This is a genomic window from Xenorhabdus hominickii (assembly GCF_002632725.1).
GTDB classification, from domain to species: domain Bacteria; phylum Pseudomonadota; class Gammaproteobacteria; order Enterobacterales; family Enterobacteriaceae; genus Xenorhabdus; species Xenorhabdus hominickii.
In genome coordinates, this window is record NZ_NJAI01000006.1 from 355,581 (window position 1) to 413,251 (window position 57,671).

A 57,671-nucleotide genomic window follows, 5' to 3' on the forward strand; every position below is an offset into this window, starting at 1 on the left:
AAATCCCGGTGAAGTGGTGGTGTATAACCAGTGGGGACTGCATATCCTGCTGACCGAATCGGGGATCACCGTCGAGGCACAGGGGCAACCGGTCACGGTCAATAACGCATCTGAAGCGACCGTTAATGCATCAACAAAGGTGTTGCTGAATACGCCGGTATTAGAGGTCAAGGGCGATGTTATTGATAACTGTAACAGCAACAAAACTACCATGAAACAGCTCCGTGATACCTATAACGAACATACTCATCCGGTGCCGGGCGTGAGGTCAGGGGATTCGACCGTGACCAGCCAAACGACAGGAGCGACGGTACCTCAGCGTGGGATGTCAAAAATATCCATGCCGATTGGCTGGTTGGCCACGGTGATTTAGTCACCGGTAACGACCTGCAAACCGCGATTATTATCAGTTTGTTTACTGACCGGCAGGCGCGGGCGGATGATGACATTGACGGCACTGATCGCCGGGGATGGTGGGGCGATAACGGCGCTGATTATCCGATAGGTTCCCGTTTATGGTTGCTGCATCGACAGAAGCTCACCACTGCCGTCGCACTGGCGGCGGAGGATTACGCGCGTGAGGCGCTGCAATAGATGTTGGATGATGGTGTTGCGGAGTCCATCGATATTCGGACTCAGATTGTCTGGCCAAATCGTCTGAATATGATAATTCGTTACCAGCGTCCCGGCCGTGATGATGAGGGCGTTCGGTTTTTCTGGGTATGGGAGAGGGACAATGCCGTTTAAACGAAAAACGCTGACGGAACTCCGGGAGCAAAACCGCAGTTATTTGCAGTCAGAATTACAGGAAACAGGTCCATTATTACGGTTTTCCAATATGGGGGTATTGGCCGATATGGATGCGGGGATGGCACATCTGCATTATGGCTATTTGAATTATATCGCGAAACAAACCACGCCATTCACTGCAACCGATGAATGGTTGTCAGGTTGGGCCGCATTGAAAAAGATATTCCAAAAACCGGCGACGGCAGCACGTTGTGAGGACTATCAATTTACCGGGGCGGACGGGCTGATTATTCCTGCCGGTACGATACTCAACCGGGGCGATGGTTACCAGTATAAAACGGTCAATGAAACCCGGATTCATCATGGGCAGGGACAGGCTGTTCTCATCGCGCTATTGCCCGATGTTACCGACGATAATTCAGGCGGGGGTGCGGCGGGTAATGCGCCTGCCGGTACGGTCTTAATGCTGGACCAGAGTAGGGCCGGGGTGGATGTTGAGGGCACGGCAATTTCACCGATAGCGGGCGGCGCAAATATCGAGAGTGAGGCCGATTTTCGTTCCAGAATGCTGTTGGCCTATCAGGGATCACCTCAAGGGGGGTCGGATGATGACTATAAACAGTGGGCACTCGCCGTCCCCGGGGTTACCCGTGTCTGGGTCAAACCCCGAGCAGCAGGGGCGGGCACGGTGGGCGTGTATATTATGTGTGACAATAATGGGCGTGACGGTTTCCCCATGGGTACCGACGGTGTCTCATCACATGAACCCTATGCTGTTCATGCCTCCGGGGATCAGTTGCGTGTTGCTGATTATATTTACCCGTTACGGCCGGTGACAGCACTAATCTGGGTATTGTCGCCGATAAAACGACCCGTTGATTTCACGATTAACGGCCTCGCTCAGGTGGGCACTGACATCACCAACCGCATCGCCACCGCGATTGATACGGTGTTGTTTGAGAGCGGAAACCCGGACGGAACGGGGAAAATATTGATATCCGATCTGCAGTATGCGATTGCGGATGTGCCGGGCACGGCCGGTTTTGTTATCACGTCACCGACAAAAAATATGGAGTTGTCTGTCGGGCATTTGCCTGTGCGGGGTGAGGTCAAATACACATGAAACAATACAGCGTCAGTGAATACACCTCAGCACTCAACGGATTACTGCCAACGGGTATGGCCTGGACGCGAAATCTCCATTCAGTGATGAGTGCCACCATGAGGGCTATCGCGCACAGTTATCACCGCAGTGATCAGGATGCGCATTTGTTGCTGGAGGGCAGTTTCCCGGCAACCGCCACCATTATGTTATCAGAATGGGAAAAATCACTGGGATTACCTGATGAGTGTGCCATGGGGGAAATTGACAGTATTTCATTACGGCAAAAATCGGTGGTATCTAAATTATTACGAACAGGGGGCCAGTCAAAGTCCTATTTTATCAGTTTGGCGACTGAACTCGGGTTTAAAATTACCATTACGGAATTCAGGCAGGCCAGAGCGGGTCTGTCTGTGTGTGGTGATGCCCTGAACGGGGAGGACTGGCCCTTTGTCTGGCGGATTAATTCCCCGACAGCCACCATTAATTACGCGGTGGCGGGCGGAAGTTATTGTGGTGACCCGTTGCGGTCATGGGGAAATAAAAAACTGGAATGCCCATTTCAGAAAATCAGTCCGTCTCACACTATTCTGCAATTCGGTTATAACCCGTAATCAGTCATTAATTTTAATTTTATTATCACTTTCATTGAGTGAGGATTATTTATGCAAAAAATCGGTGATATTACAAATACCGCTGATGGCAATGGTGAGTATACAAACGGCAATGTCGCTGCGGGTGTAACACCAACACTATTAGATGCTGCGTGGTTTAATACAATCCAGCGAGAAATGATAAACGTAATATCCAAAGCGGGGATCGAGTTAAATAAAAATAATGATGCTCAATTATCAGAGGCAATATCTCAATTAATAGCCAAGAGTAAAATGACCCTGACAGATAGTTTAGGGAAATCGAGTGAATTAGCTGCCAGTCAAAAATTAACTAATCAGGTTAATGACAACGCCAACGCCCGATTAGCAAAGAACCAGAACGGGGCGGATATCGAGAATAAACAGCGTTTTGTTTACAATCTGGGGCTGACCGATACGGTAGACCTTGCCGTCAGTGCCATACCGAAATCCGCCATTACTCAACACTCCGGGATATCTCAGGATGAGGTGATGAGTCAGTATATTACTTCACAATTAATAAGTGAACGTATCAGGAAAGTGGATGCTGAATTATTAGCTGTGCCTATCGGGGGCATCTTGATGTGGTGCAGTCCGGTGTCCTATCCCGATAATTTCCTGTCAATGGCAGGGGGATGGATTGACCGCGAAAAATACCCTGAATTACTCAAACACTACCCGTCCGGACGATTACCCGACTGGCGGGGTTACGTGCCTCGTGGCTGGGATAATGATCGCGGGGTAGATTCGGGCAGTGGCAGGCAATTAGGCTCGTTTCAGGAAGATGCTATCCGGGATATCACCGGAGTGATTAGGACCGGCAGCCGTAAAACAGATGGGATTTACGACAATACCACCGGGGCGTTTTCAACGAGCGGCACGGGCGGCAAAATTGCGGTTTATGGTGAATCAGACCGTCCCAATGCCTATACCTATGAGGACAGGGAATTTCGGGCATCGCATGTCGTCCCGACCGCAACTGAAAACCGCATGAAAAACGTGGCCGTGATATTTTTAATCAGGGGGAGATAATGAACCAACCCACAATACCCCCCGTACAATTTGATGAAAAGGGTTTTGCCTTGTCTTATGGCTGGGCGCAGGTTTACCGTGCCAACACGGTAACCCGGGAATACGTCGGTGCAAGAGTGGAGCGTACGTCGGAAGGACTCAGTTTGTCTGCGGGGGCATATCTGGATGAACCGACTTTACCTCCGTTACCGGATATGACAATTTTCCGAACCGTTGACGATAAATCCTGGGAATATGTCCCTGATTACTGCGGTAAAATGGCGTATCGCACCCAAACCCGTCAACCGGTAGAAATCACTGAAATTGGTGACATAGCCGTCGGACTCACCTTTTTAGCCCCACAGACCCCGTTCGATAACTGGGACGGTAAACAGTGGGTAACCGATGTTCAGAAAGTACAGCAGTTACGGGTTCAGGATGCCGAACAACAAAAACGGCAATTCCTGTGGACAGCCAGAGAGAAAATTGATATCTGGCAGGACGCGGTTGATTTAGGTATCGCTACCGATGCCGAGAAAGCCGCTTTGCTTGCATGGAAGAAATACCGGGTGCTGCTCAACCGGGTGGATTGCACTACTGCACCGGATATCGCATGGCCGGAACAGCCGAAGTGATAATAGGGGCTGAGTGCCCCTGATTTTATTTCGCTGGGGTTATGTCAGTTAATGCATAAGCATAAACTTTCCCTTTAACCACCCCTTTGGGAGCTTCTGGAAAATTCGCCATATTTGATAGGTTATGGATCGTTGCATAACCTGACGCAAAAGCATTTAAAATGATCCCTTGGGCAAAAGGCCCTATTGATATGTAGATATCATAGTTATCACCGGATGTATTGATAGTTGCCAAATCAGTAGGTGCACTGCTATTGATTGTGTACATCACCGCATTGATTCCGTGAGGATAGTTATTCCCTGTTCTTAAGACTATATTGGCGATAGTGCATTGCTCAAAATGACCAACATTGTATCCAGAACCACCAATTAGATTAATATTAATGGTGCTTGGAGAGGCCATCGTCACCTCAGCAATTTTTACCCAAGCTGCTTTTTGAACCGTTAGGTCATAGATATATTGCTTACCTTGAATGGAATTTTTTGCCAATTCTACGGTTTTCTCTAAACCAAGATTGCTTACAAACGTATCCTTATCAGAAATATCCGCTCCATTTTGATTTTTAGCTAACCTACTTTCGGCGTTAGTATTTGCATTGACAGCATTCTGATTTGCGGTGATTGCCAATGCTTTAACTTCGCTGATATTAGAATCAGTCTCTGTTTTAGTGTAGGCTCCAACATCCCCCGCACTAAGGCTAATATCAGCAGACAGTGCCTTGCCATTAACTTTACGTCCGACTGGAACGCGGGCATTGGCATTATTGTTCGCGGCATTCGCCAAATCATGTGCAGCCTTCACTGCTTTTGGTGTTGCCGCCATAGTTTCGCTATCACTACCGACATCATTACTCAGGACAACAAATCCTTTATCTTGCAATGTTGCATCTGGATGGTTGCGGCTCTGGGCATGTTCTTCTATCGCGCTTTTAACATATTCACGAGTTGGCACAACTACAACGTTGTCTTCTAATGCTTTTGATTCAGGTTTTTTATCTTGCATATTTATTCCCTCAGTTCATCAACAATACAGATTGCTAAGATTGCTAAATAACATGAAGGCGGTGGGATACTGCTCCGCCAGTGAACATCAATAAAATCGGTTCATCAATATTGGAGAGTACGGCTTGATTAACTGTAATGGGTGAGTGGCATATTTTGATGGCAGGATGACATAAAATGACAGGTGGGGAATTAATAAAATCTATTCCTCTACTGATAAAATTTAGCATGATAAAAGCGAGATTTCCTGTATTTAACCTCTTAGTTTTCTTAATTTCTGGCTTTATGTATAAAATTAATAAAATCAATATGTTATATAAATGGAATTTGAAGGCTCGTTAAGGTGGTAATTCATGGAGAAGCGTTAAAAAAATAGAGAGCTAAAAACAGGAGGGAAGTTTCTTTTTCCAGTAATACACTGAAAGTAAGTTAATTTATTATTTTTGCCCAGTACCTTTAATATGACAGCTTAGATTCAAGCCCTCCCTGTAGTGATCCCCACATGTTAAAGGGCAGAAAGCAGCCCTTTGATGATTATCTTTCCTTTTTATTCTCACCTTGAAACCGCTCCCAATTTTTCTTATCTAATAAGTATAAAATCAATTTTTATGTACCACATTATGTACGCTTTTAGCGTGTACATGGTTGCGTACATATATTTTATTTTATATGAAAAATTAAATGTAATTCATTGTTTTTATTTATTTATTATTTTTTGTCATGAGTATTACATTTAATGCCAATTGTCGCACGAAATTATGCTTTGCAAATAAACGATTATTAGTTTTTGGTATATAGAACCAAGAATTTTAATAAATGTAGTGATTTATACAAACTGAAGTATCGTTTACATTGAAAGGTCATTTTGTTTCTCTGACAATATGTTTTCTTACGCAATGATGACAATTCATTAATACTATTTTCATGATGTTACTATTTTTCATTTTATTGATAGGTTTTACTGATGGTAGTAATAAACGCAATCTAATCGTTAAATAGATTTCAACAAGTAATAATCGGCAATATCTCATCTTCAAAGAAGGAAACATTATGCATATTGGTGTACCAAAAGAGCGCCTTCTCAATGAAGCTCGCGTTGCTGCCACTCCATCAACCGTGGAGCAATTGTGTAAATTAGGATTCCACATCACAGTTGAGACAGAAGCAGGGCAACTTGCCAGCTTTGGCGATGTTGCTTATCAAAAAGCAGGAGCTGATATTGTAGAGCATCATCAAGTTTGGCAAGCAGATATCATTCTTAAAGTTAATGCCCCTAAAGACAATGAAATAGCCTTGATGAAAGAAGGTGCTACGCTAGTTAGTTTTATCTGGCCAGCGCAAAACCCAGAATTACTGGCAAAGTTGTCAGAGCGTAAGATAACGGTTATGGCAATGGATTCAGTACCACGAATTTCCCGTGCCCAATCTCTCGATGCGCTCAGTTCTATGGCAAACATTGCAGGCTACCGAGCCATTATTGAAGCAGCCCATGAATTCGGACGTTTTTTCACAGGACAAATTACAGCCGCAGGTAAAGTACCACCAGCTAAGGTCATGATCATCGGAGCAGGGGTTGCAGGGTTAGCAGCGATTGGGGCTGCGGGTAGCCTTGGTGCCATTGTCCGTGCTTTTGATACACGCCCAGAAGTGAAAGAACAAGTGCAAAGTATGGGGGCCGAATTTCTGGAATTAAATTTCAAAGAAGATGCTGGTAGTGGTGATGGTTATGCAAAAGTGATGTCGGAAGCTTTTATCAAAGCAGAGATGGAATTGTTTGCTGCACAAGCAAAAGAAGTCGATATTATCGTCACAACTGCATTGATTCCAGGTAAACCTGCGCCATGCCTTATCACTAAAGAAATGGTTGATACCATGAAGTCGGGTAGCGTAATTGTTGACCTGGCTGCCCAAAATGGGGGTAATTGCGAATACACCGAGGCCGATAAACTTGTTGTGACACCAAATGGAGTCAAAGTTATCGGTTACACCGATTTGCCTAGCCGACTACCTACTCAATCATCGCAACTCTATGGAACAAATCTGGTCAATTTTCTGAAATTACTATGTAAAGAGAAAAATGGTGAAATCACCATTAATTTTGATGATGTCGTTGTACGTGGTGTCACTGTTATTAAAAACGGAGAAATTACATGGCCCGCGCCACCAATCCAGGTTTCTGCTCAACCGATAGCTAAACCTGAATCGGAGAAAAAAGACAATAAGCCAGCAGAAAAATCGCAATCTCCGTGGCTGAAATATGGGTTATTCGCATTAGCAATAATTCTATATGGCTGTCTAGCGCGTGTCGCTCCGAAAGAGTTTTTATCCCATTTTACCGTCTTTGTTCTGTCTTGTGTTGTAGGTTACTACGTTGTTTGGAATGTTACTCATTCATTGCATACACCACTTATGTCTGTCACCAACGCTATTTCCGGGATTATTATCGTTGGCGCAGTATTACAACTTGGTGAAGGAGGATGGGTGAGTTTCTTCTCATTCATTGCAGTATTAATTGCCAGCATCAATATCTTTGGTGGCTTTACTGTCACACATCGAATGCTGAAAATGTTTCGTAAAGGATAAGGGGTAGCTTATGTCGAACGGAATGGTTACAGCTGCATATATTGTTGCCGCTATTTTCTTCATTTTCAGCCTTGCTGGACTTTCCCGCCATGAAAGCTCCAAACGGGGTAATATTTTTGGTATCGTAGGTATGGCAATTGCGTTGATTGCCACAATTCTGGGACCTGATGCCGGTAACGTTGGCTGGATTATTTTGGCAATGGTCATCGGCGCTGTTATTGGTATTCGTCTTGCTAAAAAAGTGGAAATGACGGAGATGCCGGAGCTGGTCGCTATATTGCATAGTTTTGTTGGCTTAGCGGCGGTCTTGGTGGGTTTCAATAGCTTTATCAGCCATGACATTTTCGTCAATATTATTATGCATCATATTTATCTGACAGAAGTTTTCCTCGGGATATTCATTGGTGCTGTGACATTTACAGGTTCTGCTGTGGCATTTGGTAAATTGCGAGGGATACTCTCCTCCAAACCATTGATGTTGCCACATCGCCATAAACTCAATCTGGTTGCTTTAATTGTTTCCTTTGTTCTGATGGTCACCTTTATAAAAGCAGAAAGTACTGGTTTACAAATTTTCACTTTGCTAGCAATGACAATCATTGCACTTGCTTTTGGCTGGCACTTAGTTGCATCTATTGGTGGTGCGGATATGCCAGTGGTTATTTCCATGCTGAACTCATATTCAGGTTGGGCGGCAGCGGCAGCAGGCTTCATGCTGGACAATGACTTACTGATTGTTACTGGTGCTTTAGTGGGCTCTTCAGGTGCAATTCTTTCTTACATCATGTGCAAAGCGATGAACCGTTCTTTCATTAGCGTAATCGCTGGCGGTTTTGGTACAGATGGTTCTTCAGTAACTGATGAACAAGAGATGGGAGAATACCGTGAAACAACAGCAGAAGACGTTGCTGAACTGCTAAAAAACTCAACTTCAGTGATTATTACTCCTGGATATGGCATGGCCGTCGCCCAAGCACAATATCCGGTTCATGACATCACGGCAAAATTACGCGAGAAGGGGATTAATGTTCGTTTTGGTATCCATCCGGTTGCGGGACGTTTGCCTGGTCACATGAACGTTTTACTTGCTGAAGCTAAAGTTCCTTATGACATTGTCTTGGAAATGGATGAGATTAATGATGACTTTGCTGAAACAGACACAGTTTTGGTTATCGGAGCTAATGACACAGTTAACCCTGCAGCTCAGGACGATCCTTCCAGTCCGATTGCAGGAATGCCAGTTTTGGAAGTCTGGAAAGCACAAAATGTCATAGTGTTTAAACGTTCTATGAATACAGGATATGCCGGAGTACAAAATCCAGTCTTCTTTAAAGAGAATACACAGATGTTATTTGGTGATGCTAAAGCGAGTGTTGAAGCAATTCTTCGGGCTTTATAGCAGCCATAAAACAGACTTTATATCAAGAGCTTCGTGTTAAAACATGGAGCTCTTTTTTACTTCCTCTCAAATCTAACAAACTACCAAACATGAATAAGCCGTTGACAAGTTGGCTGAATATTATAATCAGCTATTAAATATCAGCCTATTTAGTCAGAGAAAGAAAATATTTGTCAATTTTATGAGTTAGATCCTAATAGGATAGTCTCTAACTCATTATAAATAATGAATAAGTTAGGCCTCATAGATGAGAGCAATGTTATGAAATATTATTTTTTGTTATTTAAATACGGTGTAAATATTACTAATGTATTCTTAATTAAGAACTTTCAAAACTAACCAATTATCCCATAAGCCATTTCTCAAATATTTATTGCTCCCTCAAGTCTGACATGTTTTATCCGGTTAATGGGGTTCTATTGTCCAGTATTTTATTAAATTAAAGGGAAATAAGTATGCTTGCTGATTCTCTGACAGAAAATCATTCTTCCGATTGTTGTGTGCATGAGTTTTTTGAGAGACAGGTGTTGAAAACACCAGATTCTGTCGCTGTTCGATTTGGGGAGCAATTACTGTCTTATCGGGAGTTAAACCGTAGGGCAAATAGATTAGCACATCACATTCATCGTTATCATCATGATGGCGATAAAATTTCTTCAGTAGGGATCTGCTTAGAACGTAGTATTGATACCGTTGTTGCGGTTATTGGTGTATTGAAAGCAGGGGTCACTTACGTACCGATTGATCTCAGCTATCCTACCGAACGTCAAGCTTATATTCTGAACGATTCCAATGTGTCGGTGGTTATTTCTCGTGATGATATAATTTCCTCACTTCCAGAGACAATTACCTGTATTGATTTAGCTCACCATGATTTTTCCTCTAGGAATGAAAATGACAATAACGATAGTGAGGCAGAAAATCTAAGTGTTAATTGCTCCCCCCAAGATCTCGCTTATCTTATTTATACCTCGGGTTCGACAGGAAAACCCAAAGGCGTACAAATGCCTCATCAGGCTTTAGTAAATTTGCTGGTTTGGCAGCTCCAAAATCAAGGCGATTATTCTGGTAAAAGAACTTTGCAGCTTTCGCCACTCAGTTTTGACATTTCGTTTCAAGAAATCTTTTCCACCTTATCCTGTGGTGGCGAATTGATACTAATCTCCAACCACCTACGGCTGGATCAATTGGCGTTGATATCCTTTATTGCAGAGCAACGGATTGAACGAATATTTCTGCCCTATGTCGCACTGAATGGTTTAGCAATGGCCGCTATTGCACAGAAATGTTACCCGGAAAACCTTATTGATGTGATCACCGCGGGGGAGCAATTAGTGATTACAACCGCTATCAGGCAGTTTTTCAATATATTACCCCATTGCCGATTGCATAACCATTATGGCCCATCAGAAGCACATGTTGTGACAGCTTATACCTTGGAAGGAAAAGCGGAAAATTGGCCTGTGTTGCCTACCATCGGTTCGCCAATCCATAATGTTGAAATCCATTTATTGGATGCCAATAATCGTGCCATTACGGATAACACACCGGGAGAACTTTGCATTGCAGGGCGACAATTGGCGCATGGCTATCATCAACGTCCTGAAGAAACGGCTGCCAAATTTGTCTATCTTGCCGTGAATGGAAATTCCCCCACACGAATGTACCGTACTGGTGATTTAGCAAGATGGCGGGAAGATGGATTGTTGGAACTTTTTGGCCGGATGGATTTTCAGGTCAAAATCCGTGGATACCGCGTTGAACCAGGAGAAGTTGAAGCTTTGTTGATGCAACATCCCGCAGTGCGTGATGCGGTAGTACTGGCGCAAGGTGAGAGTTCTGAAGACAAGCGTTTGGTTAGTTTTGTCATTGCCTCGGAACAAGCTTCCCTGCACCATTCTCAGAGCAGCATCAAAGAGAGCATTCAGCAGTTTATGAAAATTGTGGCTCCCGACTACATGCGGCCCGCAGCCATTGTCATCGTCGATAGCTTCCCTTTATCTGCCAGTGGAAAACTTGACCGCAAAGTCTTTCCGGTTATTTCCATAGGAAAACTCAGACAGCAGGATTTCGCCCCAGCGAAAGAGGGAGCTGAACAGGTGCTAGCTGAAGTGTGGCGTGAATTATTAGGTATTAAAACCATCAGCAGAAATTCCCATTTCTTTAATCTGGGTGGTCATTCATTACTAATCATAAAAATGGCGTTAGCTTTACGTCGTCGTGGATTCACGGCGGATGCACACATTCTGTACCAGAATCCAGTATTGTCTGAATTGGCAATGCAATTGCAAGTTTGTGAGCCAACGGAGAAAGACTCAGACATAGTGGAAAAAGTCCTGTTACGGGATGACAAATCTGTTCCGTCCTCATTTGACTTAAGCAAGCATTGGGGAGAAGGGGCTGTTGCGGAAGTTCGTCGGATATTACCAGAGAATTTGTGTAATCAGATCCGGCAACAATCTAGAATACACGGAGTCACGGCTGCCGCTTTATTTCACTTGTCTTGGGCAAAAGTGATCGCTTGCCTGACAGGATGTAATGACGTTGTATTTAGCACCGTGTTACTGGGGCGTAGGTTGATGTGTGAGGATGTCGAAAAAGCAATGGGGCAGTTTATCAAAATATTGCCACTTCAATTGCACTTGGATAGCCAGTCTGTGCTTACCTGTCTCTGGAATGCGCAAGGCAGCCTGATGAAATTGGTGGAGTACGAGTGGGCATCATTATTGGATCAACAATTAGAATCGGCGCGACAATCAATACAAGCATCGGGAACAACATCATTATTTAACTCATTACTGAATTACTACCATAGTGAACTATACAACACTATTCCGGCACATCCTTTTCAGGCAGAAAATCCTGTCCCTGCGAATGAAATCAATTATGCTGGAATTACGGAGCGGACACACTATCCGATTTACATTAGCATTGATGATCTTGCGGAAGATTTTGTGATTAATGTGCAAATTGCACAGGAGATGCGAGGGATTGAACCTGTATTAATTTGTGACATGTTCTTAATGATATTACAGGAAATGGTAACTGCGCTGGAAATTTCGCCAGAGAAAAAAATAGGGCACATTTATTGTAGTAATTTAGCTCCTATCTGATGTTTTTATTTGGAGTATCCGAAAAAATTAATCACCCTGGGAAAACTCGAATAATTCGGTTTTCCCAGAAGTGTTATTACGACTTATCCCAATAGACTCTTAGTCTTTTTTATCGGAATAAGGGCGTACGTATTTCATAATGCACTCAAGTTTTTCACAGGTTTCCTGCCATTCTCTTTCTGGTTTTGAATCTCTGACCAGCCCCGCACCAGCCTGAAGCCAACTACGTCCTTTATGTTGATAGAAAGAACGTAATACCAGCGCGGCATCCAGTTTGCCTGAGCTATCCAACAACATGACACAACCACTGTAAAGCCGGCGCGGTTCACCTTCATAACGAGAGATGGCTTCCAATGAAAGCTTTTTCGGTATCCCTGAAGCGGTAACTGCCGGAAATAGGGCAATGAAAGCATCCCAACGATTTTTGTCCGTTTGCAGCAATCCTTTTACTCGTGATGCCAAATGTTGTACCGAACCACGTTCACGAATAGCCATAAATTCTGATACGCAAAGCGTGTCTGCCTGACAAATCGGGGCCAGTTCTTCTAATGCGAGTTTGGCAGATACAGCGTGCTCAGCGATTTCTTTCGGATCAGAAAGTAAATCAGCCCGCAACTGTTGATCCTGCTCCTTGTCATGTGTCAATGCTCTGGTGCCTGCCAATGGTTGGCTATTAACCCAACCGAAACCATCTGCCTCAACTACGGTTTCAGGGCTGAAACCGTAAGCAGAAAATTCTTCATCTCGTAAGAAGAAAGAGCGGGCTGGGGTGTTAGCCTGACGGCCTAGCCAGTAACTGTGTGTTATATCAACATTTGAACCAAGTTCAACCTTGCGTGACAGGATCACTTTTTGATAGTGGCCTGCGGTAATATCCTTGACTGCACTTGCAACACTGTTTTGATAATTATTTCTAGCGTTTGTTGTATTGATAATTTCCAGCTCTTTTGTATATGGGAAAGCCGGTGTGCCTGCTTGCTCAGCTAGCCTGACTTTTTCTCTCAATATTGGGATTTGGTCTTCTTCCAGCGTCCGTATCAGAACTTGTCCTTGAGTTATGCGTAATTCATGCTGTGGAACAGTGATTTTTATTAATGCTTCATTTTGCTGTTCTAATGATGGATCTAATGGTATCCCGTATGTCATATGGGAAAACTCAAATAGTGTTCTGCCATAAGCACGCCAGTCTTTAATAGGAATCGTGTTGAGTACCTGCTCAAGTTTCTGGCTTAATGTATTGATATCGTATGGATAATGATTTCCTTTTGAATCAATCAATTGTCCAGATGCATCTGCGCTTATGGTGGCTGCACAGCCTATCCCTAATGACCATTCCCCTTTGATTTCATAGAGTGTACAAGGTTGTACATCATTGTCTGCGAGCAAGTGGGTGACCAGATCTAATGGAGTGCTGGTAATAGCGATAGTGTGTTCATGATATTGTTGCATTGGGCTTCCGTGTTCTGTTTGTGCCATCTGTACTAACTGACGTTTGTCGATTTTTCCTACTGTGGTTAATGGCCAATACGCCACAAACAACCATTGATCAGGGATTTTATGACGCTGAACGCCTTTCTGATGTAAAAATGTCTGTATCTGTGTGGGTTCCGGTTGGTTGCTACTTTTTGATATGCAAGCACAAATTCGTTCACCCAAGAGTTCATCAGGAACAGCGATGACAACTGCATCATCAATATCTGGATGTTGCAGCAGTAATGTTTCAACTTCTTGTGTCGAGATTTTTTCGCCACTGCGGTTGATCTGCTCTTTGATTCGTCCCTCAACGATTAGGTTACCTTCTGGTCTCATACGAACCAGATCGCCTGTACGGTAGAAACCATCAATGGTGAAAGCGACAGTATTATGTTGCTCTGCCCGGTAATACCCTGCGATGGTATAGGGGCCTCGTGTAATCAGTTCGCCTACCTCACCGGATGCAACAGGTTGCAGATTGGCATCAACAATTTTGATCTCATCTTCTTCTGATAATGGGCGCCCCTGGGTGTTAATAATGACCTCATAGGGATCGTCCAGTCGGGTATAGCAAAGCAATCCTTCCGCTGTGCCAAATACCTGTTGCAAAGGCCCAAGGCGTGTCATGACCTGTTTTGCCAGTTCCGGTGTGAGCCTGCCTCCACCGACTTGTAAACAGCGCAGGGATGAAAGGTCGCTCTGTTCCCAATCACGGGCCTGCTCCCAGAGTCGGGCAAGTGCCGGGACTAACGCTACATGTGTCACCTTGTGCTGTTCTATCAATGGCATGGCTTCATCACAACTGGCGGTATCACTTAGGAGTACGCATCCTCCCTGAGAAAGTGTGCCCAGAATTCCGGGGCTGCCTAAGGTGAAATTATGTGCAACAGGCAGTACCGCTAAATAAACACTTTCGGTATTAACTGAGCACAGGCGAGCTGAGAGTACAAAATCATAAGTATAGGCATCGTGAGTGCGTGGAATTAATTTCGGTGTACCTGTCGTTCCACCGGAAAGCAGGAGTACGGCAATATCGCCGTAACATGGGCCAGAGACATCAAGCGGTTCACCATCAATGGAGGATAAAGCAATAAATTCCTCCGCTTCCCCATCAACGATAACATGCTGCATATCAGGGCAAGATGCCGCTACTTCCCGTGCCATTTCCCGATAATCAAAACCGTGAATACAATCAGGGATAATATATGCCACTGGGTGGGCAATCTGGCAAAGTGCATGAACATCATGTGCCCGTTGTGTCGGCATTAGTAACACTGGATGAGCGCCTAGCCTGAATAGGGCAAAACAGGTAACAACAAAAGAGATCCGGTTAGGTAATTGCACCATAACGTTGTCACCACGACGGATCCCCCGCTGGAATAATCCACTTGCCAGCCTTTCCGCAGCTTGATGGAGTTCACGGTAAGTTAATTGTTGCTCTTGATAAATCAGCGCTGTTTTATCACCCCAGATACTCGACCATCCTGCAAGCTGTTGGTCTATTGTTTCGCCATTCCAATGATAGTCTGGCGTCATAGTAAGATTTTTTTCTGGGATTGAATAAGGTGCCATTATGCGAACTCCTGTGGATAAACATATTGCATAAATTGTGTAACGTGACGAATAAAACTTTGCGGCTCTTGCGTGATATAAAAATGACTGCCGGCAATCTCTTGGCAGCAATACGAAAGGTTTTGCTTGTCACCGGCAAGCCAATGGTGCCACTGCTCAACTTCCAGACCGGAAGCCTCTTTGTCTTCGTGACCATAAAGCAACAGGGTTGGTGTTTGCAGTTTTACTGAATCGGATTGAATAACATGGTGATAATGTTCCGTAGCCCAGAAGTCAGCACGCAGCATGGGTAAGAACAGCGCCAGTAATCCGGGATCTTCCCGTAACATCGGGCTGCAACCACCGATATCAATCAGTTGTTCAATGAATTCATGCTCTGGTAATCCACTCAATTGACGGCGGGATTGAAGATGGGGGGCATGACACCCAGAAAGTACCAGTGCTTTAGGAGAACAATCATGTTGTTCAAGGCGTTGGCAAGTTTCAAAAGCGACCTGGGCCCCCATACTGTGACCAACCAGTATCAGGTTCTCTCTCTGTGCTGGCGTGAGTGACACGATCAGATCAGAAAGTGATTGGGCTAATGGCGCAATTCTGGTGACTGCATGTTCATTCATGCGGCTGTCACGTCCGGGATAAATCACCAATGAAACGGCGATATCTGGGTTTTCCAGAGTAGACCATTGGCGAAATGCGCTGCTGCTGCCCCCGGCAAAGGGGCAGATTAATAGGGTATATTTGGGCTCGCCACGGGGTGTCAGACACGGGCGAATCATCGGATGCGCAGGGAGTGCCCATTTCATCAGCATTCTTCCTTAATGAGCATCAATTGAGCCGGATCAATCCAGACCGGGGGCTGTAAATCCTGAGTAACAGGTTCTCCCATCATGCGCAAAATCTGTTGCCATAAGCCTGCTAACCGTAATTGGTAGCCGTCACTGAAAGCAGGGGGGCAAAGTGCGCCATTCAATACAGAACTTAAGGTGTTGAGTAGAAATGCCACGCCTTCAGCACCATCACATTCAAATGCTGTCATCCAGTCTTTGGTTGCCGGACAAAGAACGTGAGATGTTGTTTGGTGTTGATAAGCTCCATCCGGCTGACTGGCAGTCAGATAGAGGCTCTGGTCACTATTCAGATGATTAGGGGCATGAAGAACCGGTGTCCAGATCACCGGCCCATAACTGGCTTCCTGCGTCAGATAACCCGCAGGCCAAATCAGCGTCATCTTGTGCATGACAAGGTTATGCATATCGGGATCTCTGGGGTCCAGATAGGACTGAACATCCAACGTTATGGTTGTTCCCGCCAAACTCAGTTCAAAGCAATGAAATGCATGACCCCGTTGCCCCATATAGGTTATCTCTATTTGTTCCGGGCAATGACAGGCCTGTAACAACAGATCAATGGCGGAAAACAGTAGTTGACGGCTGGTTGTCAGATAGCCATTTATCGGGTGTTGTTGTGATAATTGACTGATCTGGTGCGCCGCATGCAACCAGCTTCTGCCGGTATGGCATTGGCTGTAAAAGCTATTGACCCAAAATATAACACCATGTTTATCAGCGGTTGCCTGATGTCTTTTGATAGCTTCTGCATCAAGGGGATGTTCCTGAATAACAGAAATACCCCGTGCCAATAATGCCTGAGTTAATTGATCACCTTTGCCCCCGATAACTTCTGCACGTATGACCACACAAGCAATATCAATATCATCCGGCAATTCATCCAGTGAGCGGAACAGTGGCACATTGAAATCACGGGCCAATTGCTGTGAGCGAGGGCTTCCCTGTGCCAGAATACCGGCCAGTTCCAGATCTGGCCGAGGTTGCAGGAACGCATTAAGGTACAGTTCGCCAAATTTGGCACCTACAATCAGAACCCGCCGTGGCTTTATCATATGTTCTCCTTAACAGGCTCAATAGTCGGGACTGAACACAGAATGTTTTTCAGACACATAACCAGAGAGCTGACATGTTTGTGTTGGAATAAGCTGTAGTGATTACCATCAAGTTGTGTCACGTTGACTGGCCCGAACGCTTGCCAGCCGAGATCCATTGAGGTGATTGTTGTTGGATCGAGATAATCCATAAAATCAGGTAACGCCTGCATGGCCCGGATAAGGCTGAAAGGTTGTGAACTTTGTGGTGGACAATAGTCAAGTAATGCACGCAGATTATGGTGCCATACGGTATAAAGCTCAGTCAGTGAGCCATCAATCTGTACTGATTGCGGTAAGGCTTCATGCAGCGCTTGCAGGAATGTTTCAGTATCGGCTGCGATCGCGTGGTTATCCAGTGCCAAGTCTGGGAATTGTCCCTGTAAATCGAGCAGGAAATGACGGTGGCAGAATATATCATCCTGCGTCAGATCAGAGCGTGTATTTGGGGAGAAACTATCAATCAGGATGCAATGAGAAACGTGTTCACCCGCAACACGTAATTGATGTGCCATTTCATAGGCCACCAATCCGCCGAAAGACCAGCCAGCCAGTGTATAAGGGCCTTTAGGCTGGAAGGTACGGATTTGATTGATATAGTCAGCCGCCAATGCTGCAACGGAAGGCTTATCGATATTCAGGTTATCTGGTGAAAATGCCAATCCAATCAGGCGTTGATCGCCGAAATTAGCCGCCAGATGACGATACCCCAACAGATGTCCGCCAATAGGATGGACGATGAACAATGCAGGTTGTTCAACATTTCCCTCGTTCAGTATCACACTTTGGAAAGTATTTTCCGGTTGATGCTCAATAAATTCAGCCAATGAATGTACGGTATCGTAAGTTTGTAGCAGGCTGAGCGGGTACTGGCGATTAAATGTCTGGTTGATTTTCACCATTAACCGTACGGCTGCCAAAGAATCTCCCCCAAGGGTAAAGAAACTCTCGTGCACGTTGATACCTTGTTGCTCTAATACTGATTCCCACAGGCTTAATATCGTGTGTCCTATTGTACTGAGAGCCGCTGATGGCGTTGAGTTAACTTCTTGCGCTTTTTCAACCAGAGTAGCCAATGTGCGTCTGTCAATTTTACCGTTGTCGGATACAGGTATCGTATCGAGAATGACAAATCTCTGTGGGCACATCCAAACCGGCAGAGTTTGCTGCAACCAGTGAGGCAGTACTGGTAAAAGCTCGGTAGATATTGGTGCGTTGTTAGTTAAACGTAAGCCAGCAACCAGTTGTAATGCGCCGGTTGGTGTCGTATGTGCAAACACTAACGCTTGTTGTATTGCAGGATGTTCACATAAACGATGCTCAATTTCGCCTAATTCAATCCGGTAGCCCCGAATTTTAATCTGGTGATCATTGCGCCCCAGAAATTCGATGTTACCGTCCGGCCGCCAGCGCCCTAAGTCACCTGTGCGATAAAGCCGCTCACCCGTTTGAGGATGCGTGATAAATGCGAGTTCTGTTTTTTCAGTGTCAGTCCAATAACCCAAAGCCAGTCCTTGCCCACCAATATAAAGCTCACCAGTTACCCAGACAGGACAAGGCGAAAGTGCTGCATTAAGCACATAGAAAGTCTGATTATCCAGAGGCTTACCATATGGAATACTGCGCCAATTCGGATCGACCTGTGTGATAGGATAGGCAATAGACCAGATTGATGCTTCGGTTGCACCGCCCAAACTCAGCAAGTTAAGTGCGGGATGAAGAGCATGTAATTTGGCCGGTAAATGAGTCGGTATCCAATCACCACTCATTAGTATCCAGCGCAGACTGTTCAGGGAATGCGGATAGCTGAGGGCATATTCTTCAAGCAGTTGCACAAATGCCGGAACTGAGTTCCAAACAGTAACCAATTCTTGTTGTAACCATGCCAGTAATTTGTCGGGTTGCTTACTGTCACCGGGAGAAGGCATGACCAATTTTGCCCCACGGCTCAGCGTGCCGAATAGATCATAGACTGAGAGATCGAAGGTTAACTCTGAGATTGCCAGTACGCTATCGTGCTCATTGAGTGCGATACGTTGGTTAATATCAATAATCGTATTGACTGCGCCCTGATGATCTATCATCACGCCTTTCGGTTTTCCGGTAGAACCTGAGGTGAATATGACATAAGCCAGATCTTCAGGTTGTACAGATAAACGCGGCCCGCTGGTGACTGGCAAGTTGTTAAGCAACGTTTCATCCAGAGAGAGGACTTGCACATTGTCAGGCCAGCCCATCTGTTGTGCAAACTTGGGTTGTGTCAATACGGTATCAACTTTCCCTGATGCCAATAGCTGATGAATCCGCTGTTGTGGGTAGCTGGCATCAATAGGCAGATAAGCGCGTCCTGCCAATAGAATTGCAATAACCGCGACAACCTGTTCCCAGCCTTTTTCCATCACTATACCAATCAAAGATGAATCTTGATTTTCCTGTGCTTGCAGATGAGCCGCCAGTGTCAGGCTTTGTGACCACAAAGTGCGATAGTCGATCTGGCGAGAAGCATCTACCACAGCCGTATGTTGTGGATAACGATTCACAGCCTGTTCAATCAGCGAGCAAAGGGTGTGTGGTGGAAAATCACTCTTTGTCGCATTACTGTTCTGGCACAAAGCGCGATCATTTGCCGGGAGCCATTCAGGAAGCGGGGTGCTCCATTGGTAATCCGGTTCGAGCAGTGCAACGATACTGGCTTGATAATGGGCAAACATGTTTTCTGCAACTTGGGGCTGGAACAGTTGCGGCAAGATCGCCCATTGTATGGTGACACTGCCTTCTGCGCCGGAAATGAGCATACAGTCGAGATAAACATGGGGTGTTTGCGCACCAAAGAGATTCAGTGTTCCTAATCCTGATGGCCCTTTACCCGCAGTACCAGTTGTATCGTTGAATACGATCGGCATGCCGGCGTTCAGGTTGTGGCGGTGCTGATTTTTTTCTCTGAGTACCAATTGCCCGTCAAACAGCGCATGTTGAAGATCAGCTAACCATTGTTTTTGTATCTGGTTTATCGCATCGTTGAACCCTGTGATATTACGTAAATCCACTTCCAACAATGAGGTAGTAGACAGATTGCCGACTAACATATCGCAATGTTGTGGCATTAACAGGCGGTTGCCATGCAAAACATTAATAGTGAAATGCTCGCTGTTACTCCATACTGACAAAACATGAGCAAATAGTGTGAGCATCACTTGTGATGGCGATACCCGGTGTTCTGCTGCGCGTTGCTGCAAACACTGCCATTGTTGTGGGCTGATATATCCTGTCAGGCACTGTTGATCCAGTTGCTGTGACTGGTGATCTTTCAGTGGTAATACTGGTGCATCGGGCAGTGAAGGCAAACGATCTAACCAGTATTGTCGGCTTTGTTGCCAGGTTTCTTCGGTTTTTTCATTCTCCAGTGCCTGAATATAGTCACCAATAACCGCTGTCGGTGGCTCTGGCTGCCAATCAGATTGCTGATACCAATGGTGTAAATCACGCAAAATCAACGTCAGGCTCTTCCCGTCCGCTACCAGCAGGTCGATGGTCAGGTGCAATAGATGCGTCCGGTCATCGGTATGGTACAGCGTTAAATCAAACAGCGGCCAGTTGTTGCTGGGAACACCTTGAATACGCAGAGTCTCGCGGGCGTTATTCAGTTGTGTTTCACGTTCATTCGGTATCATGTTACGGCAATCAATAACTGTCGGTGTATAACAGGGAACTTCCGGCAGAATATGATATTGCCCCTCTTTCACATAACCGCGTAATTGCGCATGATGGTTTATCACACGGTTCCAGGCGGCAGTAAAACGAGGCAGATCAAGCTTGTCGATAGCCAGTTCAGCGTAGAAGTGGGCGATACCATTACCAAACTGGAACAGTTGGCTCTCTCCCAACCAATAAGCATATTGCAGGGGGGTGAGTGGCAGCATCTGTTCTGATGCTGGCTCAGTTTGATGCGGTGTTGCCAATGCCACTGAATTTGTCTCAACAACCCGCAGAGTACGGCAAAATTCACTCAATTTAGGATGTTCAAACAACTGTTGAAGATTGGCTTGTTTGTAACCTTGGCGGCGTAGTTGCACTATCATGCGGGTCGCAATCAAACTGTCACCACCACTTTGGAAAAAGTCACTGTGACGCTGTATTAACTGAGGCAACAATGAACTCCAGAGCGCAATTACCTGCTGTTCAATATCATGGAGTGGATCATCTTTTGTTTCCGGTTGCACCGCTTCCGTGGTTAACGGTTGTACTGTGCTCTCTTTGGTGGTCACTATCGATGGCAGTGTTATTGATGGTAATGCAGCCAACGGTAACTGCTCTTGCTGCTGAATATGCAATGAGTAAGGCAAGGTAGAAAATTGTGCCGCAATTTCACTGATATTCAGCCGTGCCTGCTGTTCTGCCCGCGCCAGAATCAGTTGTTGATGCAGTTCTGGTCCGTCTTGTCCCGGCCATTCCAGTGAAACCCGATAACCGGACTTTTCCAGGCACTTACGCCAGTCGGCAAGTTCCAGCAATGCGCTATTATTTTTATCATCACCGCGATCGTCGGCCCAGGCGTTAATGCCCTCAATAAATCCGACACTGGCGAGTTGCATGGCACTTTCGCGCTTGGTGGATTCAATAATCAGCAACCATCCGCCGGATTTCAGTAATCGGGACAGGCGTTTCAGGGTATTTCGCAGATGAATGGCATCATGTAAGACGTTAACCGCCATAATCAGGTCATAACCAGATTCAGGATGTTGGCTAAAATCAATGCGCTGATTAATGTCGAACAAAGCAAATTTTACGGTTTCGCCGTAGTGGTTGAATAATTGGCGTGCATCATCCAAAAATAGTGGTGAAACATCAGTAAAGTGATAACTCTCAATGGATTGAGAATTATGTTGAAGAACTCTTTCTGAAGTGGCTCCTGTTCCGGCACCCACTTCCAGTACCGTGAAATGTTCGGATGTCTGGCTCAATTGCCGGACAATTTCAGCAGCAGTTTGGTTCAGGCAACGTAACGCAGGGTTCTCACTGTAGAGGCTGGTTGTGGTTTGTTTATCGGCAAACAACAATTCCAAAGCATTGGTTCGTCCGGCAAGCAGGGGATCATGTTGTTCAATACATGTTGCTATATAACGGCTGATAGTTTGGCACCACACGGCATCATCCAGTTTTGCCGTAGGGGCAGGAATCTGGCTGAGAGGTTGCAAACAACGGTATCCGTCACCGATTTTTTCAATAAATCCTTGTTTGCTTAATAACGCAAGCCATTGGGCAAGCAGGCGTTGATATTGTGGTGCCAGTTGTAAGCGTTGTTCGATCTCTTCACGAGAGTGACATTCTGTTGAATAAGAGAACAAGTTATGGCGCAGTAAAGTTTGTCCCAGACCCAATAATGCTTGTTGCTCAATATATTGCCAAGAATGTTCAAATGCTTGTTGTTCCGCTAATGTTGGTAGCGGTAAGACTTCGGTGTTTATAACCAGTGGTTCTGGCAATGATAATGACAAATTATCTTCTGCCACCAGCCATAAATTGTAACCATGAGTGTCATCCTGACGTGGCTGAATTTCTGCCAGCCGTATTTCAGGCTGAGAACGCAGATATTGTTCAGTCTGACGAAATTCAGGATGTTGTGGCCAGAAGTCATAACGTGTTTGTCCGGCAGGTGGTGAACAAAGATCATGATGCTCTAAGCGTTCAGGCTGGTGGCAAATTTGTATTATTTGCATTAACAACGCGTTGTAAGCGGCAAACAGTGCTTCAATAACCCCCGGCTCTAACACATCATCCATGCAATACCAGTTGAACAGCAGCTCACCGTCCACTTCCATAACCTGATGATCCAGCCACACTTGTGGGGTTTGGCTCAGAACAAAGACCGGATCACCCAGTAATTGAGTGATGGATTGTTTGATTGCGACACCTTCTTGTGCCATTCCCAACATACTGGTGAAAACGACAGGCGTTAGTGGTTGTCTGTTTTGGGTTTCACCATTTTGCAGGCGACCAAGTTCCCGTAACACTTCAACCCCATTGACATGACTATGACTCAGGCGCTGCCAAAGCAAGGCCTGCGTTTTTTCCATACTGGCACGCAGGGAAGTTGTTTTGCGTAAATCAAAATCCATCAACATGACTGAGGTAAAATCACCAATCAGCTCCTGAACCTCTGGATGGAAAGGCTGTCGGTTAAAAAAAGTCAGATTGAGGGTAAACAGCGGATGACGGCTGTACCATTCAAGCGTATGGGCAAACAGTGTCAACAAACCCGCAGATGGTGTCACACCCCATTTTTTCCAGCTTTGTTTAAGTCGTTGCCAGTCTGATTGTGCCAGCCGACCTTCATAAGTCGTGAATTGTGGCTGACTACGCTGAGGCAGTTGTGGGTTCAACGGCAATCTAGGTGCCGGTGGCAGTAAGAGTAATTGTTCTTGCCAGTATGCCCATGATGCTCGCCATTCTTTACTTTCGCGTTGCGCTTGTTCTGTCATCACATAATCGCGGAAAGTAAATGCTTGTGGAGCCAATGGTTGTTGGTGATAAGCCCGTTGTAGATCGTCCATCATGATCCGGAAACTCTGTACGTCGAACTGCAACAGGTCCAGATTCATATGTAAGCGGCAACACTCATTCGGTAACAGCGAAACAGAAACTTCAAATAGTGGCCACTGTTCCGCAGGTGGCACTTGATAGGATAAAGCATGACGACGCCGAGACAAAGCCTGCTCACAGGTGGTATCGTCTAGTGTTCGCAAATCATCTTGTGATAAAGCATACCAAGGCGTTTCAGGCAGAATTTTTTGTTGCCCATCTTCATCCACAATCATGCGCAACATGCCGTGACGCTGAATTAAAGCATTCCATGCCTTCTCAAAACGTAAGATATCAAAACCATTCAGGGCCAGATCCCATTCAAACAGAACGTGACAAGCCACACCACCAAAATCAATGGCTTGAGTACGGCCAATCCAGTAAGCATGCTGAATTGGCGTCAGAGGAAATGGCTCATGATGTTGAGTACTGTCAATCATGATCGCAGATTGAACAGAGGAGATAGGGTGCTCAGGCAATGCGTCTCCGATGAGTGCATTAATCCCTTCCAGCGTCATATTCTGATAAGCCAATTCTGCGGTTAATCTGAAACCAAATTGCTGGTGGATCACTGTATTCAGTTCGAGGAACAGAAGGGAATCCAAACCGAATTGCAATAAATCCTGTTGTGGCTCCAAACTTTCAGGCTGTTCTAAGCGCAATAATGTCGCGATACTATTACGCAGCCAGTTAAGCCGTTGTTTACTGTCTTGATAAAGTGTATTACCGGCGGAGAGTGAAGATGTTGCAACCGTATGGGCGGTGCCAGTCTGTAAGCGTCGCAAAATATCAGGATGATGTTCATCTAACCGCATTGCCAGATAGCAAGGAGAGGTGGTATGCAGAGATTGATTGAGATGCCAAATACCCTCATTGACGCTGAACGGTAACATGCCATCTTGTGCTAATTTTTCCACTAATCGTCGGTCGCTGGCCATGCCAATGCCACCCCAAACGCCCCAAACTAATGTTTTTACCATCAATGGCTCGGTTGCTGTCAGCGCTAAAGACTCCAGACAAGCGTTGGCGATTGCATAGGCTCCTTGACCCTGAGCACCTAGCATTGAGGCGGCAGAAGAGTGCAGCAGCAGATATTGCGCATTATGTTGCTGAAGTACAGATTGCAATGTTAAGGCACTCTGGGCTTTGACGGCTAACATTTGTGACAGATGCTGATGCTCAAGTTTTGCCAGCGGGGTGTGATCAGCAATACCAGTGGCATGAATCGCACCCGCGATACCATCTTCTTGTGCCAGTGTTTGCACCGCGTTTAACAAGGCTGGTGTGTCAGTGACATCAACATTAATCCAGCGTATTTCGCATTCGGTATTCAGTGATAACTCTTGTACAACAGCATCCCACTCTGCATGTTTGCGGCGGGCAAACACGGCAATTTTACGAGCGCCTTGAGTCAGCAACCAACGAATGGAAATTTGCCCGATCCCCCCCATGCCACCGGTAACAATATGCCAGCCCCGATGAGGAATCGACATCGGCTGTTGCGATAATGGTAAAGGTTGACGCTGTAAAATAGGGGTAGCGACTTGATTTCCGCGTACTCTCAGCCAGCGATGCTGTTTATCCAGATAACCAAATGCTAATGACAAAGCGTCAGTATCGTTGATATCAGCGATATCAATCGCCTGAATACGCCGATGGGGATACTCTTCAACCGCAACACGCAACAATGCCCAGATAGCATATTGAGCGGGATTGATATCCTCTTTTGATAAGGTACTTTCAGATTGAGCGCAGCAAGTTACAACGGTTAAGGATATTTTTTCATCACGTTTTAATTCTCTAATGACCTGATCACACAATTCAACAACATCATGGCCCTGGAGCAGTAATAACGTATTTTCGCTTTCAGGTTGCAAATCAATACCTGCCTGACGCCAATATTGAATAATCGAACCATTCACTGTTGACGAACGAAGGGTATATGCCGTTGAAGATCTTTGCTTATCCGCAGTATTTGGTTTATCTACAGTATTTATTGTGCACCAATTCAGGGCATAGTGAGTATCAGGACATGGTTGTGGTGCAGGAAGCCATGATTTTGTCGTAGCCGGAGATACCACTAATTGGCGGGGCAGATCAGTCCGATCACTCATCAGTGCGAATAAGCGTTCACCAGCATGGATCAATGCAGGAAAATCAGTGAGTAAATTCGCTTCCAATAAGCGGCGTTTGGCATACGGCAAGACACGGTGAGGACGATATATTTTACTTACTGTTGGCCCGGGAACTTTCTGGTAATAGCCTTGCTGAACACAATGGTTCAATAATTGCTCCAGCAAAGGGCGCCAGCAAGGTTGCAATCGGCCGGCGCGAATCGTGTCGATAGCACTGAAACCTTGTTCAGCTTCGTGTCCATGACATTGATATATCAGAGCATCGGTATACAGCGCCCGGAGTATTGCTGCATTGAAGTTTTGCTCAATGGCAGGATCAAGCAGAGAATTGACATCAAGCCCAACATTAGTATTGGCTGAATGTTGTTCAGATTTGGCAGCGGCGAAGCTGTAATGCTGTTTATCAAATGGATAGAGTGGTGCATGGCATTTTATCCCACTAAACGGGAAAAGACGCTGCCAATCAAGTTGTGCACCGGCACAGTAAAATTGCATTAGCGCAGCTTGCTGATCTGTCTCTGGGGAACTTTGACGATGTGCACCTGCAACCCATGTTTCCTGCGGTAAACCGCTACGCCGCCCGATGCCCGTTAGCTGAGCATCAGCGCCGAACTCTACGAATAATGCCACACCTTGCTGGCGAGCAACCTCAATGGCTTGATGGTAACGCACCGTCTGACGCATATGATTACGCCAGTAGTCTGGTGAACCTAATTGCTCAGAAGTTGCAATATTAGCGGTTAGGGTAGAAATCAGCGGAATTTCTCCCGATGCAGGCTGTAACTGGCTATTATGCTGAGAAAGACGCTGAGAAAATTCCTCCAGAATTGGTTCAAGCATGGCTGAATGTGCTGCACAGGCAACGTTAAGACGCTGGTAACGAATCTGCTGCTGTTCCAGACGTTGTGCCAGTGTGTTAATTTCCGTTTCTGTACCAGCCCAAACCCAGTGTTGTGGGCCATTACAAACCGCCAAATCCAATACCAGTGAATGAGTCAAGGGAAGAATATCGTCTTCGTTGGCAAACACTGCCAACATTGCGCCTTCTTGGGCGCATTTTTGCATCAACTTGCCCCGTACTGCGACTAACGGCATCACTTGTTCAGGCGTAAAAATTCCGGCAACAACGGCAGCGGCGAATTCTCCGACAGAGTGCCCCAGTACATAATCAGGCTTTAATCCAAGCGCTCGCCAATGTGCAGCCAACGCAATTTGATGCGCCACAATTGCTGGTTGTGCGTATTCAGTGGTGGCTAATGCGGCATCATATTCTCCGAACATCACTGCTTTTAATGGCAGAGTCAATTCAGAGGCACAAGCGATACAACAACGATCCAGCATAGCGGAGAAAACAGGAGAACTGGCATACAAGACTTTTCCCATGCCAGACCATTGACAGCCCTGACCGCTGAATTGCCACAGTTGTTTACTTCCTCTCCTGGCTTGTCCGCTAAAAATATCTGGTGTTGGGCTATGATTCGCAAAGGCAGACAAGCTTGCTGCACTTTTTTCAGCATCTTGTGGGGTTAATGTCAGCGCTAAACGCCAGGGCAGTGAAAGATCGCGACCCTGCAATGCAGTCCAGGCCAGATAGGCGTGATTTTCTGATGTCAATGCAGTCGCGTAACGTTGGGCCAATTGACACAATGAGGATTCAGAAGCGGCAGAGAGCAACAAAGGCGTGGTTTGTGTCTGATCCTGAGAATGATTGACACAGCGATGATGCAATTCTTCAGGCAATGATTGCACTACGATATGGCAGTTGGTGCCGCCAATACCAAATGAAGAAACGCCAGCGGTACGCAATTCTTGCGGCCATTGTTGCCCTTGTGTTGCCAGCTTGAATGGGCTTTGCTCCAGTCGTAATGCCGGATTTGGTTGCTGTACATTAATCGTTGGTGGAATGTAACCATGCCAGACAGACAAAACTGCTTTGATCAAGCTGGCAATACCTGCGGCAGTATCAAGATGTCCTATGTTGCTTTTTACTGAACCAAGATAACAAGGCGGTACTGCTACACTACGGTCACAGAATATGCTGCGTAAAGCGTCAACTTCTATCGGATCACCAAGTGGTGTACCTGTACCATGTGCCTCAATCATGCCGATATCATCAACGCTGATATCTGCTAGTTGTAATGCTTCAGTAATAACGCTGCGCTGACCATTAACCGAAGGGGCAGTAAAGCCAACTTTTTCGTTGCCATCGTTATTAATGGCACTGCCACGCAATACCGCCATGATAGGATCACCATCGCGTAACGCATCACTCAGACGTTTCAGCGTGACAACACCAACACCATTGCCGCCATAGGTGCCATTTGCTTGGCTATCAAAGGGACGGCAATGTCCATCAGGTGAGAAGATCATCCCCGGTTGATACAAATAGCCGCTTTCTTGTGGGAAAGAAACTGCCACACCACCAGCCAGTGCCATGTCACATTCACCGGAACGCAGATTTTCACAAGCCATATGTACAGCAACCAGTGAACTTGAACACGCTGTTTGTATTGTTAAGGCGGGGCCTTTCAGATTTAATTTATAAGCAGTACGAGTCGCAAGGTAATCTTTGTCATTACTCATCAGCGCCTGTAGCCCTTTCACTTTGCCAACATCGGTCATAGTGAATTGTGACCATGAAGGCCAAGTACTGACCCGGCTACTACCGAAAACACCTGTTTTCAGGTGTATATTACGCGGTGAATAACCGGCATGTTCAAGCGCATGCCAGGCTGTTTGCAGGAACAGACGTTGCTGAGGATCGAGCATTTCTGCTTCCTGACGTGAATAGCCAAACAGTGTAGCGTCAAATTGTTCCGCGTTCTCCAATATCGCTGCCTGGTTGACAAAATTTTCACTATCAATGACTTCAGGAGGAATACCTGCATCCAATAATGTTTGACGGGAGAGTGTGGTAGTACACTCAACCCCATGTTGCAGGTTGTGCCAGAAAATATCGCTATCAGGTGCCTGCGGAAAGCGGCAGGCAAGGCCAATCACTGCGATGGGATCACAATTATCGTAGTGAGGCGTTAAATCAGTCATTGTGCAGCTCCTTTATGACGTTTTTCCCGTTGTTGCAAACGCTTTTGTTGTTGACGCTGACGAAGAGTAATCGACTGGCAATTTTCGTCTTGGGTGTCTTTTCGGCAACGCAAACTGAGCGTCTCTGGTGTTGGATAAGCAAATAAATCAGTAACGGAAAGATGCTGGAAACCCGCATGTTGTAATTGACTATGCAATTGAATTAGTTGTAGTGAGTTGGCTCCAGCCTCGAAAAAGTTCTGTTGTGCATTGATAGGTTGATTTATGACAGATAAAAACAGGCGTTGAATTTCGCTGCATGTTTCACTGCATATTTCATGGCGTACTTGTAGATCGAATCCTTCCAAACGTGGTGATGACGCAATAGCCACAGTAGCGTTATCTTCAACCGTATTATCTTCAATCATCAGGCATTGCTGGCGTGGTATCAGTTGTTCCAACGCAGAATGCCAGCTCTCTGGTTGTGCAGCGAGGGTGCGCAATAGCGCCATATAGCTGTTGAACATGTTTTGTAACTGATGTGGCTCAAATAATTCTTCAACCGCATCCCAGTTCAGGCAAAGCTCGTTATCAGATTCATAAACCTGATGATCCAGCCAGATTTGTGGCGTTTGCGAGATACCCCAAACCGGTTTCATCCATGATGAATGTGAAAGGAATTTCCCTTCATGGGTTCCCAAAGCACTGGTGAAAACGACCGGCATAATGGCAGCATCAGGGCCACGGCTCTGAGCAAGTTCACGCATCACTTTGATCGCTGAAATATGACGGTGATCCAGATCCTGCCATAACTGTTGTTGCAACCGTCGTGTACTTGATAACCAGTTTTTCTCCGGGTGCCAGGCCAGTAGTGACAGTGAAGTGAAATCTCCCAGAATATGTTTAATATCTTCGTGCCAGTGTGGGCGATCGAAAAGAGTAAGGTTAAGGGTTAATTCCGGCTTGGTGCTGAAAGCGGACAGAACAGCCGCATAAGCCGCAATGAGGAGCGCAGAAGGGGTTATCTGATGAGGTGCAGCATGTTGCTTTAACTGATTCCATTCATGTGCAGATAACCGATCGCTATAGCGAACAAAACGCGGTGATTGAACACTTTCTGGTGCAATACGCAATGGTAATTGCGGAGCCAGTGGTAATGTCTTTACTTGCTCCTGCCAATATTGCAGCGAATTCTGATGCGTCGGTGTTTGTTGCTGACGTAACACACAATCCCGGAATGTGACGTTCAGTGGCGGCAATTCGTGTTGCTCGTCAAGGTATAGCTGTTCTAATTCAGCCAGCAATATTTGCATGCTCAATCCATCTAACAGCAAATTATCCAGACTGACAAATAGCCGGGAGACAAGGTTGTTGTCTTGTGCCAGTTGGAAATCGAATACCGGCCAGTGACTGACATCCAATACCTGATGTGACAGACGGTCGCGTAGTGTGTCTGCTTCACTGAGAACAGCAAATTGGTGTTGTTTAACAGAGAAAAGCGGAACATTTTTTAATATCTGCTGCTGTCCATTTATCACAATAGTTCTGAGTACCGGATGGCGCAGGATCAGGCGATTTAATACCCGATTAAGACGTTGCACATCCAGTTGTTCTATCCGGTATTCGATAAAGAAGTGCGCACCAACACCACTCAGGGTAAAGCCAGGATGGCGCCCGACCAGATAGGCTTGCTGAACTTCGGTCAATGGGAAAGGTTGATATTCATCTTTATCCTGCTCTTTAGATGATGAAATTTCAGACAGAGGATCAAGCAGAGGAGAAAGTGTCGCGGTGAATGTCGCTAATTGCGGATGACGGAAAAGGTGGCTGAGTTCACCTTTCAAACCTTGTTGTGCCAGTTCACCTATCAGGCGTGTCGCTAAAAGACTGTCACCACCAAGTTGGAAAAAGTCGCTGTTACGATCTGGCTGCGCAGTATTCAACAATCGTTGCCAAATGACAGCCACCGCTTGTTCCTCTGCATTCAGCAAAAGTACGTCACTCTGGTTTGTCTCAGTTTCGGTTTTCGCACTGAACAGCAAACCTTGAGCCAGTGCCTTACGGTCGATTTTACCGTTAGGTGTCAGAGGCAGACGGGGAATAACATGCAAGCGCTGTGGGATCATATATCCCGGCAAATATTGGGCCAGTACGGACTTAATTTTTTCCCTATCAGGGATAGTGACGCTGTCACTTACTTGCATCAATAACAGACTAAGGCTACCAAAGGTAATGGGTGTATCCGTCTGTAATGGGAGAAGAGATAACCACTGTGATGCAGAACGTAGCTGAATACCGTGAGGTGAGAGCAACTCGGTTGTGATCAGAGAGATAGAGGAAGCATGATGTAACTCTACTGCTAATACCAATGCACCGGGTTGTGCCAAAGGCATCAACGCTTTGATGCAGTTTGCTGGATCTGTTTCTCGGTGTAATACATTGTTTAGCAGGATAATATCTGCCTGATGTTGTAGCGACTCAGGAATTTGCTCAGGCCAGTGTTTTATTGATGCATGAGCGTGGTTACTTAATCGGGTTTGCATCTGGTTAATCATTGCCTGAGAACGTTCAAAGCCGATATAGGATAGATGTTGATCAGTAATATGTTCTGCCAGCCATTGGGCACAGAGACCACTGCGGGCGTCGAACTCCATCACGGTAACTGGGCGCTGTAACCGTTGGGAAAGGGCAATAATGACCTGTTTTAATCCTGCCAGCCATTGTTGAGTTTCTGGCAATACAAAGAGCTGTTGCTCTGGTGCGAATTGCGGATCATCAAGTAATGTGACGGCTGTTTGTTGTCCGGTAAGAATATTACGCAGCGTAGAATGCCAACGCTCAGGAATATATCCTGCTTCATTATTGAGTGCCTGACTTAATATAGAAGATGACAATCCGGCCTGATATATGTGATGTGCAGACTCAACCAATAGACTGCATTCCAATGGATTACACTGGCAAAGGTACGCCAGCATACGGGCAAACCAGTCATGATATTCCGGTTGAGGTTGATAGTGTTTCAGGCAATCGGTGAGCGATTGTGGTGAAGTAAACGTAATACCATAACGAGACAGATGTTCCAGCAAGAATATTGCAACTTGGAATTCGCGGCTATCATCAGGTTGACTCGTCTTATTGGTTATTGCCTGCATTGCAGGAAACAGCTCACGATAGTTTGTTGGTAACTGTGGAGCACGATTTACGCGTTGGCATAAAACATCGCCTTCCAATTCAAGGAACGCCACCAGCGATTTATCTTTTTCGCCACTGGTCAACGCAACTCCTTTACTAATACCGGTTACTTGATTGAGGGCGGCATCTATTTCTCCTAGCTCAATGCGGTAACCACCAATTTTGACCTGACTATCGCGGCGTCCCACAAACTCAAGCCAGCCTTCGGGGTGATAACAGCCCAGATCACCAGTACGATACCAGCGTTCTCCCTGATCAACGACGAATTGCGCCGCAGTGCGTTCTTCGTCATTAAAATAGCCTAATGCGACGCCGACACCACCAATCCAAAGTTCACCAACAACCCAGTCAGGGCAATCACGGCCATCTTCACCCACGATACGGTAACGCTGGTTAGCCAAAGGATAACCATAAGGAATAGAGCGCCACTGTGCGTCAACTTTTTTGACAATATATTCATTCGACCAGATAGCAGCTTCCGTTGCTCCTCCCATGGCACTGAGTACACCATCAGGATTGAATGCCTGGTAACGTTCAGGCAGTGACAAGCCGACCCAATCACCGGACAGCATAACGGTACGAAGCGTTTTCGGCGCATCAACCTCTATCCCTTCACAATAGGTCAGCAACATATCGAACAGTGCTGGTACGCTGTTCCACAACGTAATGTTATGTTGCTCGATCAACATTTCCCATGTTGATGGATCACGACGTTGTGCTTCATTAATTAATACCAGTGCCCCACCGGTACTGAGAATGCCAAAAATGTCATAAACAGAGAGGTCGAAATGCAGGGCAGAGAGTGCCAGCAACCGGTCACTGCTTTGAACCTGATGACGACGATTTATGTCCAGACAAGTATTGAGAGCGCTTTGGTGACTGATCACAACACCTTTTGGTATCCCGGTTGAACCCGAGGTATAGATGATATAGGCCGGATCGGTTACCTCACGTTTAGCCATGCTGGCTAAAGGGGATACTTGTTTATCCTGATGCCATGAAACACAGTGTACATCCTGTGACCACACCGTATTTTGCTGTGCAGGATCAGTGATAACGATATTGATTCCGGCACTTTCACAGATAGCTCGACGGCGGCTTAATGGCTGATCCACAGGGACGGGAACGTAAACACTGCCAGCATAGAGTATGGCTAATACAGCGACAATTTGTCCGATGCCTTTTTCCATACTAATCGCAACCCGGCCTCCCGGCATCACCGACATTTCTTGCAATACAGCGGCTAACTGACGGGCTGCCAGACTGAGTTCGCCATAACTCATTTTTTGATTGTGAGTTACCAACGCAACAGCATTAGGAGTGCGCTCTGCCTGTGCAAACACGTCCTCATGCAATAAGGCATCGGGTAGTGGTTCAACTGTATTATTAATTTGATGACGCAGATGGTATTGCGATTCAGGCATCAGATCCGGTAGCTTTTCGCTCCACTGTGTAGCATTTTCTGTCAGATTCTCAATAAGCCCTTGGTAGGCAGTGAATAAGGTATCCATTAAGCCATCAGGGAAGAGTTCATCGTTGCTATCCCACTGAATATTGAGCGCGTTTTCATGTTCAAAAGCGACGAAATCCAACCATACCTGAGGTGTTTGTGATATTCCCCAACTTGGTTTTCCCAGAACATCACGGGTATTCTCACCATATAAAGGACGGCCTAAATTGCTGGTAAATACAATTGGCGCCCCGTGTGGATGGTTACCTCGTTTCTTGAGTTCACGTAAAACTTCTACACCAGACCAGTGACGATGTTCGTAAGCTTCGGCAAATGTTGCCTGTGCATCTTTAGCCAGTTGGCAAAACGGTAAATTATCACCGGGAATGTCTAACAGCAGAATGTTGGTAAAATCCGCCAAAATGTTGTCAACCGCAGGATGCAGTGAAGCTCTGTCAAATAGCGTTAGGTTAAACAACAAGCGTGTTGAATTGCTCCAGCGACATAATAAAGCGGCAAATGCAGTCGCCAATGCCATGGTTGGCGTAACCCCATTTTGCTGTGCGAGATGTTTAAAACGTTCCCAATGCTCAGGTGCTAAACAGAAACGTCTGCGCTGAATCCGGACATCTTTTATTAGGGCTGGGTCCCGAGCCAGAGGAAGTTGGGGAGCAAGAGGCAAAGTATCTAACCGACTACGCCAAAATACCTCGGCATCCTGTCGGGCTTGCCCGAATTGGCCCTGATATTGCGTTAGATAACTGCAAAAATCATAGTCAGAAGAAATAGCAGGCAGGCTGCGTTTGGCAATTACTGCGGCCAGTTCGGTAAAGAACAGACTGAAACTGGCCGCATCCATGATCAACAGGTCGATATTGGTATGCAGCCGGTGTTGATTGTCACCAAACAGACTAAGTTGAATATCGAAAGTTTCTCCTTCGTCAACCTGTAATACCCGGTGGCTCAGTTGTTCACGTATGTTGCTCAGAGCTCGTTGCTGTTCATTTTCTGTCAAACTGCGTAAATCATGAACGGTTAATTTTTTCCAATAAGCATGGGTCATGCCTTGCTGGCGTCCATCTGGCAAAAAACGTACTCGTAACATAGGATGCCGCTGAATCAGCACATGAATCGCAGTTTCCAATTGTTCTGGTTTCAGCCCGATACCATCAAACTCTTGATACAAATGGCAACCAATTCCTCCCAACGTTTGTTCCGGTGAACGCCCGACAAAATAAGCATGCTGTACTGCCGTCAATGGGAAAGGGCAAGCATCTGCAATTCGTGGTTGTGGCGTTGTATCTTGGGACACTGTTTGAGTGACAGGTGCATGACATTGTGGTGTATTGCACTGTAAGAGCTGGCTCCAGGCATGCAGTGTCGGTTCTTGGTAAAGTTCGCGCAGAGTGACGCGATGCCCCTGGCGTCTAAATTGATTTAACAATGCCATTATTTGCATTGAATCCAATCCATTACGAATTAAATCGTCATCATCACCCACCAAAATATTCTTTTGATTAAACAGGCCAGATATGAGTTGGCGCAGCGAATCAGGGGAGAGAAGGTCCATGTGCATGAAAAAATCCTATAAAAATGGCAGTCACGTAATAAGTTAAAAATGAGTGGATCACACCTTGTTCGGGTGAATGTTTCCGGGTAAATGTTTCGGATGTAAGTGCCAATGCTCTTCTGAACCAAGGTGATTTTTCCAGAGAGATTGATAAAGCGGGCAGCGATTCAGTAATTCGTCATGGGTACCGCTATCACACAGGGTTCCATGATCCATTACCAATATTTGATCAGCGCGGGTTATTGTGCTTAACCGATGAGCGATAACGAAAACGGTTTTATTCTGGGTAAGAGAATCAAACGCTTCTTGTATCAATCGCTCATTTTCCGGATCCAGTGAAGCGGTTGCTTCGTCCAGGAATAAAACAGGAGACTGTTTTAGAATAGCGCGAGCAATGGCAAGACGCTGGCGTTCACCACCGGACAATGTACCGCCATCCACACCTAAAAGGGTGTCGTACCCTTGTGGCAAGGCCATAATCGTATCGTGAATATTGGCAAGGTGGGCGGCTTGTTCCAATTCCAACTGAGTTGCATTCGGATTGCCCAAACGGAGATTATTCGCGACAGTATCCTGAAAGAGTGCTGTTTCCTGGAACACCATTGTGACGGTGTCATACAGGGCTTGGGTCTGATAATGATGGATAGGAGCACCACCCAGCCGGATTTCACCTTTACCCAGTTGATAAAAAGAGAGCAATAAATAGGCCAGCGTGGATTTACCGCTGCCACTTGGCCCCACAATGGCGGTCATACTGCCTTGTGGCGCATAAAATGAAACGTTTTGGATAGCTGGTTGGCTAGTGCCTGGGTAGCTAAATGAAACATTGTTAACTTCAATATCGTATTTGGCTGGTGCTGCTAATGGCCCGGAAACTTGCGTTTCAACCGCTTCTATCTCTGCAATATGCATTTCGCCCACTTGTGTCAATGCGGTCACATTGATCAGGGGAATGATCCCGCGTAAAGGGGTAATCGTGGCAAACAGCAGCAAAATCGTGATGAGCATTTCGGAAAGTGTGAGTGCTTCCGGAGAATGGAAACGTAGTGCTCCGGCTAGAATACCAACCACCACACTGGTATCAATGACAATGTAGAACAGACTCAGTAGCGGTATGCTTTTAAATACTCCACGGCGGAATGCAACACGTAATTGCTCAATTTCTTGGTCAAAACGCTGCTCTACCGTTGTGGTCGCCGCTGCTGCGCGGATAAAGGCCATGCCTTGTGCATACTCTACGATCGATTCAGACACGTCAGCCATCATCGCTGCCCGTCGACGCAATATTTCATTTAGCTTTTGACGGATTGCGCCCAGAATGATTAGACCAACCATCAATACCAATAGGGCACTGCCAGCAACAATCCAATCAAACCAGAATAAAGCCAGATAAATGAGCGCCAGCATCGTAATCTGACAGGTAATTTGTGGTGTGGTATAGGCGGATTGATTTTCCTGCCATTGCACATCTTCGGATAATGTCAGTGCTATTTTTCCGGCACTTAGCCCCCGGATTGTTGCGACAGACATACTGACAAGCCGCTGTAGCAAAGAACGACGGATTTCTATACCCAATCCATAAGCAGCAATGGTGAGTTTACGCAGTGCGCGAGACATAAAAGCGAACCGCAGCACCAGTAACAGAATCAATAACGTCAGAGTGATAAACGGCAGCATATTATTGCCACTCTCTTTCAGATGAGTATCCTCCAGATGGGTGATAGCCCAAGCTGCGATGGCAAGTTGAGCAATAATCGCAATGATATCAAGCTGCTTATATAACAACCCACAGAACCAAACCCGTTGCAGTTTCGGGGGCAAATGTTGCTGGAGACGATTAAATAGCCCCATGATAATTTTCTCCTGTTCCGGTAGTTTCTCCCCGCCAAGCGGCCCACTGTTTGGCATATGCGCCTTGCTGTGAAACCAATTCATCATGGGTACCTTGCTCAATAATTTGTCCTTTATCTAAGACCAGTATTTGATCAAGATGACGGATAGTCGGCAGGCGATGGGCAATAACAATCACTGTTTTGGTGTGACATAGTGCATTGAGTGCTTGTTGCATCTCTTTTTCACATTCAGGATCGGCATAAGCTGTGGCTTCATCCAAGACAAGAATTGGCGCATTTTTCAGGATAGCGGAGGCAACGGCGATACGCTGTTTTTCTCCCACAGACAAGCTGATACCGTTGTTAAGCACAGTATCGTAACCTTGTGGTAGCTGTTGAATAAATTGGTGTGCCTGTGCTGCGGTGGCTGCCGCTTCAACCTCGGCTTGGGATGCATCAGGGCGGGCCAGTCGGATATTATTGGCTATCGTATCGTTGAACAGAAATACACGCTGAAAAACAAAAGAAATGTTATTACGCAGGGTGGGTTCATCCATATTACGGATATCAATACCACCAACGGTAATTTTGCCTTGTTTCGGGTCCCAAAGACGAGCAATCAAACTGGCTACAGTCGATTTACCCGAACCACTGGCTCCTACCAGGGCCAGTGAACTTCCGGCAGGTACGGAAAACGAGATGTTATTTAATGCATTATCCTGCCCATTTTGATAGGAGAAGCTGACATTATGCAAGGTAACGCTATGATCGATAGGGGATTGAGCATTAGTCGTTGGACTCTGAGTACATGGTGTTAATTCAGGTTGATTCATTAACCAGTGATAACGTGTGATTAATGCTTCTTGCTGTTGCAAACGTGTCATCACCGCGAACATGGATGAAGCAATATTGCCGAATGCCATAGCGGCCAGAATAAAGAAGGTGAATTCAAATACAGAGATTTCTTGTCGGTTAAATAACCAGACTGCCAATGGAAGTACAAATAATAAGTTAGCGCTCGATAATACAAAAAAACGGCTGGATTTTACCTGCACTTTCTCAACCCAGACATCGATAATACGTGTCAGGGCAGTGAATGCTTCTTCAGCTCGCTGTAGCGCAATATTGCCGCCTGAATAGGTTTTTACCACAGGGATAGCATTGATAACTTCACCCATGGTCGAAGCAATACGATTTTGGGCTGCGTAAAAGTGCTGAGTTGTGGTTTGAACTTTTATCTGAATATAGATGAATAATAAACAAGCGCCCAAAGTTGGGGCGAATGCCGCTAATGCTAACCGCCAATCGATGACCAACATAACACTCAATGCGATCAGCGGGCCAAACAAGGTTGCGGACATCTCTGGAATGATATGGGCAATACCATCTTCAAGCTGTTCGACGTCATCTAACATCATCTTCTTGATTTCGGTGCTGTCAGTCTGCATGAAGAAGCCTAGGGGAACAGACTTCAACTTACTGCTGATGTTACGACGAACATCAGCCTGAACATCGGCGGCAATCAAATGAGAAACAAATGTTGAGCCACTGAAAGTCAACATAGCAGCAAAGGTAAAACCCAATAACGTGACACCGTAACTCAATAACGTGTCATATTGTCCGTCATAGATAGATTGGGTAATTAACCCAGCAACCGCTGCCGGTAGTATTTGTAGACCAGCAGAAACGATGGCAAGCAAAATTGCAATGTAACTCAGCGTGCGGTATGGGCGCATCATACCCCATAATGTCTTAATGACACCGGCATCAGCAGCGCGTTGCTCTGGCGAGTTCTGCGCAGAAGAGTCATAACTAAGCATAGGTGCTTTCCTTTTGGAAATCTCGGCGCTTGCGTAATATCCAGAACAGGCCAGTGAGGGTGAAGAGTGATGCAAGAGCGAAAAGGGAAGCGTAACTTGCTTTGGTCACAATTAGCCCGCCCAGCATTGAACAGATGATCGCTATACTCATATCTGCGGATTGCATCAATGCAAAATCCACACCAGACTGTGTACCTGCTGCCAGAGACATCATCTGGGTATACAAAGCAACAAATTTAGCCGCGGTGATTAACGTGATGAAAATGTATATGGCTGAAAGTAGGGAGAGAGAAGTTTCTGATTGTTGGGCAAGCCAGAAAATCCCCGCTAAGACCACACATTCAAGCAGCATAAGGCCCAATAATGTTTGAATAGCTCCTAGCTTGCGTACAATGATGCCGCCAGACAGGACACCAAATAATCCGGCCAATGCACCACCACTGGCTGCGATAATGCCAAGCTGAGTTAGATCTACTCCGCGATCGATTAAAAATGGGGAGAGCATTCCGAGTGACAGGCGCGTACCTACCATACATAACAGTATTAAAACCAGTGCTTGTTTAACCGGAGCACGGCGTAATGCACTCTTCAGAGAGGGCTTTGCCATATCTTTTGAAATCATAGCCTTTGAAACATCCGGTTCTTGCTTCTCCTGAGTTTTTCGGATGAACAAAATAGGCAGTGACATCAAGAAAATCACAATGGTTAATACACCTGCACCAATGTGCCAGCCATACAGTGAAGTCAGATATAAAAACAGGCCGCTGCCGATAATGGCCCCCAGATAACCGCCCCCGACCTGCATGACATTGCTCCAGGGACGATGTTGTGGTGATAACCGGTCAATAGCATGACCATCTGTGGTGGTATCTACGACGGTCAGGCAAAGTGTTATCAGAAACAAAGCCGTAATAATCAGCGGCATATGTTCAGCGGGGTTTGCCAATGACATAGCACAGAAAAGCAGGGTAATTAGCAGATTGCCACAGAGCATGAGGCGGCGAGGGTGAGTATCCCCCGAACCTGTTTTACGATAGCGCTCTACAATCGGCGCCCAAAGGAACTTGCATGCCCAGGGTAACATCAACAGATAAAGTAACCCTATCTTATCTGGTGTTACACCGTGGCTGCGCAAAAATGCGGGCATGCTTTGTAACGTTAACATGCCAATGGTACTTTGGATGGTGTAAACACCAGCCAAAGTCAGAAGCAGTAACGAGACGTGACGGGAATTTGAAATATTGTGCGTTTGCGTCATAGTGCAACGCTCACGTCCAGCCCAACATTCAAGCCCTTACTTATCATACTGAGCGTACTGGGGCCTTGCTGGAAACTAGAGACTCGGTACTTTTTGTTGCCCAGATTTTCGCCATAAAGTTTGACGTTAACACCATGAGCCATTTCTAAACTTAATGAGGCGTCATAAAGAGTATATGCTCCTTGTTCAAGGGTATTCGCTTCATTAAAGTAGCTTTTTGAATAGTGGCGGGCGCCCGCATTTACATAAAGGTTGCCTGGCAAGATTGTCTGATTAATCAGATAGTCGACACTTGTATTAAGCATGATATCTGGCGCATATGGCAGACGTTTGCCATTGTAACTTACGCCATTTATGGTATCGGTTGCATGAGTGAAGTTTGATTTACCTACACTGCCGCCAAGAGAAAATCTGAGTCCTTGCATTGGTTTGATCTGGCTACTCAGTTCAATCCCTTTACTTTCTGCTTTTCCGGCATTGCGAATGGATTGCATGGCAATAGGCCCAACATAGATCTGCTTATCTCTTGAACGGATATAATAAACTGCGCTGTTTAACGTCATGGCATTGTTAAAGAAAGATGTATGCCAACCGAATTCATAATTATCTGAGGTTTCGGTATCGTAAGATTTTTTATCATTGGCAGAGGAAACAATATTGTTGAACCCGCCGGGTTTATAACCTCTAGTTGCAGAAACATAGAAACGGGTATCAGGCGTGAATTGCCAGCCCAAAGCCGCTTTAGGTGTAAACTCGTTATTGGAAACTTGATTATTAAACGCATCAACCGCCATCGTGCCAGAACGGCCTGTATAGGCTATCTGCGATTTTTCATGCGACAAACGTCCGCCAAGGGTCAGATCCCATTGGGAAGCAACCGGTAATTTAACTTCACCAAACAGCGCCAGTGATTTTGTTTTAATCGTGTTAAGGGAATCACTGTAGTAACCAGGATAAGCACCAACCAGATGTTTACTATTTTCATCTGAGAACCAACCGCCGAGAATACTGGTTATTCCATTTGAATAGTTGGAATTTAAACGCAACTCTTGGGTTGTGGCGTCGTGTTTCTCTTTCCATTTACCCCCGACGAAATTACGGAAGATATCGCGATCCTGATAAGAAGTGACACTGGTCAATGCATTGTCACCGAAATCATATTCAGCTTTCAGTGCATAACTATTGACTCGTCGTTTTAAATCAGGGGTAGCACCATCAAACTTTTTCCGCCGGAATTGTTCGTCAGTTAAATAAAGTTCTTCGTGAGAATTAAGATCTTCATGAGCAAAGCTAAGTTCAGCGCTGAAAGGGGAATCATCTGGTGCAAATGTCAGTTGTCCTTTACCCAACCAGGTTTTGCTGGAATCAATATTTTTATCACCCCGATTTGGGGCATCAATTTGGCCGGGTTCTTTTACCCAGCGTAGGCTAGTACTGCCATAAAGAACACCCTCAATAAGAGGTGTTGATCCACTGAAGGAACCGCCTTGTTTCAATCTGGAATAATTACCAGATAAGTTAAGCCAAGGACCTTCTTTGGGCGAACGGGTAACAATATTGATAACACCCGCTTGGGCGTTTCCACCATATAAGGTGCCTTGAGGGCCTCGTAATAATTCTACACGTTCTACATTGATTAATTCTTGTGTTAGAAATTGGTGGTCCTGAGGAACGCCATCAACATAAATTCGAATGGAAGGTGAATAGTAATCAGGTGAACTGATGCCACGAATTGTGGTTGCCGAATAGGTTCGATTGCCACGAGAGCGGATTTGTAAACCGGGGAAAGCACGTTCAAGATCCTGCACTTGGGTGATGCCCGCCTGCTCAAGTTCTTCGCCAGTTTTAACCAAAACGCTGCCATCAATTTTATTTAATGCTTCTTCTCGTTTGTTAGCCGTCACGATCAAAACATCTTCTTTAGCTTCAGGTGCATGTTCTGCCCAAGCCATAGGTGAAACCAGGCAACATAAGACAGATGCCTTAGCATATTTTCTTTTCATATGAATACTCGTTATGCCTTGTCAAATTATGTTTTACAAAAAACAAGTGTGGTAAAACAAAAAACATCTCTGGGAGACTAACGATAGTAGAAAATCGGGGCTAACGGGATAGGGACAAAAGTAGCGCAATGCGTACTATTGATAATGATTATCATTAATGATAAATTGCGTGATATTTACATTATGTATATATATAAAATAAAAGCATAATGCTCTTAACACACACAACATGCTGTTTTTTTTATGTAAATAGCATTTGAAATGGAATCTGATGCTAATTTTACAGGGGATCTCATGAAGACGATCTATAGCGAGAAATTGGGAGTTTTCACTGCTGGCCATTGCAGTTATATACATTCACAGGTGGAGGAAAATGACATAACTCCCTCGTTGTTAACAGAGGAACTATCTGACGGAATTCACATAAACCGGATTCGTCTTGAGCTAAATAAAGATTTCACTGAATATTGTGAAGGGCCGCCAACAGTATCAATTGCTTTTGTTCTAAGCGGGAAAGGGAAAATGGCGATTGAGAATGGTGATGATTTAGATATTAATCCAGGAACAATGATTTTTTTCTATTCGCCTAAGATGACGCGTGGCATAAATTTCTTTGGCTGTGGAGCATGGCATATTCTTGATATCCGTTTTTCTCTGAACGAAATTGAAGCTCAGGAGTTGCCATCTTTTACCAAACTAACAACTGGTTTTGAAAAAAATGCGAGTTATAGCGATGTCTTGATGATGGCTCGTCCTATCTATCCACCATTTATGCAGATAGTCAATCAAATAGAAGAATGTCAATTAAATGGTAGTGTCAGAAAGGTTTATTTAAAGGCAAAAGCGTTGGAAATACTTGCTTGTGTGACTGCTCAAATTTATGACTGCCAGTATAATGCGATTAACGGCTTGCAGCGTCGTGCGGTTTACAATGCAATAAAGATAATTAACAGCGACTATCATTACCCTTGGACAATAAAATCATTATCAAGAGCAGTTGGTCTGAATGAACGGAAATTAAAAGAGGGATTCCGTGCAGTTGTTTTTCGTACATTTCATCAATATTTGGAAAACGTTCGTATGACTACAGCGGAAGATTTATTGAAGAAAGGGATGAGTGTCATTGAGGTTTCAGCCGCAGTGGGGTATTCCAGCCCAAGCCATTTTTCTAAACGTTTCCGGCAACACTATTTGATCAACCCTAAAGCATGGCAAGCAAAATATGCCGTTAACCATACATTATTGACCGAGCATATTGTTATGTAAAGTCAGCAAATCGTGCTCTACCGCCCGCTTAACAGCGGGCGGTATTACATATGAATATAAATATTTTTACCTAATCGACCTGGCTACAAAATAACGATATCGTTATTTTTCTTGTATAACAAATGATTAATTTTTTAATGGTTAATTATGGCTTCTTGCATACCATGATATATAGTCATTACTTGATATTGGTGTTTCAATTCCAAATTTATCCACTTCAAAACTGGAAATATAATCATTAATTTTTTCTGCGTACTCACGTATATATTCTGTTCGTCTTTCATCTGTTTTTTTAGATCTCTGCAAATCAATAACTTCATTTTGTAACAGTTTGCTCATGTTGCGGTGAACCCAATCAAGGAGATAACCTTCGATGATCATATCAATATCATCCATGTGATATGTGTCTATGATTGTTGTCACTAAAGATAAAACAGCATATGTTTGACTTAATTCAATAAAATCGGTGTCATGCTTATTGATGAAATCAAAATTTATTTTTTCTCCATTGATTATCAGTTTATTTAATTTATTTAATATAGAATTCATGTAATCATTTAAAATAAAAAACAAATCATGCTGAACATTTTCTTTACGGATGGTTACTCCATTAATAAAAATAATCTCTCCAGCTTTCAGGGAAAGTACGATATTATCACCTTCGGCGGTAATTGCACCAAAATTAGCTATTAAATAATGGGGGATTTTGTTGTTCATAAATAACCCATGAGCGCCACAACGCTCTCGGCAATTAAGTAATATTTCTTGTGTACGCCATGTGCATAAGGATTTTGCAGTAATAATTTCAATAAGTAGCTCATCTGGAAAGTTAAAATTTTTAACTGATCCTGATAGCATTACTGAAACTTTTTTCGTTAACTCTCTTAAATACAACGCATGTGTGACTGTACTCAGGGTATCCCAGGCAAGGCCTTGGCTAAAATGAAAATAATTTATCACTGGCATAGCACCAGAGTAGCCGAAAGTTTGTCGATGATGACCATATGTACTGGTGATATGGAGAGCCGATTTGGCCGCTGTAATCGAACTAACAGCCATACATAATTTCCCAGTATGTATGCGGTTTGTAACTAATGAAAACCGTTCTTTTAATTTTTTAGTATGTAATGATACCTGACCATTTTTGGTCAATGTTATCATATTGCCAGCAAGGAGCCCTTCAAAAGGAATTTCAATATTATCAAATGAAGTTATTGCGTTATCAAGATAAAATCCCGGCTTATCACCAAGCGAAGTAATTTTAACACCAGTAATTAATTGACCATTTACTGACAGAGGGACGACAAATGGAAAAATACCATATTTTTTCCCTGATACATTGAGCTGAGCTAAAATCACAGCTATTTTAGGTAACTCACATGGTATGGTATTAGGCATAAATTTATATGCACCAGAATTGGGAGAGTTAAGGATGAATACACCTTTTTCTGGTAAATAACTAGCCTGTGTTTCTATTGCTATCAGATTATTACCGTAAGCTAATTCTGTCGCCAAATATACGCCAATAGCACGACCTGAACAAAGCTCTTGGTATAAATTTTCTATATATGGAGTTTGATCGCCTAAATTGGCAATCGTCCCTATGGCTAGATTAAAATGAATTGACATCATAGAAACGACTGCGCCATCATGCGGAGCCACTAGCTCATGAAGCGTAACAAGATCATTAAATGATGTCACATTAATATTATTATTATGAATATAATTAAGTAACTCCGTGAATTTTTTTACTGACGATTGGTAATCATTACAGGTCACTTTAAGTATATTGACAATATTATCCGGCAGATTGGAAGTACCTATACTCAAATAGTGTTTTAATTTTAATGCTGAGTCACATAATAATTTCATCTTATTAATGCCTTATTTATTAATAATAAAATATATGTACGGTTCAATTTTGTTTTTGACATAGAACAGTGTTAAGAGCATTGATGATAAGTTATCTTTAGAGTTTCATGAACGCTAATTAATTCCATGTAAAAGACTTTTTATTAATAACAAAATTTTTCGTATATCAGTGCAACTATATTTTATATTGAGAATAAAAATTAAGGCAGGTTAATGAGCGAGGATACACTGCTATCGATTATGGTGTCCCTGTCTGTACTTTCCCGGCAACAAGCTGCGTTCAACTATTTCCAAATACGGACTCTACATTTCCTGAGTCTCTATCACCGTTTTTTGAAAATAGAGACTTCTATTTATTAGGCATTAATTTCCGGGTGGACCCCGTTGTATGGCTGAATATTCATCAACATAGTAAAAGAAGCGCTACTGACTGAATAATAGAAAAGTTACAGTTTTGGGAGCATTCAAAGGTTCGTGAGGTATTGAGTCGTTAACATTAATGTTTCACAATTTTGATTAACAACTCCCACTGAGCGTATGTATCGACTAGTTCATTTTGCAGGTAAATGTATGTTGATAATTGATGGTGAGGACACGTTTACTTCCATGCTGAAAACTTTATTTATTTCTATGGGGGAGAGCGCACAGCTCATCAAAGTGCAGGGCGAAATTAATTTTTATCCTTATGACTTAGTGGTAGCTGGGTAATCCGCTGGATGAAATATGGTCACCTGCGAATGAATGAAAAACTTATTATCGAGCAAGGATTTTGTTGAGATGTCGTTGTGTCATGTTTGGGAAAATCACGGGAGATAGTGGTCATACTGTGAATATTGGGTTGTCAGGAAAAATAGCATTCTTTGCAGACTGCCGTGGATACATATTCGTCAATTAAAAATAATTAATTAAAACAATATCTTAACTAAGTTGCTCCAGTCAAAAACATTCTACTTATTAAAATATACATTTGAAAAAGTAGCTTTTTTTAAATAAAATGGTGTGAGTAAAGTTCCCCAATTTTTACAGCGCGTAACCATTAAGACGCTGTAGAACTGTACTAAAAATAGGCATTCAGGGGATAGTAGATGGAAATGTTGATTCCGTTTATCCCTTATTTTTTGGGATGTGGTTTTGGCGAATTGAAGACATTGATGTCAGGAGGTAACTTTGAACCACCAGAATAAAAATAACCACGAAAATGATGATGATGATAAAAAATCACTTATTGTACTGACTGGCTCTCAACAAGATCAGAGGATGGTGACGTCTTTATCCATTCCGGGAAAACAGATCTATGACAATCCTGCGATTGCTTATCTTGTCAGTCTCGGTTCCAAACGCAGTCGTCAGACTATGAAATCATTTTTAAATATCGTGGCAAAAATGCTTGGATATCAAAATGTGCAGGACTGTACTTGGAGCGCATTGCGTCGTCATCATGTTCAAGCCATTATGGAAATGCTTTCAGATTCGGGTAAAGCCCCTGCAACGATCAATACTTATCTTTCTGCTTTGAAGGGGGTTGCGTTAGAAGCATGGTCAATGAAACAGCTCGATACCGACAATTTTCAACATATAAAACAAGTGCGTTCTGTCCGAGGAAATAGATTGCCAAAAGGAAGGGCACTTGAACGTTATGAAATCAAAAACCTGTTCTTTACCTGTGAAAATGATATCAGTACAAAAGGATTGCGTGATGCAGCCATTATTGGTGTGCTTGTAGGATGTGGGCTGCGTCGATCAGAAATTGTTTCTTTAGATATGAAAAATATTATTCGTCGCGAACAAGCACTGAGAGTTATGGGGAAAGGTAATAAAGAACGTTTATCCTATATGCCGGAAGGTACATGGGAACGTTTAAACCGTTGGGTAGATGAAGTACGCGGTGATCATCCCGGGCCACTTTTTACCCGAATTCGTCGCCATGATGATGTAACTGATAATCGTCTGTCAGATCAAGCGATTTACCATATTCTTGAGATACGCAGAATAGAGAGTGGATTGGAAAAATTTGCCCCTCATGATCTACGCAGAACATTTGCATCTGTCATGTTGGATAATGGTGAAGATATAGTGACCGTCAAAGACGCAATGGGGCATTCAAGTATCACTACAACTCAAAAATATGATAGGCGTGGAGATGAACGCTTACGAAATGCCGCTAGAAATCTGGATTTTTGATGAAGACTAATTCCTATTTTTCAACCACACTTCACATTCTTTTTTTAAAATAGTAAACGTTATTTCGAAAAACGCTATTTGCCTCTGTATGATTATCCAGCAGAGGCATGGTACTATTTTGTACATAAGATTCTTGTTGGCGTTGTTCAATTTGATATTTTTCATGTAGTTAAAATTACAGGTGTGCTTGTTATGACCTCAAAAACACTTTGGAATACTTACGGTTCAACTTCTCTTTTCGTTTTATTATGGAGTAGTGGAGCTGTCTTTTCTCGATGGGGACTGGATCATAGTTCTTCCTTCGCGATTTTAACTGTACGTTTTGCCATTGCTTTTCTATTCTTATTACTTCTCTGCTTATTTAGAAAGCGTTATTTTCCCATGCAAGGAACGACCAAGAAAGTTGCGGGTGTTGGCTTATTGATCATTGCTGGGTATTCTATTTTTTATTTTCTTGCATTGGAGAATGGAATTACTCCCGGCATTTTGGCAACAGTAATGGGAATTCAACCCATTATTACACTTTGGGTGATGGAACGACATTTCTCGTTTCGTCGTTTGATGGGCTTACTATTATCTTTGACTGGTCTGATACTCGTTGTGTTTCAAGGGTTAGTCATGACTCAATTTTCTTTTGCAGGAACTTTTTTTTCTTTAGCTGCACTGGCTTGTATGAGTATTGGTGCTATCTTTCAGAAACAGATCCAACAACCTCCCTCCGATGTTCTACCTTTACAATATGGCGTAAGTTTACTGGTATGTTTGTTATTTGTTCCTTTCAAACCATTTCATATTGAACCTGTTATCGGTTTTATTATTCCCGTACTGTGGCTTGGTTTAGTCATCTCAGTAGTTGCTCAATTATTACTTTATCGTCTTATCAGAACAGGCAATCTTGTTAATGTTACCAGTTTGTTTTATCTTGTTCCGGCTGTAACAGCAATAATGGATTATTTATTTTTAGGTAATGCATTATCTATTTTAAGTATGATTGGAATGGTTGCAATAATACTAGGTTTAGTTCTGATTTTTCGTGAGAAAGGAACAAAAAACCGTTAATAATATTAAGTTAATTCAAATAATTATAATTATTATAATTTATTTTTATATTATGTGTTGTATTTAAAATAATAATGCCATTAAAAATAACTATAGTTGCTAAATTTTAAAATCCGATTAACCTAAACAGGAGGCCATAATCGGATTTTTTATTATACAACGGTAGAACCTATCCCATTAGATCCTTAACTAAATTCATTCTTTATAATATAAGGACATAAATAACGAAAGGAGATAATATGAAAAATTTACCTCATTCGAAATTATTTAAATCACCTGTCAATGCATTTACTGAATGGGACCCGCTTGAAGAAGTGATTGTTGGTATTGTTGATGGTGCCAGATTTCCTTCATGGCACATGGCATTAGAGCCTGTCCTGCCAGAACAACAAATTGTCAATTTTCAACGAAATGCAGGCCGTACTTTTCCCAAAGAACGTATTGAGGCAGCTTCTCGAGAATTGGAAGAATTTGTTCATATTCTTGAAAGTGAAGGAGTTAAAGTCCGTCGTCCTGACGCACAAGATCAATCACTAGTATTTGGGGCCCCAGGATGGACAAGTACAGGATTATATTGTGCCATGCCTAGAGATGTACTTTTGGTTATTGGTGATAACATTATTGAATGTCCATTGGCATGGCGATCTCGTTATTTTGAAACAGCCGCTTATAAGTCTTTATTGAAAGAATATTTCAGAGCAGGTGCTAAATGGAATGCTGCACCGAAACCTCAACTGACTGATGAACAATATAATTTTAATTGGGGAAAAGAGAGTAATGAACAGCAGAAAGTCGCTCTTGCTGTTACAGAATTCGAACCCACTTTTGATGCGGCTGATTTTTATCGTTGTGGCCGAGATATTATTGCTCAAAAAAGTCATGTAACAAATGATTTTGGGATTGAATGGTTAAAACGACATATTGGTGATGAATATCGAATACATGTATTTGAATTTGATGATCCAAACCCCATGCACATTGATGCGACGTTTGTTCCTATTTCACCTGGAAAACTGCTAATTAATCCTAAAAAAGTATCAAAAATTCCTGATTTATTTAAAGGGTGGGATGTATTACATGCGCCAGCACCGATTATTCCGGACAATCACCCTTTATATATGACCAGTAAATGGATCAATATGAATATCCTGATGTTGGATGAAAATAGGGTAATTGTTGAAAAACAAGATGAACCCATGATAGCAGCAATGAAACGTTGGGGATTTACGCCTATTCCATGTAATTTCAGAAATTTCAATAGCTTTGGTGGATCTTTTCATTGTGCAACATTAGATGTGAGACGTTGTGGTAGTTTACAGTCTTATTTCTAATTATTCATCAATAAATTTTAAAATCATCGGTAGTGAGTATCTGAAAAATTCAGGTAATTTTATTTTGTGATGAGATCATTCATTTATTTTATAGAATTATTGAGTTTGATACTCAATAGGTTTCAAATTGCAGCGCGGAAAAAAAAGCGGTAATTAGAAAGATGAAGAGCACAGAGATATTCTCTACCGGAAATATTAGCAGTGAGGTAAATATGAAAATCTGGAGATATTCAACTAAAGATTCCATCATGTTTATACTAAGCTTATTAAATATTATTGTCAGTATAACACTGGCATTATCTTGGAGTAATTTATCTATTTCAGCTTGGTCAGTTAATGTTACCATTCTGTCATTCATGACAACTTATAATATTATCGTTATTTCACATTTTTTACTCATACCCCGTGGTTTATATCACCAACTATGAATAGTTTCGTTTCCATGTTGAACTCCATCAACATAGGACAATCCCTTCAAGCTTATAACTTTACTCATGTCAGGAATCACCATAAATATCATAATGATAATGGAAATCCTATCAACGATAGGTCATCAACTTTTTTAGGTGGTAAAGGCGGTGAACACAACACATTGTGGAATTATGCTGTTCTTGGAGGTTTCAGCACCTTGTACAGTATAATTCCACACATATTATGGGCGTTATTTTTATGGGCAAAACCATTTAGTGGGCGTGACCATCATTTTGAAAAATTGGTTTCAAAAAATGAAATCAATAAAAAGAAAGAATTTGCTCAATTGCGTTTGGATAGGATTACAATGTTTATTGGTCTAGTAATTTTATTCAGTATATCTTGGCAATGGACATTACTTTGTTATTTACCTTCACTCTTATTCGCTTTTATTTTAGTGAATTTACAAAATTATTATGAGCATCATGGGGCTAATCCGGAAAGTAAATTCACCAATTCAGTCAGTCATTATGGGAAACTATATAATTTATTGACTTTTAATGATGGATATCATCAGGAACATCATATTTCAGGTGGTACGCATTGGAGCCTTCTACCTAAATTACGTGAAAGATACATTGACAAATTTAAAGAGTAGGAAAGAATTATCAGCCCAGTGCCAGCAATTTTAGGTTTTTTACACAGAAAAAGAAGCTTGCTGCATAAAAAGCAAGAAACAAAGACACGGTAATCCTCGTAAATAGGTGAAGATAAATAACATATTACTTAAAAAAATAAAGGAATAGCCATGATGCCTAAAAAATTATCACTAACAGGAATAAAACTGACAGCATCAGAATTTGTTATACATGAGACTGAAGGTCATATAGCAATAGATACAGTTGATGCTCTTTTAAATGGTCATCTAGCTGCATGTCGAATCCGTAACTTTTTATCATGGGAACAACGAAAGAAAATCATTGATAACTTTTGGCGATCTTCAGCCAGAAAACCTCGCTATGGTGAAGGAATAGATGGGGTAGAGGGGTATTTTCTTGGTGCTTCTCACATAGAGAAAACGACTTTTGAGTATCTAAAAGAAGCTGAGTATTTTCACTCTGCAATTGATGAATTATTTCAAGGAGCAATTAATCCTCTGGAGCGGTTTGTGGATCAACTAAATGAGTCACGGTCAGAGAACTTATTGCATATTCGGCCAGCTACATATCAAGGAATTCCTGCTGGTAATGCTAAAGCGGTTTACTGGAATAATTCCGGAGAATTTCTTCTCTTACCTCATGATGATTTAGCTCAACTTAGCGACCCATTACAAAGTGGTTTTGAAATTCAATGTGTCCAGCGTGTGATGGCTGTGAATTTTTACGCAGAAGTTCCACAAGGTGGTGGACAATTAAAAGTATGGAATATAGATCCAGATGTTGCTTCTCGTTCAGCTTTTGGGCTAACACATAGTGGTTTTCCTTATCCAGCAGAGTTACTCGAAGAACATGAAAGTATGGTTATCGATATAACTCCAGGGGATTTAATCCTGCTCAATGGCAATTTGGTACATGCTGTTTTAACGGGAAATGCCAACCAGTTGCAGGAAAAACGGTTGCTTATTACGTGCTTTATGGGTATCCACAAAGATGGTGACCTTATTTGGTGGACATAGATTTTGGAACAATATTATTTAGCGTATATTATAAAATTGCCCGAAATAAGCATGATTTTGATTTCGGGCAATCATTTTCTGGCGATAATTGTTCAATTTATGGCTCTTCATCCACACTAATAGGACAAACAAATCCATCTGGTTTAATGGCAAGCAAATCACATTTTAATTTATCAATAACATGCTCAGCAGTATTACCAAGAAACGCAGCGGATAGCCCCGTTCGGCCTAGAATGCCTAAAACAACGACTCCTGCATTTAATTCATCGCATACTTCCGGAATGACTTTTTCCGGTATACCTTCATGAACATGGGTGTACTGCTCACTAATCGAAAATTTTTGCCGCAATTCCTTCATAGAAACAAGATGTTGACCACGCAATGCTTGGTTATACACATTCGGATCAAAATCAGGTAGCTCTGTGGCAATATTTAAAGGTGCAACCGGATAAGCACTAACAAGATGAATCAGTGGTTCTTTTACAATTCGATTGGCAAGATCTTGTGTTTCTCGCACTAATTTAAGATTTAGTTCATTATGATAAGATTCTTCATTGGATAAATTGACTGCAACAACCGCAGAGCCACTTTCTGGCCATACTTGATCTTTTACCATCCAGACAGGACAGGGACTTTTACGTAGCAATTGCCAATCAAGTGGAGTGAAAATGATGGATCCCAGTCGAGAATGCTGATGTGCCATTTTCAATAATAAGTCATGATTTTCAGTGATGATTTCTTGAATAATGGCTTCGTAAGCGCGATTGTGCCAAACAACTTTGATCTCAATATCAATCCCTGACTCAAGATAGTAATAGGCTTGCTGCTTTATCCAAGCGGCTCGTTGCCCAATAACACCTTTGCACATGGCATTTCTTTCTTCGGGAGAAAGAAGGCTGGTCATTTCATATGAAATATCATAGATAGGTAGAAAGGCTTTAATTCGACCACCATTACGCTGCACGATATAAACTGCACGTCTTAATGCGGGCTGATCATCCTGATTGGGGTCAATTGCAACTAAGATATTTTGGTAGTTTGCCATATTGAGTTCCTCGCAGAGGCTGAATGCCCCCTTCATACAGAAGATAAACCAATATAACCAACTATAACAGGGTAAAAAAATGCCAGATCAGGAAAATATAGTGATCTGGCTTAAAATTTAGATGACATCAGGATGCGGTAGCGGGAGCTTTACCAGCCAATTCCGTCAATTTAGCCATATCTTCGACCGCGATATATTTGCCTTTGACCGCCAAAATGCCATTCTTCTGGAAACGGCCAAGTAAGCGACTAATTGTCTCAACAGTCAAACCAAGATAATTGCCAATGTCGCCACGTGTCATGGTCAAACGGAATTCACGAGGTGAGAAGCCTCGTTGCGCAAAGCGGCGGGACAAGTTGTAGACAAAGGCGGCCAGCCTTTCTTCCGCATTCTTTTTGGAGAGCAACAGGATCATCTCTTGGTCACCTTTGATTTCGCCACTCATCAAGCGCATCATTTGCTGACGCAGATTAGGCATTTTTCCAGAGAGATCATCCAGAGTTTCAAACGGAATTTCACATACCATCGATGTTTCGAGAGCTTGGGCAAAACTTGGGTGTTCGGTGTTAATAATGGCATCGAACCCAACTAAATCACCCGCAAGGTGGAATCCTGTAATTTGTTCATCGCCTTCTTCAGTAATTGTATAACTTTTGATTGTCCCAGAACGGATGGCATAGAGTGATTTCAATGCATCACCCGCCTTAAACAACGTTTGCCCTTTCTGGATAGGCTTCTTGCGCTCGATGATATTATCTAGCTGATCAAGTTCGTGTTCATTTAAGGTGAAAGGAATGCAGAGCTGGCTAATGCTACAATCCTGACAGTGGATTGCGCAACCACCAGATTGAATCCGACGAATAATACGTTTTTCCGGGATCATAGGGAATGCTCATTAGAAGTGATTGATATGAGAGCTAATTTAACATATTTAGGTAGCTCTGATAAGAGGTAGATACTCCTATTAATCACGGCATAACTATCGAAAAAAAGTAAATTTTTTTTTGGATTAACATTGAACTTGCGTAAAATTTTGCCCATTCAATATAATATCTCAATCAAACTAAAATTGAATCAATAAGATATGGATGTAATACGCGTCGATGATGTTTTTTGATTACAGAGAAATGGAATAGAATTGACATGAGTGAATGGCTGTTGATTGCATTTACAATGGCAGTACAAGGCTCCATTGGGCTTGTGCTGATGAGTGCACTTTATATTTACTGGTTTAAGCATAAATTAAACACATGGCACAATTCGATGACTATCATTGTGCAAAGAACCTTATTAGTCAGCAATGTGTTGGCAGGGATCAAGTTAGTGGCCTCCCTAAACATTTTAGAGTACCCGTTGAATGTTTATCACTCATTCCGTCATGTTATGCCGGAATGGGTAAACACAGAAACAACTTTTGCTGCCATCTATTTTGGTCTGCTGGTTTTATATACGATTTTTATCGTAATCATAAAACAAGTACATGCTTATATCCTTCTGGGGATAGGTATCATTGGTTTAATCAGCCTTCATTATATGGCGATTATTTACGTTAACAGTGAGATGGTCACTTGGACAAACATTAATACTTATTTTCTGTTCTACAGTGCGGTGTTTACATTGGGGCCTGCGTTGGCACTGTCATTTATTGGTTGTCCGTTAAGAAAACACATTCAAGGACCATTGCCTATCAAATTGGTGATGACAGCACTGTTGGTTGTGTTTATCAGTATAACAGTGCGCTTGATTGAACACCCAGCCTATATGGGGTGGTTAGCGGAAGCCATAACAGTGAATGATAATGCTATTTTTCCACACCAAGTTGAACTTAATATCAAAAGTGCCTTTGGACTGAGGATGGTTTCATGGTGCTTATATATCATTGCAATGACAGTTTGGACGTATGCTTTATGGAAGGAGAAATATAGCTTATCATTGCATAATAATTATTCTATTTTACTTGGTGCAATTTTTATGTTTATCGCTGAGTTAGCTAATCAATATACATTTTTTGCTATGTGCAATATATAACATACTCTTTATTTTTCAATTTACAGCTTTGTTGGTTGTATTCACTTACTCCAATCGCATAACTTATCTATGTTTTGTTCTGCATAACAGAATTTGTGAAAAAATCACGCTTTCTGTTATGTGTGAACGCCATCATTAGAGCCTAATGGTATGGCTTGTATAGTTCATATATAAATCTTTACTCCATAACACCTTAAGACATTCTTCGCATTTCTTTGTAGTAGCGCACAAATTTAAAGTTAATTATTAACTTATTATTAATATTCATAGAATAATGTCTTATATCTACAAAAATAGATTAACCTGGCACAGGTAGTAGAGTGATTTTTGTGCATTACCTAAAAATCAAACAATATACTTTCAAACAGTTATTGTGGGCTTTTTATCAGCATCACAAGGAATCCTTCATTCATATAGAAAATAAAAAAATTTATTAATAAATTTATAAAATTTAACTTTACTATAAAACACAAAAAATCAGTTAAAAGGTTGCGCAAATTATGACCAAGCCATTTCATCCAAATTTAAATATAGATGCGTTGTTTTTGGGCCCAAAATCAGAAAATGCGGTTTTTTTTAGAGAGATGATGGACTATGCAGTTAGCGAACACATACATTGGCGCTCAGGTTTTCATCCCGAAGATTCGGCCTTGGTCACATCTGTTGACCGTTATGAACACAATTACAGAGAAACACTTTACCAGACAGAAGGGATCTTAAATCAGTTATCAGCAAAACTGAAAAACACGTCAATCCCTTTCTTTTCTCCCCGTTATCTTGGCCATATTAGCAGTGATACGTTGATGGTTTCTAACCTTGCTTATGTTATGGCCATGATGTACAACCCAAACAACTGTAGCTATGAATCCTCTCCTACAACAACAGAGCTGGAACTTGAATCCGGGTTAGATCTCTGCCGCATGTTTGGTTATGATCCTCAGCAATCTTGGGGACACATCACTTCTGGCGGTACTGTAGCTAACTATGAAGGATTATGGGTTGCCAGAAATGTAAAAACGTTACCTTTTGCAATTTCCCAACATCCAAAAGCAAAAGATCTGCTCAATCATAAATCTCCTCAGCAATTGAGAAACATGTCAACGGCTGAAACTCTAGATTTAATCAGTGAACTGCAACAGCGTGGAATTTTCGAGGAAGTCCGCGATATGACGTGTCGTGGCATTGGAGTAAAACCAGAAATATTGGGCAAACTACTGGTTCCACAATCCAAGCATTACTCTTGGATGAAAGCAGCAGATATTTTTGGTATCGGTCAGGAAAACATTATTTCATTGCCTGTTAATGAAAACTATCAAACTGACATTGTTCAAATGAGGAAGATAGTTTTTGATTTAATTGAAAAAGGCGAGTCAATTTTGGCAATGATTGCTGTGGTAGGAACAACGGAGGTTGGGGCGATAGATCAAATTGATAAAGTCATCGCATTGAGGCAGGAATGTGAGGAGCTTTATGGTGAATCATTCTATATCCATGTTGATGCAGCTTATGCAGGATACGCTTGTTCTATGCTCCTGAATGAACAAGGAGAGTTTGTAGAATATGATGATCTGGTTAATCATCATCGTACGATAGGAATTATGCCTGAAGGCATTAGCTGGCCGAAACCGGAGGTTTACCAAAGTTTCAAGGCATTGAAAGAAGTTGATTCGATTACAGTTGACCCGCATAAGGTTGGATTTATTCAATACGCGGCTGGTGCCATCTGTATGAAAGACAAACGTATTCTCGACCTGATTTCTTCCCGGGCGGCTTATGTCTTTGAAGAGAAAAACGATAATACGAATCCCTCAGCTATCAATAGAGGAATTCTAGGTTCATCTATCATGGAAGGCTCAAAAGCAGGAGCGACAGCAGCGGCTCTCTGGGCTGCCCATCGATTATTACCTTTGAATATCAATGGATATGGAAAAATCATCGCTGCCGGTATTGTCACCGCTCACCGTCTATTGGATAAGCTCGCGAATTTAGCGCCAATAGAAGTAGGTATGCATCGGTTTGAAGTGCATATTATGCCATTCCCTGATTTTCATATGATTAACTTCACATTCAAAGAAGTTGGCAACGAGAGTTTGACCCGCCACAATGCCCTCAATAAACGCCTTTATGAACTTTGTTCATATTATACAGGGCGTGCTTATGCCAACGATTTTCTTACATCATCCACCATACTGGATTACAAAGAGTATGGTGATACACCGCAGCATTATGCAGAAAAATGTGGTTTTAGCCGCAGTGAATGGGAGAAAACCCGCCGCATTTATGTATTACGAGCTGCGGTAATGACTAGTTGTTTGCGTAATGAAGAACATTTCGAAGAGTTTTGGCAGAAACTTCAAGCTATCTTTGTTAGTAAACTGAATCAGTTGGTTGATGAAGAAGAGAAAAAAGTACGACGGACAACCAGTATAGATAAACCGTTTATTGCTGTCCGGTCATGATAATTTGAATATGACGTCGCTGACATTTTCATTAACCTAAATAACTACCAGCAAAAAGAGCCTGAAAAGCTTTTCAGGCTCTTTTCATTACCTCGAATATTTCAATATTATTTATTTTATACCTACCCAAACAGTCCAAAAATCTTTTTCAACAATAAAATCCGACAGCGTTCCCAGCTTCTGAATCAGATCGTACCATTCTTATTGGGCTTCACGGCCAACATAAGCATATTTGTTTTCTTTGGCATTAAAGTTGATTGGCATAATCAA

Annotated in this window: 29 protein-coding genes and 2 pseudogenes; 18 read left to right on the plus strand and 13 right to left on the minus strand. The window is 43.3% G+C overall.

What is annotated here, in order from left to right; all coding sequences use genetic code 11:
- The 6 genes and pseudogenes from Xhom_RS49235 to Xhom_RS49260 all read left to right on the plus strand — a co-directional run.
- Nucleotides 1-373: pseudogene (locus tag Xhom_RS49235) on the plus strand (hypothetical protein); the annotation flags it as partial.
- Nucleotides 337-747, plus strand: a pseudogene (locus Xhom_RS49240) (phage GP46 family protein). The pseudogenes Xhom_RS49235 and Xhom_RS49240, both read left to right, overlap by 37 nt.
- On the plus strand, nt 737-1,873 hold the full coding sequence (locus Xhom_RS49245) for a baseplate J/gp47 family protein (protein WP_069315697.1): 1,137 nt from the start codon (nt 737-739) through the stop codon (nt 1,871-1,873). The pseudogene Xhom_RS49240 and the gene Xhom_RS49245 overlap by 11 nt, the downstream one beginning before the upstream one ends.
- Nucleotides 1,870-2,466: a YmfQ family protein gene (locus tag Xhom_RS49250; protein WP_069315698.1), complete on the plus strand. Its 597-nt coding sequence runs from the start codon at nt 1,870-1,872 to the stop codon at nt 2,464-2,466. Before Xhom_RS49245 ends, Xhom_RS49250 begins: the two co-directional genes overlap by 4 nt.
- Before the next feature lie 51 nt (nt 2,467-2,517).
- The gene (locus Xhom_RS49255; RefSeq protein WP_084023023.1) at nt 2,518-3,516 is read left to right on the plus strand and encodes a hypothetical protein; all 999 of its coding nucleotides are present in this window, start codon (nt 2,518-2,520) and stop codon (nt 3,514-3,516) included.
- Nucleotides 3,516-4,130 carry a tail fiber assembly protein gene (locus tag Xhom_RS49260; RefSeq protein ID WP_069315699.1) on the plus strand — a complete coding sequence of 205 codons (615 nt, stop codon included), beginning with the start codon at nt 3,516-3,518 and terminating at the stop codon, nt 4,128-4,130. Before Xhom_RS49255 ends, Xhom_RS49260 begins: the two co-directional genes overlap by 1 nt.
- Nucleotides 4,131-4,155: 25 nt before the next feature.
- Here the strand turns inward: Xhom_RS49260 and Xhom_RS49265 are convergent, their stop codons facing one another.
- Nucleotides 4,156-5,133 (minus strand): tail fiber protein, encoded by a 978-nt coding sequence (locus tag Xhom_RS49265; RefSeq protein ID WP_069315700.1) that lies wholly within the window; start codon nt 5,131-5,133, stop codon nt 4,156-4,158.
- A gap of 1,049 nt (nt 5,134-6,182) precedes the next feature.
- Between Xhom_RS49265 and pntA the strand changes: the two genes are divergently transcribed.
- The 3 genes from pntA (at nt 6,183) to Xhom_RS49280 (ending at nt 12,227) form a co-directional block, all read left to right on the plus strand.
- The gene (pntA, locus tag Xhom_RS49270; RefSeq protein WP_069315701.1) at nt 6,183-7,715 is read left to right on the plus strand and encodes a Re/Si-specific NAD(P)(+) transhydrogenase subunit alpha; all 1,533 of its coding nucleotides are present in this window, start codon (nt 6,183-6,185) and stop codon (nt 7,713-7,715) included.
- 10 nt (nt 7,716-7,725) lie between these two features.
- Nucleotides 7,726-9,114: a Re/Si-specific NAD(P)(+) transhydrogenase subunit beta gene (pntB, locus tag Xhom_RS49275; RefSeq protein WP_069315702.1), complete on the plus strand. Its 1,389-nt coding sequence runs from the start codon at nt 7,726-7,728 to the stop codon at nt 9,112-9,114.
- A gap of 455 nt (nt 9,115-9,569) precedes the next feature.
- A complete protein-coding gene (locus tag Xhom_RS49280) occupies nt 9,570-12,227 on the plus strand; it encodes a non-ribosomal peptide synthetase (RefSeq protein ID WP_069315703.1) in 2,658 nt (885 codons plus the stop codon).
- A 99-nt stretch (nt 12,228-12,326) separates the two neighbouring features.
- Here Xhom_RS49280 and Xhom_RS49285 read toward each other — a convergent pair whose 3' ends face one another.
- The 9 genes from Xhom_RS49285 to Xhom_RS49325 are packed head-to-tail and all read right to left on the minus strand — an operon-like array spanning nt 12,327 to nt 42,074.
- Nucleotides 12,327-15,236 carry a salicylate synthase gene (locus Xhom_RS49285; RefSeq protein ID WP_335673759.1) on the minus strand — a complete coding sequence of 970 codons (2,910 nt, stop codon included), beginning with the start codon at nt 15,234-15,236 and terminating at the stop codon, nt 12,327-12,329.
- A 35-nt stretch (nt 15,237-15,271) separates the two neighbouring features.
- On the minus strand, nt 15,272-16,075 hold the full coding sequence (locus tag Xhom_RS49290) for a thioesterase II family protein (RefSeq protein ID WP_418384822.1): 804 nt from the start codon (nt 16,073-16,075) through the stop codon (nt 15,272-15,274).
- On the minus strand, nt 16,075-17,172 hold the full coding sequence (locus tag Xhom_RS49295; protein ID WP_069315705.1) for a Gfo/Idh/MocA family oxidoreductase: 1,098 nt from the start codon (nt 17,170-17,172) through the stop codon (nt 16,075-16,077). The genes Xhom_RS49290 and Xhom_RS49295 overlap by 1 nt, the downstream gene beginning before the upstream one ends.
- Nucleotides 17,169-28,970, minus strand: coding sequence for a hybrid non-ribosomal peptide synthetase/type I polyketide synthase (locus Xhom_RS49300; RefSeq protein WP_069315706.1), 11,802 nt, complete (start codon nt 28,968-28,970; stop codon nt 17,169-17,171). The genes Xhom_RS49295 and Xhom_RS49300 overlap by 4 nt, the downstream gene beginning before the upstream one ends.
- Nucleotides 28,967-35,167 carry a non-ribosomal peptide synthetase gene (locus Xhom_RS49305; protein WP_069315707.1) on the minus strand — a complete coding sequence of 2,067 codons (6,201 nt, stop codon included), beginning with the start codon at nt 35,165-35,167 and terminating at the stop codon, nt 28,967-28,969. Before Xhom_RS49305 ends, Xhom_RS49300 begins: the two co-directional genes overlap by 4 nt.
- Nucleotides 35,168-35,218: 51 nt before the next feature.
- Entirely contained in the window at nt 35,219-37,114 is a 1,896-nt protein-coding gene (locus Xhom_RS49310) for an ABC transporter ATP-binding protein (RefSeq protein WP_232326280.1), read from the minus strand.
- Nucleotides 36,999-38,813, minus strand: a complete 1,815-nt coding sequence (locus Xhom_RS49315; RefSeq protein ID WP_069315709.1) for an ABC transporter ATP-binding protein — start codon at nt 38,811-38,813, stop codon at nt 36,999-37,001. The genes Xhom_RS49310 and Xhom_RS49315 overlap by 116 nt, the downstream gene beginning before the upstream one ends.
- Entirely contained in the window at nt 38,806-40,071 is a 1,266-nt protein-coding gene (locus Xhom_RS49320; RefSeq protein ID WP_069315710.1) for an MFS transporter, read from the minus strand. Before Xhom_RS49320 ends, Xhom_RS49315 begins: the two co-directional genes overlap by 8 nt.
- A complete protein-coding gene (locus tag Xhom_RS49325; protein WP_084023025.1) occupies nt 40,068-42,074 on the minus strand; it encodes a TonB-dependent receptor in 2,007 nt (668 codons plus the stop codon). Before Xhom_RS49325 ends, Xhom_RS49320 begins: the two co-directional genes overlap by 4 nt.
- A 294-nt stretch (nt 42,075-42,368) precedes the next feature.
- Between Xhom_RS49325 and Xhom_RS49330 the strand changes: the two genes are divergently transcribed.
- Nucleotides 42,369-43,340, plus strand: a complete 972-nt coding sequence (locus tag Xhom_RS49330) for a helix-turn-helix transcriptional regulator (RefSeq protein WP_069315712.1) — start codon at nt 42,369-42,371, stop codon at nt 43,338-43,340.
- 141 nt (nt 43,341-43,481) lie between these two features.
- Here Xhom_RS49330 and Xhom_RS49335 read toward each other — a convergent pair whose 3' ends face one another.
- A complete protein-coding gene (locus Xhom_RS49335) occupies nt 43,482-45,212 on the minus strand; it encodes an acyl-CoA dehydrogenase family protein (protein WP_069315713.1) in 1,731 nt (576 codons plus the stop codon).
- Nucleotides 45,213-45,782: 570 nt separating this feature from the next.
- Between Xhom_RS49335 and Xhom_RS49340 the strand changes: the two genes are divergently transcribed.
- The 6 genes from Xhom_RS49340 (at nt 45,783) to Xhom_RS49365 (ending at nt 51,869) form a co-directional block, all read left to right on the plus strand.
- A complete protein-coding gene (locus Xhom_RS49340; RefSeq protein WP_157104603.1) occupies nt 45,783-45,920 on the plus strand; it encodes a hypothetical protein in 138 nt (45 codons plus the stop codon).
- Nucleotides 45,921-46,469: 549 nt separating this feature from the next.
- Nucleotides 46,470-47,393, plus strand: a complete 924-nt coding sequence (locus tag Xhom_RS49345) for a tyrosine-type recombinase/integrase (protein ID WP_232326355.1) — start codon at nt 46,470-46,472, stop codon at nt 47,391-47,393.
- 192 nt (nt 47,394-47,585) lie between these two features.
- Complete coding sequence (locus tag Xhom_RS49350) at nt 47,586-48,452, plus strand: DMT family transporter (RefSeq protein ID WP_069315715.1); 867 nt, start codon at nt 47,586-47,588, stop codon at nt 48,450-48,452.
- A 239-nt stretch (nt 48,453-48,691) separates the two neighbouring features.
- Nucleotides 48,692-49,783, plus strand: coding sequence for an amidinotransferase (locus Xhom_RS49355; RefSeq protein WP_069315716.1), 1,092 nt, complete (start codon nt 48,692-48,694; stop codon nt 49,781-49,783).
- Between the two features lie 442 nt (nt 49,784-50,225).
- Nucleotides 50,226-50,852 (plus strand): fatty acid desaturase family protein, encoded by a 627-nt coding sequence (locus tag Xhom_RS49360; protein WP_232326281.1) that lies wholly within the window; start codon nt 50,226-50,228, stop codon nt 50,850-50,852.
- 150 nt (nt 50,853-51,002) lie between these two features.
- Nucleotides 51,003-51,869 carry a 2OG-Fe(II)-dependent halogenase WelO5 family protein gene (locus tag Xhom_RS49365; protein ID WP_232326282.1) on the plus strand — a complete coding sequence of 289 codons (867 nt, stop codon included), beginning with the start codon at nt 51,003-51,005 and terminating at the stop codon, nt 51,867-51,869.
- 97 nt (nt 51,870-51,966) lie between these two features.
- On the opposite strand, the gene uspE is transcribed toward Xhom_RS49365, so the two are convergent.
- A complete protein-coding gene (gene uspE, locus Xhom_RS49370) occupies nt 51,967-52,914 on the minus strand; it encodes a universal stress protein UspE (protein ID WP_069315718.1) in 948 nt (315 codons plus the stop codon).
- Between the two features lie 127 nt (nt 52,915-53,041).
- Entirely contained in the window at nt 53,042-53,797 is a 756-nt protein-coding gene (locus Xhom_RS49375) for an FNR family transcription factor (protein WP_069315719.1), read from the minus strand.
- 260 nt (nt 53,798-54,057) lie between these two features.
- On the opposite strand from Xhom_RS49375, the gene Xhom_RS49380 reads away from it, so the two are divergent.
- Both Xhom_RS49380 and Xhom_RS49385 read left to right on the plus strand, forming a co-directional pair.
- Complete coding sequence (locus Xhom_RS49380; RefSeq protein ID WP_069315720.1) at nt 54,058-54,942, plus strand: dimethyl sulfoxide reductase anchor subunit family protein; 885 nt, start codon at nt 54,058-54,060, stop codon at nt 54,940-54,942.
- 500 nt (nt 54,943-55,442) lie between these two features.
- Nucleotides 55,443-57,401, plus strand: a complete 1,959-nt coding sequence (locus tag Xhom_RS49385) for a pyridoxal phosphate-dependent decarboxylase family protein (protein ID WP_069315721.1) — start codon at nt 55,443-55,445, stop codon at nt 57,399-57,401.
- Nucleotides 57,402-57,671: the final 270 nt, after the last annotated feature.

Excerpts from the sequence above, each read along its gene's own strand:
- Xhom_RS49250 (WP_069315698.1), top strand. The coding sequence starts at position 1,870 with ATGAAACAATACAGCGTCAGTGAATACACCTCAGCACTCAACGGATTA.
- Xhom_RS49300 (WP_069315706.1), bottom strand. The coding sequence starts at position 28,970 with ATGACTGATTTAACGCCTCACTACGATAATTGTGATCCCATCGCAGTG.
- Xhom_RS49315 (WP_069315709.1), bottom strand. The coding sequence starts at position 38,813 with ATGCTTAGTTATGACTCTTCTGCGCAGAACTCGCCAGAGCAACGCGCT.
- Xhom_RS49375 (WP_069315719.1), bottom strand. The coding sequence starts at position 53,797 with ATGATCCCGGAAAAACGTATTATTCGTCGGATTCAATCTGGTGGTTGC.
- Xhom_RS49320 (WP_069315710.1), bottom strand. The coding sequence starts at position 40,071 with ATGACGCAAACGCACAATATTTCAAATTCCCGTCACGTCTCGTTACTG.
- Xhom_RS49290 (WP_418384822.1), bottom strand. The coding sequence starts at position 16,075 with ATGAAATGGGCACTCCCTGCGCATCCGATGATTCGCCCGTGTCTGACA.
- pntA (WP_069315701.1), top strand. The coding sequence starts at position 6,183 with ATGCATATTGGTGTACCAAAAGAGCGCCTTCTCAATGAAGCTCGCGTT.
- Xhom_RS49380 (WP_069315720.1), top strand. The coding sequence starts at position 54,058 with ATGAGTGAATGGCTGTTGATTGCATTTACAATGGCAGTACAAGGCTCC.
- Xhom_RS49285 (WP_335673759.1), bottom strand. The coding sequence starts at position 15,236 with ATGACGCCAGACTATCATTGGAATGGCGAAACAATAGACCAACAGCTT.
- Xhom_RS49255 (WP_084023023.1), top strand. The coding sequence starts at position 2,518 with ATGCAAAAAATCGGTGATATTACAAATACCGCTGATGGCAATGGTGAG.
- Xhom_RS49280 (WP_069315703.1), top strand. The coding sequence starts at position 9,570 with ATGCTTGCTGATTCTCTGACAGAAAATCATTCTTCCGATTGTTGTGTG.
- Xhom_RS49295 (WP_069315705.1), bottom strand. The coding sequence starts at position 17,172 with ATGATAAAGCCACGGCGGGTTCTGATTGTAGGTGCCAAATTTGGCGAA.
- Xhom_RS49385 (WP_069315721.1), top strand. The coding sequence starts at position 55,443 with ATGACCAAGCCATTTCATCCAAATTTAAATATAGATGCGTTGTTTTTG.
- Xhom_RS49365 (WP_232326282.1), top strand. The coding sequence starts at position 51,003 with ATGATGCCTAAAAAATTATCACTAACAGGAATAAAACTGACAGCATCA.
- Xhom_RS49345 (WP_232326355.1), top strand. The coding sequence starts at position 46,470 with ATGGTGACGTCTTTATCCATTCCGGGAAAACAGATCTATGACAATCCT.
- Xhom_RS49305 (WP_069315707.1), bottom strand. The coding sequence starts at position 35,167 with ATGCACATGGACCTTCTCTCCCCTGATTCGCTGCGCCAACTCATATCT.
- Xhom_RS49325 (WP_084023025.1), bottom strand. The coding sequence starts at position 42,074 with ATGAAAAGAAAATATGCTAAGGCATCTGTCTTATGTTGCCTGGTTTCA.
- Xhom_RS49265 (WP_069315700.1), bottom strand. The coding sequence starts at position 5,133 with ATGCAAGATAAAAAACCTGAATCAAAAGCATTAGAAGACAACGTTGTA.
- uspE (WP_069315718.1), bottom strand. The coding sequence starts at position 52,914 with ATGGCAAACTACCAAAATATCTTAGTTGCAATTGACCCCAATCAGGAT.
- Xhom_RS49350 (WP_069315715.1), top strand. The coding sequence starts at position 47,586 with ATGACCTCAAAAACACTTTGGAATACTTACGGTTCAACTTCTCTTTTC.
- Xhom_RS49355 (WP_069315716.1), top strand. The coding sequence starts at position 48,692 with ATGAAAAATTTACCTCATTCGAAATTATTTAAATCACCTGTCAATGCA.
- Xhom_RS49245 (WP_069315697.1), top strand. The coding sequence starts at position 737 with ATGCCGTTTAAACGAAAAACGCTGACGGAACTCCGGGAGCAAAACCGC.
- Xhom_RS49340 (WP_157104603.1), top strand. The coding sequence starts at position 45,783 with ATGTTGATAATTGATGGTGAGGACACGTTTACTTCCATGCTGAAAACT.
- Xhom_RS49335 (WP_069315713.1), bottom strand. The coding sequence starts at position 45,212 with ATGAAATTATTATGTGACTCAGCATTAAAATTAAAACACTATTTGAGT.
- Xhom_RS49260 (WP_069315699.1), top strand. The coding sequence starts at position 3,516 with ATGAACCAACCCACAATACCCCCCGTACAATTTGATGAAAAGGGTTTT.
- pntB (WP_069315702.1), top strand. The coding sequence starts at position 7,726 with ATGTCGAACGGAATGGTTACAGCTGCATATATTGTTGCCGCTATTTTC.
- Xhom_RS49360 (WP_232326281.1), top strand. The coding sequence starts at position 50,226 with ATGTTGAACTCCATCAACATAGGACAATCCCTTCAAGCTTATAACTTT.
- Xhom_RS49330 (WP_069315712.1), top strand. The coding sequence starts at position 42,369 with ATGAAGACGATCTATAGCGAGAAATTGGGAGTTTTCACTGCTGGCCAT.